Below are 45665 nucleotides of genomic sequence, written 5' to 3' on the forward strand. Positions count from 1 at the left end.
GACTTTCACGTCTTCGAAGATGATCTCGGTGGTCGTGGACGCGCGGATGCCGAGTTTCTTCTCATGCTTGCCGACGGAGAAGCCCGGGTAGGACGCTTCGACGATGAACGCGGTGATGCCGCCGCGGGTGCGTTTTTCCGCATCGGTGACGGCGAAGACCACGTAGATGTCCGCCACGCCGCCGTTGGTGATGAAGATCTTGGAGCCGTTGAGCAGCCAGTGGTCGTCTTTCTCCACCGCCGTGGTGCGCATCGCGCCCGCGTCGGTGCCGGAGCCCGGTTCGGTCAAGCCGTACGCGCCGATCGACGTGCCTTCCGCGAGACGGCGCAGGTATTTTTGCTTCTGCTCTTCGGTGCCGAACGCGTTGATCGGCCAGCCTGCCAGCGACGTTTGCACGGAGAGCGTAACGCCGGTCGATGCGCAGACGCGGGAGAGTTCTTCGACCGCGATCACGTACGACACGTAGTCCATGCCCGCACCGCCGTACTCTTCTCCCCACGGAATGCCCGTCAGGCCGATCTTCGCCATCTTATTGAAAATCTCGTGGGAGAATTCTTCTTTCTCATCGCGTTCTGCTGCGGTCGGCGCGACTTCGTTGAGCGCAAAGTCGCGGACCAGGTTGCGGATGTCCTGTTGGTCTTGGGTCAGTTGGAAATTCATCTGGTTGTCGCTTCCCTTCTGGTATCTTCTCGTGTCGTGTGTAAGCCGGGATCGTTGCGCTTACTTGAGGAGGTGCTTCGAGACGACGACGCGCTGGATTTGGTTCGTGCCTTCGTAAATCTGCGTGACTTTCGCGTCGCGCATCAGGCGCTCCACCGGAAACTCCTTGGAGTAGCCGTAGCCGCCGAAGATTTGCACCGCGTCGGTGGTGATGCTCATCGCCGCGTCGGACGCGTAGTACTTCGCCATCGAAGCCTGCTTGCCGCACGGCAATCCCTGCTGACGGAGAGTCGCCGCTTGGTAGGTCAAGAGGCGCGCCGCCTCGATCTTGGTCGCCATGTCGGCGATCATAAACTGAATCGCTTGGAAGTCGACGATCGACTTGTTGAACTGGCGGCGCTGTTTCGCGTATTCCACCGCGTAGTCAAAAGCGGCGCGGGCAATCCCCAGCGCTTGCGCCGCGATGCCGATGCGCCCGCCGTCGAGGTTGGACATGGCGATTGTAAAGCCTTCGCCCTCTTCGCCAAGTCGCTGCGACGCCGGCACGACCGCGTTGTCAAAAATCAACTCGACCGTACCCGAGCCGTTCATGCCCATTTTGTGTTCTTTTTTGCCAATTGTAAAGCCCGGGGTTCCGCGTTCGACGATGAACGCCGTGACGCCCTTGGCCCCTTTTTCCGGATCGGTGACGGCAAACACGTTGAAGATGTCCGCCACTTCGCCGTTGGTGATAAAAATCTTGGAGCCGTTGAGAATGTAGTTGTCACCGTCGCGAACCGCGCGCGTGCGCAGGCCCGACGCGTCGGAACCCGCTCCCGGTTCGGTCAAGCCGAACGCGCCGATCAGCTCGGCGGACGCGAGCTTCGGCACGTACTTCTGCTTCTGCTCCTCCGTGCCGAAATTCAAAATCGGGTAGGTGCCGACCGACGTGTGCACGGCGAGGATGACGCCGACAGACGCGCTGCCGTAGGAAATCTCTTCGATGGCGGAGATATAGGAGACGAAGTCGGCGCCGACCCCGTCGTACTCTTCGGGAACCGGGATGCCCATCAGGCCGAGTTCTCCCATTTTCGTGATCAGATCGCGCGGGAAGTTGTCGGTGGCGTCAATCTCTGCAGCGCGCGGGATGATTTCGTTTTGGACGAAATCGCGCACCATCTGTTGCATGTCGCGCTGGTCTTTGGTGAATTGAAAATCCATCATAGGACCTCCTTACTTGCCCTGGAAGTTCGCAGGGCGCTTTTCAAGGAACGCTTGCATGCCTTCTTTTTGATCTTCGGTGGAGAAGGAGAGAGCGAACAGTTCGGTCTCGTATTGCAGGCCGCGCTCCACGTCCATGTTCATCCCTTCGTTGACGCCTTGCTTCGTCATGCGGACGGAGAGTTGGCCTTTGCTTGCCATCTTGGCGGCGATCTCAATCGCTTTGTCCATCAGTTGCGCCGGTTCGACGACGTGGTTGACGAGGCCGATTTCGTACGCGCGGTCGGCGCCGATGGTGTCGCCGGTCAAGAGCAGTTCCTTGGCGATGCCCGCTCCGACGAGGCGCGGCAGGCGTTGGGTCGCCCCGAAGCCCGGCGTCACGCCGAGGTTGACTTCCGGCTGGCCGAATTTCGCGTTGGTCGACGCGATGCGCAGGTCGCACGCCAGCGCGACTTCACAGCCGCCGCCCAGCGCAAAGCCGTTCACAGCCGCGATCGTCGGCTGCGGCAGGGTTTCCAACTTCGTGATCGAGTCCATGCCGTCTGCTGAGAACTTGCGGCCTTGGATCGCGGTCATCGGTTGCATTTCGGAAATGTCCGCGCCGGCTGCGAACGCTTTTTCCCCGGAACCGGTCAAGATGACGGCACGGATGTCGTCGTTGGTTTTGATTTCGTCGAGCAGATGGCCCAGTTCGCGCAGAAGCGCGGAGTTCAGGGCGTTCAGCGATTTCGGACGGTTGAGGGTGATGAAGCCGATGTGGTCGCGGACTTCAAACAGCAGGTTTTCGTAGGTCATCTCGTTGCGCCTCCCTTAGTACTGGTAGAAACCGCGGCCGGTTTTCTTGCCGAGCCAGCCTGCTTTGACGTACTTGCGCAGCAGCGGGCACGGACGGTATTTGGAATCGCCGAAGCCTTCATGGAGCACTTCCATGATCGCGAGGCAGGTGTCGAGGCCGATGAAGTCTGCGAGGGTCAGCGGGCCCATCGGGTGGTTCATGCCGAGCTTCATGACTTGGTCGACGTCTTCAACCGACGCCACGCCTTCGTAGACGCAGTAGATCGCTTCGTTGATCATCGGCATCAGGACGCGGTTGGAAACGAAGCCCGGGAAGTCTTGGACTTCGACCGGCACTTTGTCCATCTTCTTGGTCAGGTCTTCAATCGCTTCGTAGACTTCGTTGGTGGTGGCGAGACCGCGGATGATCTCGACGAGCTTCATGACCGGAACCGGGTTCATAAAGTGCATGCCGATGACGAGTTCCGGGCGGGAGGTGACAGCCGCGATTTCCGTGATCGGCAGCGAAGAGGTGTTGGTCGCGAGAACCGCGCCGGTCGGGAGCACTTCATCCATTTGGCGGAAGATGTTTTTCTTGATTTCCATGTTCTCGGTTGCCGCTTCGACCGCCAGTTGCGCGTCGTGCGCGTCGCCCATGTTCGTGGTCGGGTGGATGCGGGCGAGGACCGCTGCTTTTTCCTCTTCGGTCTTGCGGCCTTTTTCCACGTCGCGGGAGAGGTTTTTGGTGATGACGGCGATGCCGCGTTCGAGGAATTCAGGCTTGATGTCGTTCAGGACGACTTCCAGACCTGCTTGTGCGAAAACTTGCGCGATGCCGGAGCCCATTTGGCCTGCGCCGACGACGAGTGCTTTGCGGATTTCCATGATTGTCTGCCTCCTATGTAGGAGGGGCGTTTGGCACGCCCCTTTAGTGGATGGGTGGTTTCGGAAAAAAATTACTCGGGATGCACTTGCAGCAGAATCGCGTCACCCTGCGCCGCGCCGGAGCAGATCGCCGCAATCCCGAGGCCGCCGCCGCGACGACGGAGTTCGTAGATCAGCGCGCCGATGATGCGCGCGCCCGATGCGCCGATCGGATGACCGAGCGCGACCGCGCCGCCGTTGACGTTGACTTTCTCCTCGTCCCAGCCGAGCAGTTTGCCGGAGGTGAGGGTGACCGCCGCAAACGCTTCGTTGACTTCAAACAAGTCGATGTCTTCCAAGGTATATCCTGTCTTTTTCAACAGTTTTTGAATCGCAAGGCCCGGCGTTGTCGCGATGTACGGCGCGTCTTGGCCGACTTGCGCGTGGCCGAGAATGGTTGCCAGCGGCTTCACGCCTTGCTCATTTGCTTTGTCCTCCGACATCAAGACCAGCGCGCCCGCGCCGTCGTTGACGCCCGGCGCGTTGCCTGCGGTGATCGAGCCGTCTTTTTTGAAGACCGGTTTGAGCGCCGCCAAGCCTTCGAGCGTGGATTCCGGGCGAATCGCTTCGTCGTGCTCGACGAGGGTGGTGCCTTTTTTGCCGGTGATTTCGACCGGGACGATCTCAGGTGCGAACCTGCCGGCTTCACGGGCTTGTGCGGCGCGCTGTTGCGAGCGCAACGCCCATTGGTCTTGCGCTTCACGGGAGATGTCGTATTCGTCGGCGACGACCGAGCCGTGCACCGCCATCGGCACGTCGTGGAACGCGCAGCGCAAGCCGTCGTACTGCATGAGGTCTACGAGTTGACCGTCGCCCATGCGCAAGCCAAACCGACCCTTCGGTAGGATGTACGGCGCGTTCGACATCGACTCCATGCCGCCCGCCACGATGACGTCCGCGTCGCCCGTGCGGATGATCTGATCCGCCAGCGTCACGGCGCGCATGCCGGATGCGCACACTTTGTTGATCGTCTGGGTCGGGACTTCCCAGGAGAGGCCCGCTTTGATCGCTGCTTGGCGGGACGGAATCTGACCGGCGCCGCCTTGGAGCACCATCCCCATGATCACTTCGTCGACGAGATCAGCCGATACGCCGGCGCGAGAAAGCGCTTCCTTGATAACGATGCCGCCGAGGTCGGTCGCGGTAAGCGAGGACAGGGAACCGCCGAACTTCCCAAACGGGGTGCGTGCGGAAGAAACAATGACCGTCTTGCGCATGTTGGACACTCCTTTTTATGGATGAATGAAGAATCATTCAGTTTCAAACAAACAGTCGGTTTCAGCTTGGTGCTTCTGCTTCTATTATACACGAAATTTGAAAGCGGGTGAGGAGAATGAAAAGTCAGATATTTTACATCTTCAAGCGTACAAGAAAAAAGACCGGGAGCTGCTCCCGATCTTTTTCGTCTCGTGCTTTCGTTCTATTTAATTCCCGAACACCGACATCGAAAGCAGTTCCACGACGTCGTACACCGGGAGATTCTCCTCGACGTTCTTCGCCTTGGTGCCGTCGGTGATCATGGTCATGCAGTACGGGCATGCGGTGCCGATCGCCGTCGCGCCGGTTTCGATCGCTTGCTCGGTGCGCATGACGTTGATGCGCTGTTCACCGGTGTCTTCCTTGAACAGACCGCCGCCGCCTGCGCCGCAGCACATCGACTTGGTGCGGTTGCGCTCCATCTCGACGAGCTTGACGCCCGGCAGTTTGGTGAGGATGTAGCGGGGTGCGGTGTAGATGTCGTTGTAACGGCCGAGGTAGCAGGAATCGTGGAAGGTCAGCAGGTGATCGACTTCGTGAGTCGGGTTCAGCTTGCCTTCGTCGATCAGTTGCGCCAACAGCTCGGTGTGGTGAAGCACCACTTCCAGTTCAAACCCGAAGTCCGGGTATTCGTTCTTGAAGGTGTTGTACGCGTGCGGGCAGGTCGTGACGATCTTCTTCACGCCGTACTCTTTGAAGATTTCGATGTTCGCTTCGACGAGCGATTGGTACAGCATCTCGTTGCCGAGGCGGCGCGCGGTGTCGCCGTCCGATTCTTCCTCAGCGCCGAGGATCGCGAAGTCAATGCCCGCTTCTTGGAGCAGCTTGGCAAAGGCTTGTGCAATTTTCTGGTTGCGTGCGTCAAACGAAGCGGAGGAACCGACGTAGTACAGCCATTCGACTTCGCCGTCGACTTCTGCCATCGTCTTCACGCCCATCTCTTTGGCCCAGTCGCCGCGGGTTTTGCGGTTTTGGCCCCATTCGTTGGATTGACGCTCAAGGTTTTGGAACGCGCGGTTGACTTCCGGCTCTGCTTTGCCTTCCGTCAGCACCAAGTAACGGCGCATGTCGATGATCTTGTCGACGTGTTCGTTGAAGACCGGGCACGCTTCTTCGCACGCACGGCAGGTGGTGCAAGCCCAGATTTCGTTTTCGGTGTAGACGTCGCCGATCAGCATCGGCAGTTCGGCGGTCGCCGCCACTTCCACGTTGGTGCCGTCTGCGCCGTGCACGCTGGAAGCTTTCTGCGCGACGAGAGAGTCGCCGACGGTGAGCAGGTGGTCTTTCATCTTGAGAATCAGGTATTTCGGAGACAGCTCCGTTCCGGACAGCGTTGCCGGGCAGTTGACGTGGCAACGGCCGCACTCGGTGCACGCATAGCCGTCGAGCAGTTGACGCCAAGAGAATTGATCGATGCGGCCGACGCCGAACTCTTCGATCGACTCGTCTTCGAGGTCGAGTTTCTTCAAACGACCTTTCGGGCGGGTGGAGTCGGTTTTGCGGAAGTAGGTGTTGAACATCGCGCCGACCATGTGCAAGTGCTTGGAGCGCGGGATGAACACCGCAAAGTAGAACAGGACGCCGGAGTGCAGCCAGAAGAAGATCTCCTTGACGACTTTCAGCGTGGTTTCCGACAGGCCGGCGTACACGGAGGTCGCGAGCCAGCCGACGACCGGAGCGACGAAGCCCGGTTGGCTGCCTTCCAGCGCGTCGTTTGCGCCCCAGAACGCGTAGTCGGTGAGGATCAAGAACGCGATCATGCCGACGATCAAGCCGGCTTCCATCGTCACATCCAAACGCATCGGTTTGAGGATGTAGCGGCGCAGCGCCGCGATGCCAAGCGAGATCAGCACGAGGATGTTCGCCATCTCATGCAAGAAGACAAATGCGTCCGAACCCAGACCCGGAATGTGATGCCCGCCGGTCAGATGGTAAACGAAGAAGTCCAACGCCCCGATCGAGATGATGATGAAGCCGTAGAAGATGACGGCGTGCGCGATGCCCGCCGGTTCCGCCAAGACTTTCCCTTGGCCGAGAACGTATTTGAAGAAGCCGCTGATGCGGGCGTCTCGATCGTTAAAACGATCCTCTTGGGCACCGAGCATCAAGTATTGATAGCGCTTGTAAAAAGCCGACAAGCTGTAGTACCCCGCTGCTCCGGCCAGCGCCAGGAACAGAAGAACGCGAATCCACTCCATGTAGTCTTCACTCCTTGTATGCCTAAAATATGAATGAATCATCATTCAAAACCGACCGATCGGTCGGTCCTTGCGGCGAGAAATGTCCTACCTATACTTATACACGATTTGCCCGAAAAATTCGAGAGTGAAATTTAGGTTGTGACGGCGGCTCTGGACAGTTTCGCGGGAATAGATGAAGATGGAGGAGGAAGAGACCGAATTGCTTGAATTTAGACGGATCGGTCAGTTTTGAGACCCGATTCCTTGGAGGTGCACGATGAAAATGATGTACGACATCACCATGTCCGTCTCTGCGCAAACCGCCCCGTTCCCCGGCGATACGCCGTTTTCGTTGGAATGGGTCTGGACGATGGAGATGGGCGGGAGTTGCAATGTGTCGCGGATCGTGATGAGCCCGCATGTGGGGACGCACGGCGATTCGCCGTATCATTATGGAAGCGAAGGCGGCAAGACGGAGGAAGTCCCCCTCGACGTCTATGTCGGCGAGGCGCTGGTCCTCGACGTGCCGCGTGACATCGGGCCGCTCATCACCCGGGAGTTTGTCGAAGCGCAGCTAAAAAACACCGCAGGCACACCCGCACGCGTCCTCTTCAAAACCGACTCCTACCCCGACCCTGCCGTCTTCAACACCGACTTCACCGCCATCGCACCCGAAGCGGTGCACTTCCTCGCCGGCCTCGGCGTCCGCTTGATCGGCATCGACACGCCGTCCGTCGACCCCGCCGACAGCAAGACTCTGGACGCACACGGTGTTTTCTTAACCCGCGGCGTGTACATCTTGGAGAACTTGCGCCTGCAAGACGTTCCCGCAGGCCGTTATGAACTGATCGCCCTGCCGATGAAAATCGAAGGCTCTTGCGCCGCTCCGGTGCGCGCCATCCTGCGCAGCCTCTAAATGGAACTCAAAAAACGCACTTGCGGTCACTGATACCGCAAGTGCGTTTTTCGTAAGAATTTATCGACATCATGCGAAAACTCAAACACCCGCGCTTGGTTGTCTTCCGAAAACAACAGCATCGCCGGCTTCTCTCCCGGACGCAGTATCAAATCAATCTCCGTGATCTCATCGTTCATCCACTGGTTTTCCACGCGGGTCGGCGGGTCCATCGGAATCTTCACGACCAGCCCTTTGTCCATGCCCAGATGTACGCGCGGCGAGAGTCCGGTGATCGTGCCGAGCCAGTTTTTGGCTTCGGCTTGCAGTGCGGGCGTGTTGTCGATTTTTTTGACGACTTCTTGTTTCTTGACGTCAAACACGAGAATCCGCTCCGGCTCCAAGGCGGCGTGCGCGCTCCCGCTCCCAAGCATCAGGGCACAAACCAAGCTCACAGCGGTCAGAAAAAATTTCCACATCCCCCTAACACCCCCGTTTGCCCATACGGTGCCCTTTCTCCTCCACAGTCATACGTCTTGACCTTCTCCCATACGTTGAATTTATGAATATCTTCAGGAAAGGGTGTCCCGCCATGTTTGTCTCTCGCACCGAACTGCTTCATCAATTCGAAACCCTGCGCCGTCAAGCGGCCGATCCCGATCTCTTCCTTGAAACCGAGACGGGAGGCGATCTGTGGGTGGACGGCCTCAACGTGCTGCTCTCGGTCGAGCCGGAAGATTTCAAGTCCGCGCTGGATACGTTTCACGCCTCCTACGACTATGAAGCCGCGTCCAAAGTCTCCTGCCTGCAAGCTCTCCATCGCTACACAGTCGACTCCGCCCGCATCGGAGAATTTGAGCTGTATCAAGCGCTGGCGCTCGGCATGACCTGGCTGTCGCTGCAAGAAGAGACGCAGGCGCAGTTTTTTAACATTCCCGTGCGCATTCTCAACCATTCGACCGCGCTCTTGCTCTCCCCCACTTATCAAGCGATCTGGGCGCACAGTTACAACGCCGGCATCACGCTGTTTCTCGATCTCGACACGCACCGCCTCAGCACGTTTCGCCCGGAACACGGACGCATCTATCAAAACGGCCATACGTATGTGCCGGGGCAGACGGTCAAATACCCGTTTCAGAGTTTCCACCACGAGATGGCGCACATCTTGCTGTTTCACGACCTCTATCCCCGCACGATGGGAGAGGGGGAGGCGGAAGACTCCACCGCGTTTGTGCACATGGAAACGTCGATCTCCTGCTTGGACGAACTGATCCTGTCCGAAATCATGGCGGTGCGCGACGACCTGAACTTGATCGACGACGGGTACATGGCGCATTCCACCTTCCCGGAGTACGGGCGGTTTCGCTATGAAGTGATGCAAGGACTGCACGCGCCTCTCACCCGGCGTTCGTTGGCGCTCTATCGCAAACGCTTTGTCTTGCTTGCCGAAGACGACGAGTGCCGCATCGCGGACAACCGCTTGAAACGCCATCTGCTCGCCTTGCATGAACTGCCCGACGAAGAGGTGCAACGCATCCGTGAGCCGTTTGCCCGCTACTTGCACGACCAAGAAATGCACGCGTCTTGGGCAAAGCAAGCTGCAAGCCGCAACCGGATTCCCTCCTACCGCGCCGTCATTGAACTGCTGCCGCCCGAGCCGTTTTGTCTGCAGAAATTTCAAGAGTGCCTTCACCCTGACGCTTGGACAGACCGTATCTCGCTGTTTTCCTCCGACTCGCTGCCGGAACTCGATTCCGAGTTGCGCCGCGTGAACCAACAACGGTGGAAATGGCGCGAATGGCTCAATCGCATCGCCGAACTGCGCGGATTCTTGGAAACGGAGCTGGACGACCTGAACTCGCTCGTGCAAAGCCGGCTGCTCGCGTTCGCCGACGACGCCGCCACCGTGCTCCGCAACGGCAACGACATTTCCCCGGCCTCCCACCAAGCGTTCACCCGCGACGTGGCGGACTGCCTCGCTGACATCGCGGTGCCGAAGGTTCGTGAGCGCGCCCTGCAGATGATCGAACATCCGTTTACGTACCTGTTGGAACCCCGATGATAAAAAAAGGATGCGGAAATGGTTAATAATGGTTCTGGAGTAAATAAAGGGTAATATCATAGTACAGAGGATATCCTTTACTCCTCAATCCCACTTGGAGGTGCTCCTTATGAAAAAAGTCGTGAAAGTCAATGTTTCGAAAAACGCTGTGGTCCAACAAGTCAAGGAAAAGTGTATCCCGGATATCTGCCGCGCTAGCTGCCTCTAATCCACCCAACACATAAGAAACACAGAAAAACCGCTCTCTTCAGCCTGTGCGCCGGAGAGCGGTTTTTTTATTCGCGACTCTGTTTGTTTCCGTCCCACCACGTCTCGGCGGCGACCGCTTTTTCAATCATGGCGAGGGTTTTGGCGCAGGCGGCGGTCAGGTTGAAGTTTTTCCCGGGGCGCGTCCCGTACAACTCCTTCGCCGCGTCGGCGCTCCGGCACCAGTCGTGCCCGCCCGGCGGCTCCGGGTTTTCGACGTCCGGCCAGGCGTCGCCAAGCGGGGGCGAGTGCAGAGGCAACGCCCCTTTTTTCAAAAAAAGCCCGTTCAAGCGCGGGCTGTACCGTTGCTCCGACTGCTCTTGCTCCTGCCGCTTGGGTGTGTACAGATGCGGCCAGTAGTCTGCCCGCGACGCGGTGTGCGGCGTGCGCTCCGCCCATTTCAGCACGCCGTCGTACACCTCCGGCTTCCCGAACAAGATCGCGTACAACCGCCGCCCCGTGTCGATACGCTCCGTCAGCGACAGAAACGTCGCCACCGTGACGCCCGCCAATTGCACCTTGGGCTTGTCGTAGGGGCTTTGATAAGGAAACACCACTTGCGTCAGATTGAGAATCGTCTGCGCCTTGAACTCAAACGAATTCATTACGGGGAGGTACTTCGGATTGCGGACGACGCGGTGCTCGATGTAGTTTTGCTCGTTGACGACGAGCGCCATCGTCAGCAACTCCGAGTCGTTCGTCTCCCAAAACCGCTCCCAGACGATGCTCATAAACTGCGACACGCCAAAGTACGGCAACAGATGAAACAGCGGCTTGCCCGCGTCCCGGCTGGCTTCGTACAGCAACAACTGCGGATAGGCATCGCCGAAGATCAAGAAATTCGCCCGCTCCAGAAACTGAAAAAACTGCTCCGCCTCCCTCCCCTCCATCATCCGCGGCAGCAAGTCGCCGCGCAGGTCGGTCATGTTGTACCCGCCGTTGCGCGAGACCATGTGGGCGAGCAACGCCCAATGCAGTTCCGGGGCGCGTTGGAAGATCTCCCAGTACGCGGTCGTGCGGGTGACGTTGTTGCGGTTTTGGCGACGCGTTTCAGAGAGGATGCGGTCGTAGAGGGCGCGGTCTGCTCCCTTCAGCAAGGACGGGTCGGCGGGAAGGGGGGTTTTTTTCAAACGCTCGTGCAGGCAGCGGGAAATCTCCCGAATTTCAGACGCATTCGAGAAGCCCGACACCCGCGCCCGCACTCGTTTGCAAAGCGCGAGCCAACCTTCGTACACGGAGTTCCACATGTTGACTTGCCCCCCATTCTTCTGCGGACGTTCCACATATCGTATGTTATGCCCCGCAAGAGGTGAAAAAAGGCATCTCCGTTGAAAGGAGCGCCTCTTGTCACGACCAAATTAAGGTAACCTACTTTAATCCCCGCTTCATCATCTCTTGCACCACATAGCTCGCCACATCCGGTGCCAGCGTCCCCGGCCCGAAACCTGCGTCATAGCCGAGCTCCAGCGCCAGTTCGTGCCCGATGCGCGGGCCGCCGCAGATGAGGATCAGCTTCTCGCGCAATCCTTCCGCCTCTAACAACTCGACGAGTTGCGCGAGGTTCGGAATGTGCACGTCCTTTTGCGTGACGACTTGCGAGACGAGGATCGCGTCGGCGTTCAGTTCGATCGCTTTGGCGACCATCTCTTCATTCTCTACTTGCGCCCCCAAGTTGTACGCGTCGATCATCGGGTAGCGCTCCAAGCCGTACTCGCCGTTGTAGCCCTTCATGTTCATGATCGCGTCGATCCCGACCGTGTGCGCGTCCGTGCCCGTGCACGCGCCGATGATCGTAATCTTGCGCCCGAAGTTCTCTTCGATAAACTCGTTGATCTCGTAAAACGACATGCGCGGCGAATCGACTTTCGCCACTTTGATCTTGGTGAAGTCCACCGCCGCTTTGGTCTTGGCGTACAACACCACAAACGTGAAGTCTTCTCCGAGGTCATGCTGGTGCGTCACCGACGGCTCCACGAAGCCCATCTGCGTCACCAACTGCCGCGCCGCTTCCGCCGCTTCCTCGCCGGGCGGGACGGGCAGCGAGAACGACAATTGCACCACGCCGTCGTCGAACGTGTCGCCGTAGGGGCGCACGTGCGTCATGTCGCGGTTTTTCCAAGGTTCGTAGCGTGCCGCTTCGCTCATCGTGCCATCGCCTCCAATCCCAACTCCGCCCGCAGCAACGTCTCAAACGGGTTCCAATAGTCCTCGGCGCGCATGAACACGCCGTGCAGACCCTTGCCGCCGGTCATCGTGCGCTTCACGTCGGCAAACATCCCGCGCGAAATCGCTTCGAGCATGCCGATGTCGCGGATCTCTTCAAGTTTCGCCGCCGCGTCGTTCAGCACTTCCTGCGCCCGCGCCACGATCTTGCCGTCGCGCTTGTATTCGATCTCTTCGCCGAAGTTGCGCATGTTTTTGAACACGTACTTCGCCGCTTCAATCGCGATGTGCCGATCGTGAATGAGCGGCGTGTGAATCGCTTCCGTCATCATGCCGAGCAATTGAATGCCTTGGTTGGTCATCACGCCGACCATGTTGAACAGCGTGTCTTGCACATGTCCTTTGAAAATGTTCCCGGTCATGTGCTTGGTCGGCGGCATGTACTTCAGCGGCGCGCGCGGGAAAATCTCGCGCGCCATCTGCGCCTGCGACAGCTCCAAGAGGAAGCCGTCTTCCAAGTCCGGGCTCATCTCAAACGCGTGCCCAAGCCCCATCTGCTCTTCCGGCAGGCCGGAGCGCAGCGCCAACTGCTCGTTGATAAACTGCGACGCCAGCACGGACGGCGCCTGCTCCACCGCGTCGGCGGTCGTCAGGTAGTTGTCTTCGCCGGTGTTGATGATGACGCCCGCAAACGAGTTGATCATCCGCGAGAAGTTCTGGTCGACGAGCGTGCGCTGCATGTTGATGTCGCGGAAGAGGATGCCGTAGAGCGCGTCGTTGAGCATCACGTCGAGGCGCTCAATCGCGCCCATCGCCGCGATTTCCGGCATGCAAAGCCCGGAACAGTAGTTGCACAGTCGGATGTAGCGCCCGATCTCTTCGCCTACTTCATCGAGCGCCGCCCGCATGATCTTGAAGTTCTCCTGCGTCGCATACGTTCCGCCGAAGCCCTCCGTGGTCGCTCCGTACGGCACATAGTCGATGAGGGATTGCCCCGTCGAACGGATGACGGCGATGATGTCCGCGCCTTGGCGGGCCGCCGCTTTCGCCTGCACGACGTCTTCGTAGATGTTGCCCGTCGCGACGATGACGTAGATGTACGGCTGCGGACCTTCGCCGAGGCGCGTGAGGTACTCGTCGCGCTTGGCGCGGTTGGCGCGGATGCGCTCCAAGCTGGCGGTTGCGAGCTCGATGCCCTTTTTCCGAATCTCGTCAAGGGACGCGAGCGGAAGTTCGCAGAGGTTCAGAGTGCCGTCCGCCACCGCTTCGCCGATCTCTTGGATCGTTCGGCCGGTTTGCAGGACGGCGTTCAAGACAAACGTCGCCGCGCCGCGCTCCAGCACGCCGCCTTCCTTCAAGTGGTCGACGACGACGTTCGGGAGCGGCACATAGTCCGCGTCCACGCCGTCCATGCCGTACAGTCGCAACACGGTGCGCTCCACCGCGACGGTGGTGCGCTCTAAGATAAAGGACTGCAACGAGTCGGCGATGTCGGACGCCGCCGTGCGGGCCCGGGCGATCAGGTTCGGGTCCAAGTACAGTTTGCTCATGGGCTCAGGGGCCCTCCTTTCGAATGATCTCCTCCGGCAAGCCGAACAGCCGCGCAATCCGCAACGCGTCCTGCGGCACGTCTTGGCTCTCAGCCGGGAGAAGCCGGTAATCCATCGCCTGTTGCAACTCCGCCAGCAGGCGTTCGGGGTCGGGCGTCGAGCTCTGCGACGACTCCCACTTCGCCCACACGTCGGGGCGCAGGCCCGCCACGCGGAATCCCTGCAAGCCGGGAACTCCCGTCACGCCGGGGAAGTGCGAGGCAAAAAGCGCACTGTGCGCGGTCGTCATCAGATACTGCGCGAGACCGACCGCCAACCGCTCGCCTTCTTGCGGGTTGGTGGTGCGCGCCACTTCGTCGAGCAAGAGCAGGGCGCGGGTCGGTTCGCGCAGCAGTGCGGCGAGGCGCTGCATCTCCGCGCCAAACGAACTCAAGCCGCTGACCAAGCTCTGTTCGTCGCCGCCCGACCAGCCGATGCGATCGACGGGCTCGAAGCGGAATTCGTCGGCGGGAACGGGCAGCGCGTGTTGCGCGAGGGCTTGGAGCAAGCCGAGCGTTTTCAGCGCGACGGTCTTGCCGCCCATGTTCGGGCCGGTGATCAGGCCCACGCCGGGCTGCAAGCGCATGTCCAGCGGCGTGTACACGCCCCCGCGGGATTCTACCCCCGTGCGGGCGGTCGGATGCCAGCCGGTGCGAAGGAGCCAGCCTGAGCGAAGGACGTCCGACGTGTCACGCGATTCATTGTGCTCGACGCGAGGTACGCCGCACTCGTTCCATTCAGCCGCACACGCGCCCCACTTCTGGGCAACCGCCGCTTTTGCCAGCGCCCAGTCGAGACGTCCGCAGGCGTCGTATGCATTTTCCAAGTCGTCGGCGTACGGTGTAAGGGAAGTGACGATGCTCTCCAGCACGAGGGCTTCGCGATCCTCGATCTCCACCAAGAGCCGCTCCCGCTCGGCCCGCATCTCCCGCACCGCTTCCGGTTCTATCACTTCAAATACGGCCTCAAACACATTCACACCTTGCAACCGCAAGTCTTCATGGGTGAGATCGGCATGTTTTTTTTCCAAGATCACCAGCCCGTCGCGGGTCGGCGCTTTGCCGAACGCGGCGCGCAGGCGGTCTGTCTGTTCCTTCTTCGCGGCAAAAATCGCGGCTTCAAGCCTCCGCGCTTCCTCTTGCAACGAATCCAACACCGCATCGCCGAGGTCTTGCAAGGAGAACGCGGGCACCAACTCCCCGCGCGGGTTGAGGAGGCGCAAGAGAGCATCCCAGTCGAGACGAGGCCACCAAGCAAAGCCGGGCTCCCGAACTCCCTCAAGCCGACTCTGCAAGTCACGGGCTTGCCAGAGGAACGTCTTGACGTCGAACAAGTCGACCACGCGCACACCCGCCCGCTGGCGGATCAAGTTCAGCACGGGCGCCAGGTCCGGCACGCGTACCAACGCGTCCCGGCAAGCTTTCGCGTCCTCGAACGCAAACGTTCGAGCGACCTGCCAGTCCTGCATGGACTCCTGCCACGCCGCCCGCTCGTCAGGCAAAAACGGCCGCACGCCGCGCCGCAGCCGCTGCCCCGGCTTGGAGACCGTCTGAAACTGCGCCCAGACGTCGCTCCAACCCAGCGCTTGCTTTGTCGTCTCGTCCCAGAACATGCTACGCCTCCTCTCCTTGCACATCCACGACGGTCAGTTCCCCGCCGACCGCTTCTTGCACCGCCGCCAGCAACTCCGCGCGCGGCAAGTCATATCCGGAAACGGAATGCGGGTTCACCGTCAGCCCCAGCACCTGCACCGCACGGCGCACCATCACCCGATGCCCTCGGCGCAGGAACTTCCTCCATGCCTGCGCCGATGCAAAAAAGTGCGTCGCGTCCGGCAGCACCACCGTAAATCCGCGGGGCAGCCCTTCCAGCATCCCAAGCAGCCGGTCGGTGACGGCGCCGGAAACAGCCAGCACACGGGCTTGCTCTGCCCCCGGCCACTTCGCGTCGGTCAGCGGGTTGGCGACGAAGCTTGAGACCTGCTCCAGCACAACCGGCTCCCATGCCTCGTCAGACCCTGCACCGGAACCTGCCGCTGACCCCGGATCGACATCTGCATCCAAAACTGAGCCTTCTCCTGCTCTTGTCCGTGGACACCCGACCACCAACCCGCCGTGCTCCACCGCAACGTCCAGCAGCCTGCCGATCGGCTCTTCCGCCACCGGCAAAGCAAACCGTTGAACAAAAAACGCACTCTTGCGCGCCGTCTCTTCCACCGTCGACGCCACCACAGCTCCCGTCGCGAGCACGACGCCCTCTGTCAATTCCGGCGACGCCGCCATCATCCGATCAAACGCGCCGTCCACAAAACACAAGTCCGCTCCGAGCTTCTCAAACTCCCCCAGCACCGCCTGCACTTGCGCGGCGTAGCGAATGCCCGCGAGCAACACCGTGCCCGGCCGTTCCACCCGCGCCAGATACACGTCTCCGAGAGTGGACGAGAATCCCGTCCGCCCCACGACGGACAGCACCGCGCTTCCGCCGTTCAACACATCCCCCGCAGACGCCACGAGGGCGCCGGCCGGGACGTACACGTCCGGCTTCGGCACCCCCATGATGGCATCGCGGCGCTCGCCGTCCACACCGATGGACACGACGCCCAAGCGTCGACCCGCTGCGGCGGCCTCTGTCAGCAAAGTGTTCATCGCCGTCGTCTTGCCGGCATGCTTGGCGATGCCGACGATGGCGACGCGACGGACACCCCGCTCTGCGATCGCCCGGTACAGCATCTTACTCCTCGTCGCTTTGTTCCAGCAGATGGTCGTTGATCGTCTCCAGCGCCGCTGCCGTCTCTTGCACCGCGGATTGCTCCTTCGGACGGCGGCGCTTCAAGCCCTTCGGCTCCAGCGACAGTTGCTTGTCGTTGAGCAGGCGCGCGATGCCGATTTCGTTGTCGGTGCTGTGATCGTGCGTGCAGGTCGGCGGGCACCCTTGGTCTTCGTAGGTCGGCTCATGATACACGGAGATGACGCCTTCGAAGTTGCGGAGCACCACTTTGCTGTGGCCTTGCGAAAGCACGTAATTCGGCATGACCGGGATCTTCCCGCCGCCGCCCGGCGCATCGACGACGAACGTCGGCACCGCATAGCCGGACGTGTGACCGCGCAGCTGCTCCATGATCTCCAGACCTTTCGACACCGTGGTGCGGAAGTGCTGGATGCCTTCGGAGAGGTCGCATTGGTAGATGTAGTACGGACGCACGCGGTTGAACACGAGGTCGTGCATCAGTTGTTTCATGATGTGCGCGCAGTCGTTGACGCCGCGCATGAGCACCGTTTGGTTGCCCAGCGGAATGCCCGCGTCGGCGATCTTGTGACACGCCGCTTTCGCTTCCGGAGTCAGCTCATCCGGGTGGTTGAAGTGCGTGTTGATCCAGACCGGGTGATACTTCTTGAGCATGTTGACCAAGTTGTCGGTGATGCGCTGCGGGAACACGACCGGCGCGCGGGTGCCGATGCGGATGATCTCCACATGCGGGATGGCACGCAGGTTCGAGATGATGTATTCCAACGTCTTGTCGTTGACAAGCAGACCGTCGCCGCCGGAGAGCAGAACGTCGCGGATCTGCGGCGTGCGGCGGATGTAGTCGATCGCCGCGTCGAGCTGCGGCTTCGGCACGGAGTGGCCGACTTGGCCGGAGAAGCGGCGGCGCGTGCAGTGACGGCAGTACATCGAACACTGGTTGGTGATCAAGAACAACACGCGGTCCGGATAGCGGTGCGTCAACCCCGGCGCCGGCGCGTCTTCGTCTTCGTGCAGCGGGTCTTCCATATCCCACGGCGCGCGGGTCATCTCGTCAGACTTCGGAGCCGCTTGCAAGCGAACCGGGCAGTTCGGGTCGTCCGGGTCCATCATCATCGCGTAGTACGGCGTGATGCGCAGCGGAATCGACATCTTGATGTTCTCGATGCCCACGCGCTCCGATTCGGTCAAGTTGATGACTTGCCCGAGCGCTTCCGCATCGTTGATCGTGTGCGTCAACTGCCACATCCAGTCGTTCCATTGGTCGTTGGTGACGTCCTTCCACAGCGAAATGTCGCGGAAGTGACGTTTTTGCTTCCCGTAAAAATGTTGCGGCAAACGCTCTTGGGTCGGTTCCAAAATGCTCATGGATAAGTCCCCCTTATTGGTATTTGGATTCAAACACTTCTCTCAGTTGCGCCGATTCGCGCAGCAAATTCAACGACATCTCGGCATGGCCTTTGGTATAGCCGTTGCCGATGATCATCTTCACGTCCTTGCCCACGCCTTCCGCTCCCAGGGCGGCCGCCGTAAACGACGTCGCCATCGAGAAGAAATACACCGTACCTTCGTCGCGCGTCGAGAGGATCGACGCCATTTCGGTGTTCGGGATGTTCACGCAGTTGATCGTGACATCCGCCATCCGGCCTCCGGTCGCTTGCTCCACCGCTTGGAGCACGTCGACCGGCTTCGTGCAATCGAGGTTCAGCACGACGTCCGCCCAGCCCAAGCCCCGCAGGCGGTCGCATCCGGCCTCGCCGTACTCGACGGCGATGATCGTGCCGTTCGGCCCTGCCGACTTGCGCGCTTGGCAGAGCACCATCGTGCCGCTCTTGCCGCCCGCTCCGAGCACGACGACCGTGTCGCCTTGCTGCACCAGTTTTTCCGTCTGCGCCGGTGCCCCGCAAACATCGAGCACCGCCAGCGCGACGCGGTCCGGAATCTCACCGGGCAGTTTCGCGTACAGCCCCGATTCAAAGAGAATCGCTTGCCCCTTGATGTCCACTTGGCCGGTCTTCACGTCCATGTGCGTAATCTCGTCGATTGTCAGCGGCGTGAGCGAGAGCGAAACCAGCGTGGCGATGCGGTCGCCCGGCTTCAAATCGATTCGCCCTGCGAGTTCTTCCCCAACAGCGCGGACGGTGCCGATCAACATCCCGCCCGATCCTGTTACCGGATTGTGATGTTTGCCGCGCTCGGCGACGATGCGCTTCATGTGCTCGCCGATGCGCTCGGGGTTTCCGCCCTCTGCTTCTTTGATTTGTACGAACGAGGCGGAGTCGATGTTCAACGTCTCCACGTCGAGCAGAATTTCATTGGAATAAATCTCCATCGTGTTGTCGATCCGCCAAGCCGGCTGCGGCATCGTGCCCACAGGCTCCAAGACGCGGTGCAAGCCGTAGCGATTCCCTTGCTTCATAACAGGCGATCCCCCTTGCGTCGTTTGTGTCTGCTCCCTAACCATTGCAAACTCCGTGCCAACTCTCTTCAATCTTCAGAAAAAAAGAAAAAAAGACCGCCCGGCAAAGGTTTTCCCTGCCAAACGGTCGTCTCTTCCTTTTTTCACTTCCCAAAGCCCTCTACACAAGCGCCGAAAATTCGGCACTTCTCACTCGTCTTGCTTCTGCTGACGGCTCAATCGGTACTGCAACGTCTGCCTCGGCACCTGCAACAGCTTTGACGCTTGCTGGATGTTGCCTCCGGTCTGCTCCAACGCCCGCCGGATCAACTCTTGTTCCAGCCGCTCCATCGACTCGCGCAACGGCCGCACCCCGTCAGCCAACCCGATTGCGGACATGACGTCTCCGCCCTCCGCCCGGTCGCCCCCTCGCGCAGACTTCGCGCTCGGCAACGTCGTCTCCCAGCCCAAAGCCGCCTGTTGGATCGCCGGCGGCAAGTGCTCCCGCTCAATGCGGTCGCCCGCCACCAAGTTCATCGCCCCTTCGACGGCGTGCTCCAGTTCGCGCACATTGCCCGGCCACTCATAAGCGAGGAAACGGTCTTGCACGTCCGGCGCCAACTCTGTCACCGCCTTGCCGAACGCCGCGTTGAACTTCGTCAGAAACGCCCTCGTCAGCAGCGGAATGTCTTCCCGCCGCTCCGCCAAGCGCGGCAGATGCAGCGACACGACGTTCAAGCGGTAATACAAGTCGGAGCGCAACAGCCCCGCTTCAATTGCCTGCAGGGGGTTTTGATTCGTGGCGGCGAGAATCCGCACATCCACTTCGATCACCTTCGTATCGCCCACCCGGCGCACGAGACCCTCTTGCAACACGCGCAGGAGCTTGGCTTGCAACTCCATCGGCATCGAGTTGATCTCGTCGAGAAACAGCGTCCCGCCGTCCGCCAACTCAAACAGCCCCGGCCGGGTCTCCGCCCCTGTGAACGACCCCTTGACCGTGCCGAACAGCAAGCCTTCCAGCAAGGGGGCCGGGAGCGCCGCACAGTTCTGCGCGATAAACGGCTTGTGGCGGCGCGGCGACGCGTTGTGAATCGACTGCACGAACAGCTCCTTGCCCGTCCCCGTCTCGCCGGAAAGCAAGACCGGCGACGACGTTCCCGCCGCCCGTGCCGCCAACTCCTTCAATAAAAGCATTTCGCGGCTCTGCGTCAGAATCTGATCGAACGTCCAACGCGCCTCCAGCGGACTTCGTTTTTTGGAAGAGGCTTTCGGAACGCCGACCACCTGCGCTTGCAGGTCGAGCAGTTTTTCGCTCAGTTCTTTGAGGCGGGTGAGGTCTTTGGCGACTTCCAGCGCTCCGATCAACTTGCCTCCGGAGAGGATCGGCAACGTGGTGTTGACCGTGTGCACTTTGGTTCCCCGCGACGTGGTGTACGTCTGCGGCGTGTCCGGGATGCTCCGCCCCGTCTCGATAACGGTCAAAAGCGTCGACGTGCCGTGCTCAAGCGACGGAAACACCTCCAATAAGTGCCGCCCGATCACCTCTTGCGGCTCCAAACCGTCCAGTCTCGCCGCCGCTTCGTTGTAATAGATGGTGATGCCCTTGCGATCCACCGCGTGAATGCCTTCGTCGATGGAGGCGAGGATTGCGTTGAGCATCTCCACCGTCTCGCGCGTTTCGCGCTTCTCTCGATCCATCCCGCATCCCCTCCTTGCTTCTGCCGAAATCCCGGCACTTATATCGCAGAAATTCCGGCACCTATTCCCGAAAAAAAGGACCCTTGCCCTAAAGGGTGCGGGCCAACATCAACCGATCCCGACAGCGGATGCCGTCTTCAACGATCGGATGCTCATATTCGCGGACGAAATAATCGTGTTCGATCTCCATGATCCGAAATCCGAGTTTCTGATAAAAAGCCAAATTTCCGATGCTGGAGTTGCCGGTGCGGACGATCACTTTCTCCACACTCTCCCGCTCCCGCAGCAATTTCAAAATCGATTCCAACAGCGAGCGGCCGTGACCTTGGCCTTGGTACTGCTCGCGGACGGCGATGTTTTTGATTTCCACCACACCGTCATCCGGCGCGGTCAGATGGAGCACGCCAACCGTCTCTCCCTCCGAGGTGAGCCAAGAATACAGCTCCCCTTCCGGCAAGTAGCGGCGAACCATCTCCTCCGACGGGTCGGCCAACAACAGCAGCGGCAGATAGGCCTCGCGGTTTTTTTGCACAGTGTGTAGCACGGCGCATTCCCTCCTGTCTTCTGGCACTCTTCTCTACTTACGAAACACAGATTGAAAACTCCTCTTTTTACCCCGTAAATTCCAGCAACGTTACCTGTTCTTACAAGATTCAACCGCGTTCACCAGACTGCTCACGACTTCCGCCGAACTCTCCGTTTCTCGCTCTGGCTCCGTTTTTGATGCTCAATCACCAGCGGGAGGCGTTTTTTCAGCTGGGATCCGATCGTGCCGAGATCCTTGGAAGGCACGCTTCCCCAATACCCGTCCGGCGGTAGCGTTATGCCGTACTCGACGGCGATTTCAGACTTTAACCGCTCAATCATATCCCGAATTTCAGGGTCTTCAAGATTCCATTTATCACTTCGACTCATACTCGACATATACACTCCTTACAATACGTGGTAATGAGATCAATCAGCCGGACGATACCTCCCTGTTTGACACGGCACAGATCAGTTCCAGTATCGCCCCTAAGGCCGCTCAATCAAACTTCAAGTCAAAAATCATTCCGTCCTGCAAAACATTCCGGTTTTTGTCGAGTCAAATGAGGAAGAAAGCTGTCTAATTTTCCCAATCCGTCACAAATTGTGGCGGATTTTATCTTTATTTTAGTTTTTTCGCATAACTCACTAGAAATGGTGTGCTGTATTTTTTCAAGAATTTTTTAATTTTCTGTTGACAGCGTACATTTACAGGGTGTACGATGATTTTGCAGACGACAGAATCGTCTGACAAAAACAGACTTATGGGAGGTTTTCTCGAATGAACAAGAAGCTCATCACGACTTTGGTTATGTCTTCCCTCGTCGCTTCCGCTTTCGCAGTTTCCGCAGGCGCTGCTCCGGCAGACAAAGCAACCCTGAAAGACGAAAACGGAAAAGTTCACAACGTTGTCGGCTCCCTCGGCAAAGTATCCGGCGCAACCGCTGAAGCGCGCGCAATGGCTGCTCTTGACCTGGTTGGCAAAGACTTCGGCTTTGCTAAAGCTCAAGGCAACTTCAAAGTTAAAGAATCCCACAATGACGAAAACGGTGTGGCTCACACCAAGATGAACCAAGTTATCAACGGGATCAACGTTCTCGACCATCAAATGATCGTTCACGAAGCGAACGGCGACGTGCAAGGCGTAACCGGCGACTTTGCAGCGCTCACCCCGAACGCTACGAAAGCTTCCATCACCAGCGTTCAAGCGTCTGACAAAGCAGTAGCTTCCACCGGTTTCACCGGCCAACTGTCCCGTCCGGCTGTCGCTGAACTGACCTACGTTGCTCAAGGCAACAAAGCGGTTCTCGCATACAAAGTCGAAGTTGCATTCCTCGATGCAGCTGAACCGGGCCGCTACCAAGTGCTCGTAAACGCAGTTGACGGCTCCATCATCTCCTCCGTCAACCTCATCGAAAACGCCAGCAACGCGGTTGGCTCCGGCACTGGCGTTCTGGGTGACACCAAAACCATCAACACCACGCTGAACGGTTCCACCTACTACCTGGAAGACCACACCAAAGCGATGACCGGCGACATCGAAACCTACGACATGAAAAACGGCACCTCCACCGGTTACTACTACACCAGCACCACCAACAAGTGGACCGCTACCAACCAACGCGCTGGCGTTGACGCTCACTACTACGCAGGTCAAGTGTACGACTACTACAAAGGTCTGGGCCGCAACTCCTACGACAACAATGGTTCCTCGATCTACTCCTACACCCACTACTCTTCCAAATACAACAACGCATTCTGGGACGGCGCTGAAATGGTCTACGGTGACGGCGACGGCGTAACCTTCATCGCTCTGTCCGGCGCGTTCGACGTCGTTGGTCACGAATTGACCCACGCTGTCACCGAGACCACCTGCAACCTGACCTACTCCGGTCAATCCGGCGCTCTCAACGAGTCCTGGTCCGATGCTCAAGCATCCGTCATGGATTCCGGCGACTGGATGATCGGTGAAGACGTCTACACCCCGGGTACCTCCGGCGACGCTCTGCGCTACATGGACAACCCGGCAAAAGGCGGCCAACCGGCTAACATGTCCGGCTACGTGAACACCACCTCCGACAACGGCGGCGTCCACACCAACTCCGGCATCCCGAACAAAGCGTTCTACAACTTCGCAACCGCGATCGGCTCCCGCACCATCGCTGGTAAGGTCTGGTACACCGCTTCCCGCGACTACATGACCTCTTCCACCAACTTCTCGGGCGCACGCGCTGCTACCCTGTCGGCTGTAGCTGCACTGTACGGCTCCACCTCTTCCTACTACACCGCGTTGAAAACCGCTTGGTCCAACGTCGGCGTCAACTAATTCGCAACTGCCCCAAACCCCGTGACTTCGGTCGCGGGGTTTTTTACCTTTCCTTTTAGGAAAACCAAAATTATTAATTAAATTCCATCCGATTGAAATTTTCTTGAAAAAACCGTTCCAAATGTATTGACGGACGATTCTGATATGTCGTAGTATTTAGCTCAAGGGCCGGACACTAAATCGGCTCAATATAAAATAAACGGAGGTCAATACAAGATGAACAAAAAGCTCGTTACCACTTTGGTCATGTCTTCCCTCGTCGCTTCTGCTTTCGCAATCAACGCTGGCGCAGCAGTAACCGACAAGTCCACCCTCAAGGACGAAAACGGCAAAGTCCACAACGTTATGGGCGCGCTGGGCAAAGTATCCGGCGCAACCGCTGAAGCGCGCGCAATGGCTGCTCTCGACCTGGTTGGCAAAGACTTCGGCTTTGCTAAAGCTCAAGGCAACTTCAAAGTGAAAGACTCCCACGCTGACGAAAACGGCGTTGCTCACACCAAGCTCGACCAAGTGATCAACGGCATTAAAGTATTCGATCATCAAATGATCGTTCACGAAGCAAACGGCGACGTTCAAGGCGTAACCGGCGACTTCGCAGCTCTGACCCCGAACGCTACCAAGGCTTCCCTGACCTCGGTTGCTGCAATCGACAAAGCGGTTGCGTCCACCGGCTTCAAAGGCCAACTGGACCGTCCGGCTACCGCTGAACTGACCTACGTTGCTCAAGGCAACAAAGCAGTTCTCGCGTACAACGTAAACGTTGCGTACAACGACACAGCTGAACCGGCAAACTGGTCGATCATGGTCAACGCGGTTGACGGCTCCATCATCTCTTCCCTCAACCAAATCGACTTCGACCAAGCGGGCACCGCTTCCGCGAAGGGCGTTCTCGGCGATACCAAAACCGTTAACACCTACTACTACACCTCCTATGGCAACTGGTACCTGGAAGACCACACCAAATCCGGTCTGACCAGCACTGGCCATGACATCGAAACCTACGACTGGAAGAACGGCACCTCCACTTACTACGACATCGCGTCGACTTCCAACACCTTCAGCAACCCGGCTGCAATCGACGCTCACTTCTACGCAGGCAAAGTATACGACTACTACAACAGCCTCGGCCGCAACTCCTGGGACGGCAAAGGCGCTTCCATCTACTCCACCGTCCACTACTCCAAAAACTACAACAACGCGTACTGGGACGGCTCCAAGATGGTATACGGCGACGGCGACGGCGTAACCTTCATTTCCCTGTCCGGCGGCTTCGACGTAGACGCTCACGAAATGACTCACGCTGTAACCCAAACCACGTCCAACCTGACCTACTCCAACCAATCCGGCGCTCTGAACGAGTCCTGGTCTGATGCTCAAGCATCCGTTATGGACTCCAAAGACTGGTCGATCGGTGAAGACGTCTACACCCCGGGCACCGCAGGCGACGCTCTGCGTTACATGGACAACCCGGCCAAAGGCGGCCAACCGGACAACATGTCCAAATACGTGAACACCTCTTCCGACAACGGCGGCGTTCACACCAACTCCGGCATCCCGAACTTCGCGTTCTACAAATTCGCAACCGCAATCGGCTCCCGCACCATCGCTGGTAAGGTTTGGTACGTTGCTTCCCGCGACTACATGACCTCTTCCACCAACTTCTCCGGCGCACGCGCTGCTACCCTGAACGCTGTTGCAGCTCTCTACGGTTCCTCCTCTTCCTACTACTCCGCTCTGCAATCCGCTTGGAGCGCAGTAGGCGTCAACTAATTCACAACTGTACAAAAACCGCGGCTTCGGTCGCGGTTTTTTGTCGTGCCATCATGTCCTGGATCGAGTTTCCGATCCCAACAAAAGCACTGTCGAAAGTGGTCTCAACCATCCGGTTCTGCGTACGTTTATGCAACTACCTTGCAAACAGCTTTGCCCCGGATCGGGGTACGCCCGTTCTAAATTCCTCCACAAACCACGCAGGTATTGGATTTTTTGTCGTTATTTAAAAAATTCCCTAAAAAATTATTGACAGATTATTCGTTCCACTCGTATAATCAAAACACGGACAGGTACCTTTAGAGAAAATAAAATTTCAGGGAGGTCATTTATGATGAATAAAAAGTTGGTCACCACGCTGGTCATGTCTTCGCTGGTCGCTTCCGCATTTGCAATCCATGCAGGTGCTGCTCCGGCAGACAAGCAAGTCTTGAAAAGCGAAAACGGCAAGGTTCACAACGTTGTCGGCAATCTCGGCAAAGTAAGCGGCTCCACCGCTGAGGAGCGCGCTCTGAACGCCCTGGACCGTGTAAAAGCTGACTTCGGTTTCGCAAAAGCTGCCGGCTCCTTCAAAGCGAAGGAAAGCCATGTAGACGAACTCGGAACCGCTCACACCAAACTGAACAACGTCATCAACGGCATCGACGTATTCGGCCAACAGATGATCGTTCATGAGAAGAACGGAGACGTTGCAGGTGTCACCGGCACCTACCAAGCACTCGTTCCGAACGCTGCCAAAGCATCCATCGAATCCATCGTCGCCATCGACAAAGCGCTGGCTGAAACCGGTGTTTCCGAAACTACCCATACGCTGACCGGCGCTCTCGACGCGCAACTGACCTATCTCCCGGTAGGCGACAAAGCGGTCCTCACCTATAAAGTTTCCGTCAACGCACTCGGCGACACCCCGGTTCGTTCCGACGTCTTCGTCAACGCTGTTGACGGCTCCATCGTGAAAACCATCGACAAAGTGGAACATGTCGTCGGTACCGGTATCGGTGTGAAGGGCGACATCAAGTCGATCAACACCACCCTCCGTTCCGGCGCGTACTACCTCGAAGACACCACCAAGCCGATGACCGGGATGATCCGTACCCGCGACATGAAAAACAAAACGATGCTCATCTACGCGATGACCGACGCGGACAACAAGTGGGACACCACCTACCAACGCGCTGCTGTTGACGCTCACTACTACGCTGGTCAAGTTTATGACTGGTACAAAAACAACGTAAACCGCAACTCCATCGACGACAAAGGCATGTCGATCGAATCGCTCGTTCACTACAGCAAAAACTACAACAACGCGTTCTGGGACGGCGCCGAAATGGTCTACGGCGACGGCGACCAAGTCAACTTCACCTACTTCTCCGGCGCAGTTGACGTTATCGGCCACGAGTTGACCCACGGCGTCACCGAAAAAACCTCCAATCTCGTCTACCAAGGCCAATCCGGCGCTTTGAACGAATCCTGGTCTGACGCAATGGGTGCCGTCATCGAAGGCAACAACTGGCTGATGGGCGAAGACATCGTCCTCCCGGCATACGGCTACTCCGCGTTCCGTTCGATGCAAGACCCGACGATCTTCGGCGACCCGGACCACATGAGCAAGTACGTGAACACCACCTCCGACAACGGCGGCGTGCACACCAACTCCGGCATCCCGAACAAAGCGTTCTACAACTTCGCAACCGCAATCGGTTCCCGCGCGATTGCAGGAAAAGTTTGGTACACGGCAGATCGTGACTACATGACCTCCACCACCAACTTCTCCGGCGCTCGCGCAGCGACCTTGCAAGCGGTCGCAGCTCTCTACGGCTCCACCTCTTCCTACTACTCCGCGTTGCAAACCGCTTGGTCCGACGTCGGCGTCAACTAATCCCTCGCACAGCAAAGCCCGTGACTTCGGTCGCGGGCTTTTTTATTGACGATTTAACAAATATGTCATACTATTTAGATAACATCTCACAATTCCCAAGGAGGGGCTGTTTCAATGAAAGCAAAACACTTGGCTCCACTCCTGTTCAGTACAGCCCTGCTGCTTCCGTCTACTGCTGCATGGAGTTCCCCTGAGGGGGAGGCGTTTCGGCAAATCGGCGAGACGTTGCACCTGCAGAACCCCGAGGAGTTTTTCTCCTATGAAAGCAGTCGGTTGGACGAATACGGAATTCAACATCTGCGTCTGCAACAGACGCTTCATCAGATCCCGGTGTATGGGCGCGTGCTGCTGCTCCATGAGAAAGCCGGCCACCTGCTCGGCACGAGCGGTTCCTTCCAAACGCTTACCCCCAACACCGACACCCCGGTCATCTCGTCCGCAGACGCGGTGACGAAGGCGGCCGAAGCGGTCAAGTTCGCCGGATCGACCGACGGCGTGTCAGTGGATCTCACGTACTACCCGACTTCGGACGGCAACGCGTACCTCGCGTATGCGGTGCAGTTGAATTGGATGGGAGACGATCCGGGACGCTGGACCGTGTTGATCGACGCGGTGGATGGATCTGTGATTTCTTCCATAAACAAAATCGAGCGCGTCGCTTCGAAGTTGCAAAACGGAGTGTATTACTTAATAGATGAAACGCGTCCGCTGTTTGAGCAATTCGGGTCGACGATCCGCACCTATACGTTTAACGGCGGCACGCAGGCGGAGTCGATGGTGACCGACCTCGACAACAGCTGGGACAGCGACGGGCAGCGCGCGGCGGTGGCGGCGCAAGAGAATGCCGGGATCGTCTATGACTACTTCCTCAAGCATTTTCACCGCAACTCCTACGACGGCAAAGGCAGTTCGATGATCAGCTCTGTGCTGTTTGGCGGCAAGGGCTCCGATGCGTTTTGGGACGGGACGCGCGTGGTGTACGGAAGTCAGGCTCCGCTCGACGTTTCAGCGCATGAATGGACACATGCCGTGATCGATTCCACGGCGGGTCTGCTGTACAGCGGACAATCGGGAGCGCTCAGCGAGTCGTGGGCCGACGCCCTGGCTTGCGCAATTGAGGGAAAAAACTGGACGATCGGCGAGGATTTGAAACCCGGCGGGCTGCGCACGCTCTCCGACGAGGCGGACCTGCACAAGCTCCAATCCGGAGAGGCGTCGTTGTCCGCGTCCCTCGATACCGCTCATGATTTCCAAGCGCACCAAGGTGTTCCCACCAGTCCCGGCGGCAACGTCCCCCTCACCCTGCACTCTCTCGCTCCAAGCCTCGTGCACCAAGACCCGACGCAACCGCCAGACCCTCCTCAGCAACCAGATCCGACTCAACAACCAGACCCTACTCAACCGCAAGACCCCACCGAACAGCCTGACCCGTCGGATTCCGGTGACACGCAGTCCAACCCGGTGCCGCTTCCGCATCCCCAACTCCACGAACCTGTGATCGACATCCATGCGTATGCCGCGGTACCCAACCGGGCGTTTTACAACTTTGCCACCGCCATCGGCGACCGCGAACGTGCGGGTCTCGTCTGGTACATCGCCCTGCGCGATTACATGACGCCGGACGCCGATTTCTCCGCCGCCCGCCTCGCTACCCTGCAAGCCTGTTCCGTCCTCTACGGAGCCGACTCGGACGCCGCCCGCGAACTGGCCAGCGCTTGGAGCGCAGTCGGTGTCGAATAGAAGCGGGCTCTGCGTTCACCGTGCCCGCAGGTACAGCCGCTCCTGACAAACAAGTCCTGAAGAGCGAAAAAGGTCCCGTGCACAACGTCATCGGCAAACTTGGCGAAGTTTCCGGCTTCACTCCGGAAGAACGCGCTCTGAACGAACTCGATAAAGTTACCCTAGACTTCGGTTTTGATACCGACACGGCAACTTCAAGTCGAAGCAAGTCGTTACCATCATAGACGAAAACCGGCTCGTCAGCGACGACATCTACACCCCGAACACCCCGGCGGCGGCCAGGACGAACGTAGGGCGTCAACTAAGACGAAGACCCCTGACACAGAAAAAGGCCCCTGTTAGGAGGCCTTTTTCTTATTCGCATAGAACCAAGCGCCGACGACGGCCAGATACCCGAGGTAGACCACCGCTTGTAAAATGGACGGCTCCGGCGTGTAGCCGACGAACGCATGCAGCAAATCGCCCGCGGCGTTCTCCACATCGAGGATGGACGAGGTATCCCACAGCACGTAGTTGCCAAATGCCAGGTACCCGAGTTCCTGCAGCGCGCCGATGCCGTCGGAGAGCAGGCCCGCCGCGAAGAACACCAGCACAACTTGCAGCACGCGGAACAGCTTGTCGACGCTCACCCGCTTGCCGAGCGCATAAATGCCGTACCCGGCATACCCGCCGACGAGGATGCCGATCAAACCGCCGATCAAGTTCGCCCACGGATTTTCCACCATCAGCATCGGAATCATGAACACCGTCGCTTCAAGCGCTTCCCGTGCAATCGTAACGAAGACGAACAGCCAGACGGCCCACATCGAGCGCGTTTCCAAGACTCCGGAAATCCGTGCTTCCAGTTCGGTCTTGGGTTTGTTGCCTTTCTTGCGCAACCAAAGCGTCATGTACGTCAGGACTGCGCAGGCGATGAAGTAGGTGATGCCTTCGATCAGCACCTGCAACGGCGTTTCCGCATACTCGCGCACGGTCAAGTACACCACGCCACCGCCGATCAGCGCCACCAGAATCCCCGCGATTACCCCGGCCCACATCGCTTTGATCCGATACTGCTCGTTGCGAGCGGTCAGAAAGGCGAAGAGAATCGAGCAAATCATCGACGCCTCCAACGACTCCCGCAAAAAAATCAAAAACGCCGCCATATTCCCTCACCTTTTTCCCAATGTACTTGTCTTAGGTTATGAAACAGGGAGAGAATTGGCGTTCCACGTTTGTCCTGATATTAGAACATCCCTTTGATCCACTCGACAACTTGCGCGCCGAGCCAGATGCCGACGATGCCGAGAATCCCGGAGAGGACGGGCGGTGCCGGGAGCGGCAAGCGCATCAGTTGAAACAGTGCGCCGACGATCGCGCCGGTCACCAGCGAGAGAAGCAAGATCTTCGTATCCATGTCGTTCCACCTCGTTTCGCCTTACAGCGGTTTGACTTCGACTTGTAACTCGATACGACTCTTATCCCCCGCCAGCCGGAGATTATACAACGCATCGAGCGTTCCGCCCTGCGCTCCCATGTTGACGACGAGGTGCGACGTGCGCGTGACCAATTCAAACGTCCCGTGCGGGGTTTTGTACGTGCCGGTCTGCTCCGCGCCTTTGACGAGCGACTGCTTCATCACTGTCTCGCCTTGGCGGATCAAGGTGACGCGGCGTCCTTCGATGCGCAGCGTCGTCAACGTTTGCCCCAACCCTTGCTCTTCTCCTTCGCGATAGGAGATGTAGAGCACATCGCCTTTTTGATACAGCATGCCTTCGGATTCGGTGCGAAACGTCATCCGCTCCCCGTTTTTGGCGCGTTGCTGCGACCGAACGCGGACTGCCACCTTCAATTTGCCTTCCATGTTCACCACTCCCGTTTTTCACAAATCCGATGTTTGAAAAAAGCAACCCCGGCATCCGGAGTTGCTTTTTTCTGCGAACTTATTTCTTCTGCGTTCTTATTTCTTCTGCGGGGCCAGACCGAGCAGCACTTCGCGCACGATCTTGGACGCCAGAATTTGCGTTTGTTCCGCCGGATCGTACACCGGTGCGACTTCGACGAGGTCGAAGCCGACGATGTTCAAGCCTGCGTCGCGCATCAAGTAGAGCGCTTTGAACAGTTCACGCGCGGTGATCCCGCCCGCATCGAGCGTGCCGGTGCCCGGCGCTTCCGCCGGATCGACGACGTCGATGTCGATGGTCAGGTAGATCGGACGGCCTTTGAGCTCGTCGATGCAACCCTTGAGCGGCTCCAACACATCGAACGGGTAGAAGTTCGTGTTCTCGCGCGCCCAGTGGAATTCTTCGCGGGTGCCGGAACGGATGCCGAACTGGTAGACGTTCTTCGGGCCGACGATGTCGCACGCTTTGCGCAGAACGGAAGCATGCGAGTACGGCTCGCCTTCGTAGTCTTCGCGCAGGTCGGCGTGCGCGTCGAATTGGATGACGACGAGGTCCGGATACTTCTCGTGGAAAGCGCGAACCGGACCCCAGGTGACGAGATGCTCGCCGCCCAGACCGATCGGGAACTTGCCGTCGTCAAGCAATCCTTTGACATAGTCGTAGATCTGATCGACCGACTTCGCCGGGTTGCCGAACGTCAGCGGAATGTCGCCCGCGTCGAAGTAGGAGACTTCTTCGAGGTGCTTGTCCAAGTACGGGGAGTACTCTTCCAAGAGGATCGAAACTTCACGGACGCGTTGCGGGCCGAGACGGGTGCCGGCACGGAACGAGACCGTCCAGTCCATCGGCATGCCGTAGATGACGACATCCGCTTCTTCGTAGTTCGAGGTAGCGCCGATGAATTCGCGTCCGCTGTAGGCCGGGTCGTGTTTCATGCGGTGGATGGTCATGTTATTTCAACAGCTCCCCTACGAATTTCGGCAGCGTGAAGACCGTTTTGTGCATGCCTTTGTGGTAGTACTTGGTGTTTTCCGGCTCGATCAGTTTCGCTTCGTCCACTTCAAGCGGATCGTACTTCTTGGAGCCCATCGTCCAAGACCAGAGGCCGGACGGGTAGGTCGGGATCGACGCGGTGTAGTAGCGGGTGACCGGGTAGATCGACGCGATGTCTTTGAACACGCGGGTGATCAGTTCGGAGTTGAACCACGGCGACTCGGATTGCGCGACCATGATGCCGTCTTCCTTGAGCGCTTCGTAGATGCCTTGGTAGAAGTCGCGCGCGAACAGACCGACAGCCGGGCCGACCGGTTCGGTGGAGTCGACGAGGATGACGTCGAACGAGTTTTTGTTGTCGTGGATATACTTGATGCCGTCCACGACTTGCACGTCGACGCGCGGATCTTCGAGCTTGCCCGCGATCTCCGGCAGGTATTCCTTGGAGACTTCGATGACGCGGCCGTCGATTTCCGCAAGAACTGCGGTTTCGATAGACGGGTATTTCAAGATCTCGCGGATCGCGCCGCCGTCGCCGCCGCCGACAACGAGGACGCGCTTCGGGTTCGGGTGGGTGTTCATCGCGAGGTGCGTGATCATCTCATGGTAGACGAATTCGTCCTTGTCGGTGGTCATGACCATGCCGTCGAGGACGAGCATCTTGCCCCATTGGTTGGTTTCGATCAGGTCGATGCGTTGGAATTCCGATTGCTCGGTGTGCAGGGTCTTTTCAATCTTCGCGGTGATGCCGTAGTTCTCAGTTTGTTTCTCGGTGTACCAAAGTTCCATCGGGTGAGAACCTCCTTGGGTGGGTATGTATGTGAACTTGCAGGTCGATGCTGACTTTTAAGGCAGACGGTAGGTATTATACCAAATCTAGTGAGAAAATAAACAGGTTTTCGCGACTTTTTGATAAGAAATCTCGTATGTTTCGACGATCGTTGGATCATACTGGGTGATTAGGAATCCAAACAGGGAGGAGCCGCTATGAAAACTCCTTACAACGAAGACTGGGAAGAGAACCTCGAAACCGACCTGCAACTGCATCCCAGACCGCGCAGACGGGGTCCGGCGATGTGGTTTTGGAAAGCGATGGTCATCTTCTTGATGTCCACACTGGCATTCGGGACTTTCTTCTACTTATATTTGCGCTATTCGGACCTGCCCCCCAACGAGATTGCCAACCCGTCCGCGCTCGTCGCCGGCGACGGCAGCACGCTGACCTCGCTCGTCCAAGGCTCAACCCAACACCGGATCAAGATCCCGCTTGCCGACATCCCGAAAAACTTGATCGACGGGACCCTTTCGGTGGAAGACCAGCAGTTCTACCACCACAGCGGCATCAACCCGTTCGGCATCGCCCGCGCGCTGTGGGTCGATCTCAAAAGCGGACACGTCGTCGAAGGCGGCTCCACGATCACGCAGCAACTCGCCAAGAACTTGTTTCTCACCCAAGACCAGACCGTCTCGCGCAAACTGCGGGAAGCGATGCTGACGATCCAGTTGGAGATGAACTACTCCAAGGACGAAATCTTGGAGCAATACCTGAACGTCATCTACTACGGCCACGGCGCATACGGCGTGGAAACCGCCGCCAAGACCTATTTTAACAAGGACGCCCAAGACCTCGACCTCGCCGAATGCGCGCTGCTCGCCGGCCTCCCCAAAGGCCCGAGCCTCTACGATCCGTTCCTCGACTTCGACCAAGCCAAGGACCGCCAGCGCACGGTGCTCGATCTGATGGCGGGCCAAGGCTACATCACGAAAGCGGAAGCCGACGCCGCCTATCAGGAAAAAATCGAACTGGCCCCCCAACAGACTCCGTCCGGCACGGCTCCGTACTTCACGGACTACGTGTCGTACCAATTGAAAAACAACTACGGCATCTCCGACGACGAACTCTATCGCGGGGGACTTCAAATTCAGACCACGCTCGACCCCAAGATGCAAGCCGCCGCCGAGCAAGCCGTGCAGGACCAGTTGAAAAAACTCCCCGCCTCCTCCCGCAACATGCAGGTTTCCCTGATTGCGATGGACCCGAAAACCGGCGAAATCAAAGCGATGGTCGGCGGCAAAGACTACAAGCAAAGCTCGTTCAACCGCGCCCTCGCCAAGCGCCAACCGGGCTCCGCGTTCAAGCCGGTCGTCTATCTGACAGCCTTGATGAACAACTTCACGCCCGCCACCCGCATCAAAAGCGAGCAGACGACGTTCAAATACCGCGACGACCAAGGCGAGGAAAAAACGTACGACGTGCACAACTACGGCGATTCCTATCTGCACGACTACATTTCGTTTCGCGATGCGATCGCCCGCTCCGACAATGTGTTTGCCGTGACGACCGTGATGGACATCGGGCCGCAAAAAGTGATCAACACCGCCAAAGCGCTGGGGCTGACCGGCGACATGAAGCCGTACCCGTCGCTTGCGCTCGGCGTGTTTCCGGAATCGCCGCTTGAGATGGTCAAAGCGTACGCGCCGCTCGCCAACGGAGGCTACAAAGTCGAGCCGCACGTCGTCGCGCAGATCGAAGACGCCGACAACCGCACGATCCGCGCCTTTCAAGAGCAGCGGGAAGCGATCCTCGACCCCGGCGTGACGTACATCCTCACCGACATGATGAAATCGGTGTACACCTCGCCAGCGGGCACCGGCTACCGCGTACACCAGATGTTCGACCGCCCGGCGGCGGGCAAGAGCGGCACGACCGACACCGACGCGTGGATGATCGGCTACACCCCCGACCTCGTGACGGCCGTTTGGGTCGGCTATGACAAAGACCAACTGCTATCGCCGACCGAGTCGTACGTCGCCGCGCCGATCTGGGCGCAGTTTATGAACGCGGCGCATGAAGGGATCGCGGTGCACGATTTCCCGAAGCCGGACAATGTCACCGAGTTGTACATCGACCCGCACACCGGCCAATTGGCGACGGAAAACTGCCCGGAGCGGCAACGCGAGTATTTCTTGGCAGGGTCGGAGCCGACCGAGTGGTGCGAAACGCATCCGTCTGTGACCGGCACGGCGAAGAACATCACGCAGAAGACGGAGAGCGGGTTCCGGTCCTTTTGGAACTGGGTCACCGGAAACTGAATACAGTAGGAAAAAACAGGCGGGTCGGGCACGAAAAACCGACCCGCCGTTTGCTTGACTGCCAAATAGTGCACGAGTATTGTAAGAAGTAGTAGAAATAGGATTACTGGAGGGAAACCGACATGGCATTTGGACTGTCCGACCGGGTGAAAAACATCGCCCCGTCCCCAACGCTTTCCATCGACACCAAGACGAAAGCGATGATCGCCGAGGGCATCGACGTCATCAACTTGAGCGTCGGCGAACCGGATTTCGGTACGCCGGAAGTCGCGTGCGCGGCGGGCAAAGCAGCGATTGACCAGCAATTCACCAAGTACACCGCCGTTCCGGGCATCGTGGAACTGCGCAAGAAGATCGCCGAACAGCTCGCAACCAAACGGTTGTCCTATACCGCTGACGACATCCTCGTCTCCTCTGGCGCGAAACACTCGCTGTACAACGCCTTCATGGCGCTTTGCAACCCGGGCGACGAAGTGATCTTGCCGGCTCCGTACTGGGTTTCCTATCCGGAGATGATCCGCCTCGCCGAAGGGGTTCCGGTCATCCTCCCGACCGACGAAAGCACCGGGTTTAAAATCACCCCGGCGCAATTGGAAGCGGCGGTCACCGCGAAGACCAAAGTCCTGCTCCTCAACTCGCCGAGCAACCCGACCGGCGCGGTCTACACGCCGGAGGAACTGCAAGCGCTGGCCGAAGTCGTTCGCAAGCATGACTTCTATGTGATTTCCGACGAAATCTACGACCAGCTCGTCTACGGCGTGGAGCAGATCTCCATCGCCTCGCTGGGCGAAGACATCCAAAAACGCACCATCGTCATCAACGGCTTCTCCAAATCCTATTCCATGACCGGCTGGCGCGTCGGCTATCTGGCGGCCGACCGCGCGATCGTCAAAGCGATGACGTCGTTCCAAAGCCACACCACAGCCAACCCGGCTTCGATTTCGCAAAAAGCGGCCGCAGCCGCGCTTGACCACAAAGACGATACGATGGTTCCGGAATTCCGCTGGCGCCGCGACTACGTGCTGGAACGCCTGCGCGCGATGCCGCACGTATCCTGTGAAACCCCGACGGGTGCTTTCTACGTGTTCCCGAACTGCTCCGGGACGTTCGGCAAATCGTACCAAGGGCATGCCATCAACAACTGCGACGACTTTGCGGCGCTGCTGTTGGAGAAAGCGAACATCTCGCTCGTGCCGGGCTCCGGCTTCGGCTCGCCGAACAACTTCCGCATCTCCTACGCCACCTCCCGCGAGAACCTCGCCAAAGCGATGGACCGCTTGGAAGCGTTCCTCCGAGAAGTCCAGTAAACCAAAAACCGCAAAGACCACCCCTCCTTGAGGAGAGGTGGTCTTTTTGTTTAACTCAACGACAAAAATCAAATTGATCAAGGAGAAAGAAAAACCGGAAACCTGGTATTGATCCCCAAATCCTACCATGTTATTATTCGAATTGTATATTATATCCAAGTTATACTCAATACAACTAAACTTCCTCATAAACAGATATTGCAGAGGGAGGGAAGGGAACATAAGTTTCCAGATTGTTTTCACAGACGGAAAATTCGTTTATTTCAGAAAACGAACTGGACTGTTCCTTCCATAGTTCTGGTTTTCCATTCGATAGGAGGATGTACATGAGCAATACAGACGCAGCAACTTCAAGCCCGCCAAAGGCTCCCGGTATGCGAGACTTGTTGGCGAATCGTAATTATTGTTATTTGGTTTTCGCACAGTTTGTATCCGACCTTGGAGATGGCGTATACGCATTGGCACTGCTTTGGGCGATGAAGATCTTGACCGGTTCCGGTGTGCAGATGTCGATGGTTCTGACAGCCGAATTGATTCCAACCATTTTGATCGGGATCTTCGCGGGTGTATTTGTGGACTTGGGCAAGAAAAAAGCCTTTCTCCTGACGGCAGACATTTGTCGAGGCGTCGTCGTCGCGGCGCTTGGCTTCCTGTGGTACACGAGTCAACTTCAACCTTGGATGCTTGTTGCCGCTGCCGTGCTCCTCTCTTCCTTCAGCGCCTTCTTCACTCCTGCACGAATGGTATCGCTCAGAACCTTGGTACCCGCTGAAAACATGATGAAAGCACAAAGTGTGTCGCAAACGATTCAAACCGTCGTCGGTCTGTGCGCACCTGCGCTGTCGGCCATTTTGCTTGCCTTTAATGTCTCGTTTTCCTTCTGGTTTAATGCTGCCTCCTTCCTGCTCTCCTTCCTCTTGATCCTGTTCATTCGACATGCAGACCTGAACAAGAAAAAGGAAGGCAAAGCGGATTTTACCGCCATCAAAGCTTCCCTGAAAGTTGGATTCAAAACGGTGTTTCAAACGGCGTTGTTACGGAACCTGATCTTATATGTTGTGCTTCTGAACTTCATGTTCGCCCCTGTAAGTGTTTTGTTCCCCCTCTACGCAGATACCGCAAATGCACTCGCTTCGTATGACATTGCGTTTTTTGTCGGGATCCTGCTTGGTTCGATTGCACTTGGATTCTTCTCCAAAGCACGCAAGATCGTCCCGATGACTGTCGGGCTGCTCCTGATCTTGGGCGGGTTCTTTGGTCTCGTGTATTGCAACGCTTTCGCTCTGGTGCTCGCCTGCATGGTTCTGATTGGCCTTGGGATGCCGATTACAAACGGCACCTTGATGACCGTCTTCATGACAGCCGTTCCACAAGAGGTTCTCGGTCGGGCGGGCAGTACCATGAATGTTCTCTCCCAATGCGCGAAGCCCATTTCGTTATCGATGATCGGCTCGCTGATCCTTTTGTTCAGCGTCCGCGATTTGTTCCTCTACATCTCCATCTTGGGACTTGCGGTGGTCGTGCTCATGGTGCTCAATCCGACCGTTCGAAAAGCCGAATAAACAAAAACCGCTTCAAGGCGCAGCGCCTGAAGCGGTTTTTTGTTAGTTCGGGTCGGTCATCTGGTCGATTTTCCAAGTGCCGTCTTTTTGCTTCACGACGTGGAACTGTTTCTTATAGGAAACGGTCATCTCGTGCACGTCGCCGTGGTCGCGAACACCGTCAACCGTCCAATCGGCGTAGACGGTGAACTCATCGCTTCCGTCCTTGACCATACTCAATTGATTAAAGGCAATCGACTTCACGATGTGCTTTTCGTTCAGCATCAACCGCTGCTGCATCACGGCGTTTTGCTGCGTCATCTGCTGCGACAACAGCGGGTCGACCAGCCCCTTGGCGAGCAAATCGTGCAACTGAGTAGTGGTCGTCGCTTGCCACGCGTCGTAAATCGCTTGATGCGCCTGCTTAAACGCCGTGAGTTTCTGCTCCTGCGTCTCTTTCGATCCCCCGCAGCCGACCAGCCCGAACAGCAAGACAACCACCAATACCAGCGCCCAACCTCCACGCATCACTTTCATCAGAACCGCCTCCTGTCCTCTCCAGTATAAACGAAATTTTCATACATCCACAGAGACTAAGCGATTCGGATTCATATTTTAATAAGGTTAAATTAAAATGACCCAATGTGTCAAACTTTTTGTTGACTTTCCGGTATTCGTGGATTATATTTTAGACACATTCGACAATTCTGTGATTGTCGAGCAGATAAGGGGGAGGTATTCAAATGAAACAAAAGCAAAAACTGGTTGCTTTTGCAGTGGTTTCGTCTCTCACCGCCGCTACGATGCTGGCGACTCCGGGCGTCTCTGCAAAACCGTTGGCTTCCACGACGGCGGCTCCGGCTGTAGCCGCGGACAACACTCTCGGTTCGGTGCAATTCTCTGCTGAAACGATGGCTCCGGAAGCTGCGAAAGTTCTGCAAGACAAAGGCATTCGACCGAAACAACCGAGCCCGAAACTCAACAAAAAGAAAAACCCGAACTCCCGTCCGGACCACAAAAGCCCGGAAGATCGTCTGACCCTCAGCCCGACGCAAAACAACCTGGCGATCCTCGTCAAATTCCCGGAAGAGAACGGCCATTCCGCTGTTCCGGGAGCACCGGATGAGCGCATCCCGGCTAAATACTTCAACGACCTGCTCTACGGCACTTCCTACAACCCGTACGAACTGCCGGAATTCTCGAAATACGCAACGGCTCCGGACGGCACCAAAGCTCCGACCGATCGCACCCTGCACAACTACTACAACCAAATTTCCTACGGCAAGTTGAACGTCACCACCCAAGACTCTCCGGAGAACGTGAACTGGGTCACCGCTCCGCATCCGTACTCCTACTACTTCGGCAACACCGGTTCGCTCCCGACGTCCCCGAACGATTACAACGCGAACGGTTTCGGCGACTACCCGCACAACGTGCAAGGTCTCGTCGAGGACGTGCTGAAAGCGGCCGACGCGCAAATCGACTTCTCCAAGTACGCTGTTAACGGTGAAGTTCCGGGCGTCTTCATCATCCACGAAGGCACCGGCGGCGAGTGGTCTGCAGACCCGCAACAATTCTGGTCTCACAAATGGGACCTCGACGAAGTCACCTCTGACGGCGGCCAAACTTACGTGCAAAAGAACGGCATCATCCTCGACGGCGTGAAAGTTTCCAAATACTCGATGGAACCGGAACTCGGCGGCAACTTGTCCGGCTTCGACGGCGAATCATCCTACGATCCTTCTCTCGTAAGCGGTCCGTTCGCTCCGGCTGTCGGCGTGTACGCGCATGAATTCGGTCACATCCTCGGCCTCCCGGACCTCTACGACTACGGCTACGACTCCGAAGGCGTCGGAGCATGGTCTGTCATGGCGGGCGGCTCCTGGGCACGCTACCCGAACTACCTGCAATACAACGGCAACACCCCGGTTCAACTCGACGCATGGAACCGCTACTTCGCGGGTCTGGCAGACGCGGTTGAAATCAACAACCAAAACAGCCTGACCATCCCGTCGGCTTCCAACACCAACAAAGTCTACAAGTACACCGTGAACGGCACCCACGGCACCGAGTACTTCCTGCTGGAAAACCGTCAGCTCCAAGGCTACGACCTCGGCCTGTCCCGTTACGGCGGCGTGAAAACCGGCCAACTCAACAAAAACATGCACGGTCTCGTCGTGTACCATGTCGACGACAACGTCCTGCAACGCAACTTCTGGCGTCCGGATGAAGGCCAAGACGCGAACCCGAACCGTATGGCGTACAACCCGGTTGACGCGTACACCGGCACCAACGAATGGCACTACGGCGTCGGCATCATCCAAGCGGACGGCAAGTTCGACCTCGAAAACAACGTGAACGCCGGCGACGCTGGCGACGTGTTCCCGGGCACTTCCGGCAACACCAGCCTCCAGTTCAACAAAAACTTCTACAGCGGTTCCTACTACATGCCGACTGCTTCCGTGAAGTTCGGTCTCTCGAACATCAAGGAAACCAACGGCGTGATCACCGCGAAAGTGACCAAGTAAGTCACCGAGTAAGCTCGCCTCACAAAAAGAGCCTCCGCACGCAACCCGCGCGCGGAGGCTTTTTTACTTGTTTCTTTGCTCTCTGGATTCTTCGTAGCAGCCTTCGGTCCCGCCGAGATGACCGGAGCCGTCGGTGAATTGACCGTCGTTTTTGATGGTGATCATCCCCGCCGATTCCAATTCGCCCAGCACTTCGAAGAGGCTGTCCCGCTGGTCGCCCGGCAGTTCGCGGACGAAGTTGTTCATCTGCTCAGCCGGAACGTTTTGCGTGAAGTGAACGCCTCCGTGGTTGGCATAAAAGTCCTGGTGCACGTCTTTTTTGCGCGACATGTGCGTCCCTCCCCTTGATTTTGTCTCAGGAAGTAGTGTATCCGCCCACACGCCCGTTCATGCTCTTCCATATCTTATAGGGAGATGACCCGAGCGGAGGTGCACCCGATGCCCGAGAGCAAGAAAAAGGGCCGCAAAAGTTTGGAAAAACGCGTCCGCACGCTCAAAGCGTGCCTCGCCACCCTCGAACCGTCGCAACCGACCTACGAGACCACCAAGCGCATTCTGGAGCAGGAAATTGAACTCGTCAAAGCCGAGCTGAAATCCCCGCCCAAGAACGCCAAGACGCAAACAAAATCGGCGAAACCCGCCAAGACGCGCAAGTCTGAAGCCGCCCTCAAGCCCAAGAGCAAACGCTCTCCGCTGCCCGGCGGCGCGTCGTTCCCCAGCTTCCAACTGCCCAGCCCCAAAAGCCCGACGTTTGTGGAAGACTCGATGAAACACCTCACCAACTTGCGCGACCAGATCAAAAAATACAGCGGCTACATGAGCCGCGCCGATCAGATGTTTGACGCTCTGCACGGCGTGGGCAGCCACTTGCACAAGGAAGGCGTGCTCCCGAAAGTGATCGGCGGCAAGTTCAAAGACATGACCGCCGGCGAATGGTCGACGCTGCTCATGGCGCTGATGAACTCGCCGCTCGCCGGATTTCTGCTCGGAGGCGGCGCGGGCGGCGGCGGCGCAGGAGGCGGCGGCGGCGCAGGAGGCGGCAGCAACGCGGAAGAAGCCCCGCAAGAGGTAAAAGCGGACGGTCAGTAGTTGGCCGTCTTTTTTCCTGCGGGCATGAAAAAACGACCCCGCGCCGAGGCCGTTTTTTCCGATCCTATTTCTTACTCTTTATCCGGAGCCAGCAACCACAACAGGACGAAGATGATCAGGAACGCCAGCGCAAACCGCCAAAAGCGGTCGTTTGCGGCCGGCGGCGCCGGGGCGAACGGCGACGGGACGGAAATTTCCACTCCGCTGAAGCCGATCTCGCCCTCTGCTCCGTGCTGCCGTCGTTCCCGCTCTTCCCGCTTGCGACGTTTCGAGCGCCCCATGAGGTGTGATCAGTCCTTCGGCTTGATGAATTTCTGCATCTCTTTGATCGTTTTGTCGTCGACTTGGCCGTTGCCGTACTTCTTGACCAAGTCTTCCACGTTGGCGTTCGGGTTGCCGCCCTTGGTGGCGTCTTTGTACGCTTTCATGAATTGGTCTAAGAGTCTATGATGTATACTTGTTTAATGCTCTGCGATGTGTGCATTTTTGAACCCTCAAATACATGAATAGACCACTCCGACGTAGGGAGTGGTCTATTCTTTAGTGGATCAGGTTGACGACAGGCGGCGCGAACTCATCCTTGTACGGAAGCGGCGGCAGGTCTTGGTGAGAGGTATTCACCTACTTGCAACGGTGTCGGAGGCAAGAAATCGCCGACGCGATAGGGGTTAATCGGCGCGTCAGAATCCGAATCGGGAGATGCTACGCTTTCAGAGTAAGGCTGCGGGCCGATCTCAGCGGCATAGAAGTTCGGCTTCGGTTTGTTGGGAGTCGGAGGCACATCATTGCCAAGCGACGGCGGCACATCGTAGCCCGGACCGGGAGGTAGCATTTCACCAGCTCGAAAGTCGGGAGCTGGCGGTATAATCGAATGGGCTTGAAACATAATCTCACCTCACATAAAATTTAGAATACTACTAAAAGAAAGTATAGCATTGACAGAGGTGAGATTTAAAGTGTGGACTTCAAGAAACGGAGTGTGGCGCGTCAACCAGAAGCGGTTCCTACGCTCCGGCAAACTCACGAATCTTACGCTCGACCAAACATACGGGTTTGTCGTGAACAAAGAGAACCAGGTCGAGTTGTACGGACATGGGAAACAACGAGTCAATCCGAAAGTGCCGGCCTACCTCAAAGCGCGGATCGTCGCCATCTCAAACGGAACTCTTCCCCTCCCCCGCGTGAGCCGGTGATGTTTAAAAGGTGACAACCCTCGGCGATCATGCGAATAGATACTTCTTCTCAAACCACAACTCCCAATACCTGACCATTCTCCTCAAACGCACCGCGTCGCACGGCGGGTGCGCCCGCAGGAACGCCGCCACGATGCGCGGTGTTTCTGTCCCCCACTCTACCACCCTCCCCACCGTCGCCGCCACAGACGCGCCGCCTAGGGCGTAAGCATAGGCCTCGATACGGTCGGCCAGCTCCTGCGGCACCCGCGTGTACAATCGCCGGTTCGCTTCCCTTGGTTTGCGGTACTTCGACTTCCCTGCGCTGCCGTACAATATGAACTCCGGATCGAACTCAAAGTCGAACCGCTGGTGATGGCGCTTCGAGTCGATCAGGTCGCGATCGTATAAAACCGCGCGCACGAAAAACTCCGCGATGTCTTTCCTCGGTACTCTACAGCAATATTCCAGCTCGGCAACGCGAGCGTCGTGTTTCGGAAGCAAGCGTGCGTCGATGCTCACCTTCTTGTCGCTCCGTTCGGCTCTCTCCTTGACTCCCTCTCTCTTCACCTTGACCGCCTCCATTTTGTTGGGTAGCTCTACGAAACCATGGTTTTATCGTAAGTATATTTCATCCTATGAGCAGGGCAGGGAGGACATGACGGCGCGCCCAAATTCCCAAGCGTTGCGAATTTGGGCGCTGACATAAATCGAGATGGTTCAAGGGCGCTTGGCCGCGAGGCCGGGCGTCTTTTTTGCTGTTTCGTGCGTTACGCCACGTTCCCGCGTGCAGATCGCGGGCGAATCCTTGCCGCTCGCAGGGGTTGGGGCGAAAAATCGCTCTGTTCGCCTAGTGTTCGCTTCTATAAATCCATAACATTAAGATAACAGTAAATATTTTGTCTCGTGTGAATTTTACATTACTATAATGCGTGAGTTACCACTAATTCAATACCTGTAATTATTTGTACATAAATTTCGTGGTGGTAATTCCGTTCTCAAATGGATTACTCTTCCCAACCTATTCAACATGAGATAATTTCAGTTTACAAATAATATCGCCTGAAAACTATTGATATAACTAGGTTTCCAAGCAAACTTGACAACATCACCGCTCTATGTATAGACTTCTCCATTCGTGTACACTTCAAGCATAAATTACTCTAGATTTTATTAAATCAGAAACAGTTTACTAAACATATATATATACATAAAACTCATTGGTTTTCATTTCATATACATGACAGTTACTGACTTGAAAGTTCTATAGAGTCATTGTGTGTATTGTACGTCACATAGAAAATACACGGCTGATAATTTCACTATCGAATTCCTCTCTCACCCCCTCCAATCAGCGCGAAATCGACTCGTAGGAAATAAAAAAAGCCCCCGGCCGCGAGGCCGAGGGCTTTCGTTCATGCTGCAAGTTGCTGTTGCGCGATCTGGAAGATTTCCTCCGACAGCTCGCATCCCACGAAGCTTCTGCCGGTGTTCCGCGCCGCCAACGCCGTACTCCCGGAGCCAAGGAACGGGTCGAGGACGAGATCGCCCGCGTTGCTCGACTTCTGGATCAAGAACTCCAACAGTGCGGTAGGCTTCTGGTGGGAGTGAACCAGCGAGCCCGGTGCGATCTTCGAGAAGCGGAGCACGTCCGTGTGCCTCTTCCTGCCGTCCACTTCGTTCAGCAGTCGCCGACCTTTATGACAGAACAGGACGACCTCATACTCCGGCGCATACGCGCCCAAAGTGTCACTCATTCCATGCCCGCCTTTGATCCATATCATGGCGTTTTTCGGGCGGAAGCCGCACCTGCGGAGCATCGGAAGTTGCTCCTCTACCTTGTCCCATCGCGTGAACCAGTACAGATGAGAGTTAGGCTTGAGGACGCGGTACAGCTCCACGGCCACGGATTCAAGGAAGCCGATGTTGTCTTTGTGGTCGTTTAGGATGCCTTTGGCTGTGGCCACCTTCGACCCGCGCGTCGCCCGGAACTCAATGCCGTACGGCGGGTCGGTCAGCACCAAGTCCACGGACTCCGATTCCGTCCGGCGGAGAAGGCACATGCAGTCTTCGTTGGTAATTGTGATGTTGGTCATGGTGTATCATCCCCTTCTCGATCTCCAACCAAAGGGGGCCTCGCTGTGTAGAGCGTCTGAGAGATTGCCCTTTCTTAAATTCGCAAGTGGTTGGGATTATTTCTGATCGGAGCGCATCTGCTCCGCGCCAGCGCTGTAGCACGCTTGGAGCTTGGTATTGTCCGTGAGCGGCCACATTGCTTGCAGCAGGACTTCGACCCGTCGAGCGGCTGTTGATGTCGGCTTGCCAAGGTCGGCGCTGATCTGGAGCCCAGCGCGGACGCGGATCGCGTTCGCCGCACGATTGAGTGCCACCTGATCAGGCGTGCGTGCCTCGGTGAAGAACGCGCCGATCTGATTCACCGCGTCGGCGGCAGCCTCTTTGTCGAGATCGACAGCGGTTTGTTTCGGTGCCGGAGCAGGTGCATCCGACGGGAACGGCACGCCGTAGAAGTCGCAGAACGCGCGCGTGATCAGCGGCGCGAATTCATCGAGGTTCGCTTGGATTTTCGGGAGGTCGTCGGAGTCGATGAACCCGATCTCGACGAGCATGGCATCCATGTCGGTGCCAACGATCACGCGCCAGCCGAAGCCGCCCCGGCCGCCGTCGCGCACAGCCTGCCCGTGCACGCCGCAGACGGTCGAGACGTTCTGAATGATCCCGCGTGCCAGCGGCGCGATGGGGCCGCCGTCGCCGTTCGCGTAGATTTCCGCGCCGTGGCCGCCGCCAGCGTTGACGTGGATGGAAAGGAACACATCGGCGCGCGCGGCGTTGGCGATCCGGCAGCGCTCGTTGAGGTCCGGATTGACCGATGTGGTGTTGCCCGGCGCTACATCCGTTTCCCGCGTCATGACGACGCTGAAGCCCGCGCGTCGGAGCAAGTCGCGGAGCTGGAGGCCGATGTGCAAGGTAATGTCTTTCTCGCGGGCACCGGACGCGCACGCGCCCGGAT

42 protein-coding genes (1 of these 42 cut by a window edge) are annotated in these 45665 nt (G+C 57.7%); 12 read left to right on the plus strand and 30 right to left on the minus strand.

Annotated elements, in window-relative coordinates:
• The 6 genes from EL26_RS10010 to EL26_RS10035 form a co-directional block, all read right to left on the minus strand.
• Positions 1–660, minus strand: the 5' portion of a protein-coding gene (locus EL26_RS10010) for an acyl-CoA dehydrogenase (RefSeq protein ID WP_038087638.1). 486 nt of this gene lie to the left of the window's left edge; 660 of the gene's 1146 nt are visible here — the first part of the coding sequence; it begins with the start codon at positions 658–660; its stop codon lies off the left edge, out of view.
• A gap of 60 nt (positions 661–720) precedes the next feature.
• Positions 721–1860, minus strand: a complete 1140-nt coding sequence (locus EL26_RS10015) for an acyl-CoA dehydrogenase (protein ID WP_038087642.1) — start codon at positions 1858–1860, stop codon at positions 721–723.
• 12 nt (positions 1861–1872) lie between these two features.
• Entirely contained in the window at positions 1873–2655 is a 783-nt protein-coding gene (locus EL26_RS10020; RefSeq protein WP_038087647.1) for an enoyl-CoA hydratase-related protein, read from the minus strand.
• A 15-nt stretch (positions 2656–2670) separates the two neighbouring features.
• Positions 2671–3519 (minus strand): 3-hydroxybutyryl-CoA dehydrogenase, encoded by an 849-nt coding sequence (locus EL26_RS10025; protein WP_038087650.1) that lies wholly within the window; start codon positions 3517–3519, stop codon positions 2671–2673.
• Between the two features lie 71 nt (positions 3520–3590).
• Positions 3591–4775: an acetyl-CoA C-acetyltransferase gene (locus tag EL26_RS10030; RefSeq protein ID WP_038087652.1), complete on the minus strand. Its 1185-nt coding sequence runs from the start codon at positions 4773–4775 to the stop codon at positions 3591–3593.
• Positions 4776–4982: 207 nt separating this feature from the next.
• Positions 4983–7013, minus strand: a complete 2031-nt coding sequence (locus tag EL26_RS10035) for a (Fe-S)-binding protein (RefSeq protein WP_038087654.1) — start codon at positions 7011–7013, stop codon at positions 4983–4985.
• Between the two features lie 259 nt (positions 7014–7272).
• Between EL26_RS10035 and kynB the strand changes: the two genes are divergently transcribed.
• Complete coding sequence (gene kynB / locus EL26_RS10040) at positions 7273–7911, plus strand: arylformamidase (protein ID WP_038087657.1); 639 nt, start codon at positions 7273–7275, stop codon at positions 7909–7911.
• A gap of 26 nt (positions 7912–7937) precedes the next feature.
• Here the strand turns inward: kynB and EL26_RS10045 are convergent, their stop codons facing one another.
• Complete coding sequence (locus EL26_RS10045) at positions 7938–8369, minus strand: hypothetical protein (RefSeq protein ID WP_038087660.1); 432 nt, start codon at positions 8367–8369, stop codon at positions 7938–7940.
• Positions 8370–8482: 113 nt separating this feature from the next.
• On the opposite strand from EL26_RS10045, the gene EL26_RS10050 reads away from it, so the two are divergent.
• Positions 8483–9952, plus strand: coding sequence for a hypothetical protein (locus EL26_RS10050; RefSeq protein ID WP_038087662.1), 1470 nt, complete (start codon positions 8483–8485; stop codon positions 9950–9952).
• 275 nt (positions 9953–10227) lie between these two features.
• On the opposite strand, the gene EL26_RS10055 is transcribed toward EL26_RS10050, so the two are convergent.
• From EL26_RS10055 to EL26_RS10100, 10 genes are all read right to left on the minus strand, one after another.
• On the minus strand, positions 10228–11445 hold the full coding sequence (locus tag EL26_RS10055; protein ID WP_052036213.1) for a DUF2515 family protein: 1218 nt from the start codon (positions 11443–11445) through the stop codon (positions 10228–10230).
• 121 nt (positions 11446–11566) lie between these two features.
• Positions 11567–12343: a lysine 5,6-aminomutase subunit beta gene (kamE, locus tag EL26_RS10060; RefSeq protein ID WP_052036214.1), complete on the minus strand. Its 777-nt coding sequence runs from the start codon at positions 12341–12343 to the stop codon at positions 11567–11569.
• A complete protein-coding gene (kamD, locus tag EL26_RS10065) occupies positions 12340–13911 on the minus strand; it encodes a lysine 5,6-aminomutase subunit alpha (protein ID WP_038087665.1) in 1572 nt (523 codons plus the stop codon). The genes kamE and kamD overlap by 4 nt, the downstream gene beginning before the upstream one ends.
• Before the next feature lie 4 nt (positions 13912–13915).
• Complete coding sequence (gene kamC / locus EL26_RS10070) at positions 13916–15562, minus strand: lysine 5,6-aminomutase reactivase ATPase KamC (protein ID WP_038087668.1); 1647 nt, start codon at positions 15560–15562, stop codon at positions 13916–13918.
• 1 nt (position 15563) lies between these two features.
• A complete protein-coding gene (kamB, locus tag EL26_RS10075; protein ID WP_038087671.1) occupies positions 15564–16679 on the minus strand; it encodes a lysine 5,6-aminomutase reactivase subunit KamB in 1116 nt (371 codons plus the stop codon).
• Position 16680: 1 nt separating this feature from the next.
• The gene (kamA, locus tag EL26_RS10080; RefSeq protein ID WP_052036215.1) at positions 16681–18060 is read right to left on the minus strand and encodes a lysine 2,3-aminomutase; all 1380 of its coding nucleotides are present in this window, start codon (positions 18058–18060) and stop codon (positions 16681–16683) included.
• A gap of 13 nt (positions 18061–18073) precedes the next feature.
• Positions 18074–19111: an L-erythro-3,5-diaminohexanoate dehydrogenase gene (gene kdd, locus EL26_RS10085; protein ID WP_038087674.1), complete on the minus strand. Its 1038-nt coding sequence runs from the start codon at positions 19109–19111 to the stop codon at positions 18074–18076.
• A gap of 189 nt (positions 19112–19300) precedes the next feature.
• Positions 19301–20791 carry a sigma-54 interaction domain-containing protein gene (locus EL26_RS10090; RefSeq protein ID WP_038087677.1) on the minus strand — a complete coding sequence of 497 codons (1491 nt, stop codon included), beginning with the start codon at positions 20789–20791 and terminating at the stop codon, positions 19301–19303.
• Between the two features lie 88 nt (positions 20792–20879).
• The gene (locus tag EL26_RS10095) at positions 20880–21335 is read right to left on the minus strand and encodes a GNAT family N-acetyltransferase (protein WP_052036216.1); all 456 of its coding nucleotides are present in this window, start codon (positions 21333–21335) and stop codon (positions 20880–20882) included.
• Between the two features lie 131 nt (positions 21336–21466).
• Positions 21467–21706 carry an alpha/beta-type small acid-soluble spore protein gene (locus EL26_RS10100; RefSeq protein ID WP_052036217.1) on the minus strand — a complete coding sequence of 80 codons (240 nt, stop codon included), beginning with the start codon at positions 21704–21706 and terminating at the stop codon, positions 21467–21469.
• Between the two features lie 391 nt (positions 21707–22097).
• Here EL26_RS10100 and EL26_RS10105 point away from each other — a divergent pair, with 391 nt between their 5' ends.
• The 4 genes from EL26_RS10105 (at position 22098) to EL26_RS23670 (ending at position 29031) form a co-directional block, all read left to right on the plus strand.
• Entirely contained in the window at positions 22098–23642 is a 1545-nt protein-coding gene (locus EL26_RS10105; RefSeq protein ID WP_038087683.1) for a M4 family metallopeptidase, read from the plus strand.
• 216 nt (positions 23643–23858) lie between these two features.
• Complete coding sequence (locus EL26_RS10110; protein WP_038087686.1) at positions 23859–25412, plus strand: M4 family metallopeptidase; 1554 nt, start codon at positions 23859–23861, stop codon at positions 25410–25412.
• Positions 25413–25746: 334 nt separating this feature from the next.
• Positions 25747–27291, plus strand: coding sequence for a M4 family metallopeptidase (locus EL26_RS10115; protein ID WP_038087689.1), 1545 nt, complete (start codon positions 25747–25749; stop codon positions 27289–27291).
• Between the two features lie 114 nt (positions 27292–27405).
• The gene (locus tag EL26_RS23670) at positions 27406–29031 is read left to right on the plus strand and encodes a M4 family metallopeptidase (protein WP_052036219.1); all 1626 of its coding nucleotides are present in this window, start codon (positions 27406–27408) and stop codon (positions 29029–29031) included.
• 338 nt (positions 29032–29369) lie between these two features.
• On the opposite strand, the gene EL26_RS10125 is transcribed toward EL26_RS23670, so the two are convergent.
• The 5 genes from EL26_RS10125 to speE all read right to left on the minus strand — a co-directional run bounded on the left by EL26_RS10125 (position 29370) and on the right by speE (position 32696).
• On the minus strand, positions 29370–30176 hold the full coding sequence (locus tag EL26_RS10125) for an FTR1 family iron permease (RefSeq protein ID WP_038087694.1): 807 nt from the start codon (positions 30174–30176) through the stop codon (positions 29370–29372).
• An 80-nt stretch (positions 30177–30256) separates the two neighbouring features.
• A complete protein-coding gene (locus EL26_RS24530) occupies positions 30257–30427 on the minus strand; it encodes a XapX domain-containing protein (protein WP_081857105.1) in 171 nt (56 codons plus the stop codon).
• A 21-nt stretch (positions 30428–30448) separates the two neighbouring features.
• Positions 30449–30874 (minus strand): YwiB family protein, encoded by a 426-nt coding sequence (locus EL26_RS23675; RefSeq protein ID WP_052036220.1) that lies wholly within the window; start codon positions 30872–30874, stop codon positions 30449–30451.
• Between the two features lie 96 nt (positions 30875–30970).
• Positions 30971–31849, minus strand: coding sequence for an agmatinase (speB, locus tag EL26_RS10135; RefSeq protein ID WP_038087793.1), 879 nt, complete (start codon positions 31847–31849; stop codon positions 30971–30973).
• A gap of 16 nt (positions 31850–31865) precedes the next feature.
• Positions 31866–32696: a polyamine aminopropyltransferase gene (speE, locus tag EL26_RS10140; RefSeq protein WP_038087697.1), complete on the minus strand. Its 831-nt coding sequence runs from the start codon at positions 32694–32696 to the stop codon at positions 31866–31868.
• Positions 32697–32894: 198 nt separating this feature from the next.
• On the opposite strand from speE, the gene EL26_RS10145 reads away from it, so the two are divergent.
• From EL26_RS10145 to EL26_RS10155, 3 genes are all read left to right on the plus strand, one after another.
• Positions 32895–35000, plus strand: a complete 2106-nt coding sequence (locus EL26_RS10145; protein ID WP_052036221.1) for a transglycosylase domain-containing protein — start codon at positions 32895–32897, stop codon at positions 34998–35000.
• 122 nt (positions 35001–35122) lie between these two features.
• Positions 35123–36307, plus strand: coding sequence for a pyridoxal phosphate-dependent aminotransferase (locus tag EL26_RS10150; RefSeq protein WP_038087700.1), 1185 nt, complete (start codon positions 35123–35125; stop codon positions 36305–36307).
• A 326-nt stretch (positions 36308–36633) separates the two neighbouring features.
• Positions 36634–37869, plus strand: a complete 1236-nt coding sequence (locus EL26_RS10155) for an MFS transporter (protein WP_052036222.1) — start codon at positions 36634–36636, stop codon at positions 37867–37869.
• Between the two features lie 42 nt (positions 37870–37911).
• Here EL26_RS10155 and EL26_RS10160 read toward each other — a convergent pair whose 3' ends face one another.
• Entirely contained in the window at positions 37912–38385 is a 474-nt protein-coding gene (locus EL26_RS10160; protein WP_038087703.1) for a hypothetical protein, read from the minus strand.
• A 206-nt stretch (positions 38386–38591) separates the two neighbouring features.
• Between EL26_RS10160 and EL26_RS10165 the strand changes: the two genes are divergently transcribed.
• The gene (locus EL26_RS10165; RefSeq protein ID WP_052036223.1) at positions 38592–40376 is read left to right on the plus strand and encodes a M6 family metalloprotease domain-containing protein; all 1785 of its coding nucleotides are present in this window, start codon (positions 38592–38594) and stop codon (positions 40374–40376) included.
• 63 nt (positions 40377–40439) lie between these two features.
• Here EL26_RS10165 and EL26_RS10170 read toward each other — a convergent pair whose 3' ends face one another.
• Positions 40440–40706 carry a hypothetical protein gene (locus EL26_RS10170; RefSeq protein WP_038087706.1) on the minus strand — a complete coding sequence of 89 codons (267 nt, stop codon included), beginning with the start codon at positions 40704–40706 and terminating at the stop codon, positions 40440–40442.
• Positions 40707–40814: 108 nt separating this feature from the next.
• Between EL26_RS10170 and EL26_RS24950 the strand changes: the two genes are divergently transcribed.
• Entirely contained in the window at positions 40815–41465 is a 651-nt protein-coding gene (locus EL26_RS24950) for a hypothetical protein (protein WP_038087708.1), read from the plus strand.
• A 71-nt stretch (positions 41466–41536) separates the two neighbouring features.
• On the opposite strand, the gene EL26_RS10180 is transcribed toward EL26_RS24950, so the two are convergent.
• The 3 genes from EL26_RS10180 to EL26_RS24955 form a co-directional block, all read right to left on the minus strand.
• Positions 41537–41746: a hypothetical protein gene (locus EL26_RS10180; protein WP_038087709.1), complete on the minus strand. Its 210-nt coding sequence runs from the start codon at positions 41744–41746 to the stop codon at positions 41537–41539.
• Positions 41747–41755: 9 nt separating this feature from the next.
• Positions 41756–41893, minus strand: a complete 138-nt coding sequence (locus EL26_RS25480) for a hypothetical protein (protein WP_161780705.1) — start codon at positions 41891–41893, stop codon at positions 41756–41758.
• 146 nt (positions 41894–42039) lie between these two features.
• A complete protein-coding gene (locus tag EL26_RS24955; RefSeq protein WP_152559229.1) occupies positions 42040–42297 on the minus strand; it encodes a hypothetical protein in 258 nt (85 codons plus the stop codon).
• A 124-nt stretch (positions 42298–42421) separates the two neighbouring features.
• Here EL26_RS24955 and EL26_RS10185 point away from each other — a divergent pair, with 124 nt between their 5' ends.
• Complete coding sequence (locus EL26_RS10185; RefSeq protein ID WP_152559230.1) at positions 42422–42658, plus strand: hypothetical protein; 237 nt, start codon at positions 42422–42424, stop codon at positions 42656–42658.
• Positions 42659–42685: 27 nt separating this feature from the next.
• Here the strand turns inward: EL26_RS10185 and EL26_RS10190 are convergent, their stop codons facing one another.
• The 3 genes from EL26_RS10190 to EL26_RS23680 all read right to left on the minus strand — a co-directional run.
• Entirely contained in the window at positions 42686–43207 is a 522-nt protein-coding gene (locus EL26_RS10190; RefSeq protein WP_038087713.1) for a hypothetical protein, read from the minus strand.
• Positions 43208–44052: 845 nt separating this feature from the next.
• Positions 44053–44700 (minus strand): DNA-methyltransferase, encoded by a 648-nt coding sequence (locus tag EL26_RS10195; protein ID WP_038087804.1) that lies wholly within the window; start codon positions 44698–44700, stop codon positions 44053–44055.
• Positions 44701–44829: 129 nt separating this feature from the next.
• Positions 44830–45665, minus strand: an 836-nt coding sequence (locus EL26_RS23680) for an N-acetylmuramoyl-L-alanine amidase family protein (RefSeq protein WP_161780706.1), incomplete at its 5' end; no start/stop codon positions are given.

Source organism: Tumebacillus flagellatus, from assembly GCF_000714935.1.
Lineage (GTDB): Bacteria > Bacillota > Bacilli > Tumebacillales > Tumebacillaceae > Tumebacillus > Tumebacillus flagellatus.

What these genes read in the sequence shown, in the direction of transcription:
- EL26_RS10015 (WP_038087642.1), bottom strand. Translation starts at nt 1,860, where the DNA reads ATGGATTTTCAATTCACCAAAGACCAGCGCGACATGCAACAGATGGTG.
- EL26_RS10020 (WP_038087647.1), bottom strand. Translation starts at nt 2,655, where the DNA reads ATGACCTACGAAAACCTGCTGTTTGAAGTCCGCGACCACATCGGCTTC.
- EL26_RS10025 (WP_038087650.1), bottom strand. Translation starts at nt 3,519, where the DNA reads ATGGAAATCCGCAAAGCACTCGTCGTCGGCGCAGGCCAAATGGGCTCC.
- EL26_RS10030 (WP_038087652.1), bottom strand. Translation starts at nt 4,775, where the DNA reads ATGCGCAAGACGGTCATTGTTTCTTCCGCACGCACCCCGTTTGGGAAG.
- EL26_RS10035 (WP_038087654.1), bottom strand. Translation starts at nt 7,013, where the DNA reads ATGGAGTGGATTCGCGTTCTTCTGTTCCTGGCGCTGGCCGGAGCAGCG.
- kynB (WP_038087657.1), top strand. Translation starts at nt 7,273, where the DNA reads ATGAAAATGATGTACGACATCACCATGTCCGTCTCTGCGCAAACCGCC.
- EL26_RS10045 (WP_038087660.1), bottom strand. Translation starts at nt 8,369, where the DNA reads ATGTGGAAATTTTTTCTGACCGCTGTGAGCTTGGTTTGTGCCCTGATG.
- EL26_RS10050 (WP_038087662.1), top strand. Translation starts at nt 8,483, where the DNA reads ATGTTTGTCTCTCGCACCGAACTGCTTCATCAATTCGAAACCCTGCGC.
- EL26_RS10055 (WP_052036213.1), bottom strand. Translation starts at nt 11,445, where the DNA reads ATGTGGAACTCCGTGTACGAAGGTTGGCTCGCGCTTTGCAAACGAGTG.
- kamE (WP_052036214.1), bottom strand. Translation starts at nt 12,343, where the DNA reads ATGAGCGAAGCGGCACGCTACGAACCTTGGAAAAACCGCGACATGACG.
- kamD (WP_038087665.1), bottom strand. Translation starts at nt 13,911, where the DNA reads ATGAGCAAACTGTACTTGGACCCGAACCTGATCGCCCGGGCCCGCACG.
- kamC (WP_038087668.1), bottom strand. Translation starts at nt 15,562, where the DNA reads ATGTTCTGGGACGAGACGACAAAGCAAGCGCTGGGTTGGAGCGACGTC.
- kamB (WP_038087671.1), bottom strand. Translation starts at nt 16,679, where the DNA reads ATGCTGTACCGGGCGATCGCAGAGCGGGGTGTCCGTCGCGTCGCCATC.
- kamA (WP_052036215.1), bottom strand. Translation starts at nt 18,060, where the DNA reads ATGAGCATTTTGGAACCGACCCAAGAGCGTTTGCCGCAACATTTTTAC.
- kdd (WP_038087674.1), bottom strand. Translation starts at nt 19,111, where the DNA reads ATGAAGCAAGGGAATCGCTACGGCTTGCACCGCGTCTTGGAGCCTGTG.
- EL26_RS10090 (WP_038087677.1), bottom strand. Translation starts at nt 20,791, where the DNA reads ATGGATCGAGAGAAGCGCGAAACGCGCGAGACGGTGGAGATGCTCAAC.
- EL26_RS10100 (WP_052036217.1), bottom strand. Translation starts at nt 21,706, where the DNA reads ATGAGTCGAAGTGATAAATGGAATCTTGAAGACCCTGAAATTCGGGAT.
- EL26_RS10105 (WP_038087683.1), top strand. Translation starts at nt 22,098, where the DNA reads ATGAACAAGAAGCTCATCACGACTTTGGTTATGTCTTCCCTCGTCGCT.
- EL26_RS10110 (WP_038087686.1), top strand. Translation starts at nt 23,859, where the DNA reads ATGAACAAAAAGCTCGTTACCACTTTGGTCATGTCTTCCCTCGTCGCT.
- EL26_RS10115 (WP_038087689.1), top strand. Translation starts at nt 25,747, where the DNA reads ATGAATAAAAAGTTGGTCACCACGCTGGTCATGTCTTCGCTGGTCGCT.
- EL26_RS23670 (WP_052036219.1), top strand. Translation starts at nt 27,406, where the DNA reads ATGAAAGCAAAACACTTGGCTCCACTCCTGTTCAGTACAGCCCTGCTG.
- EL26_RS10125 (WP_038087694.1), bottom strand. Translation starts at nt 30,176, where the DNA reads ATGGCGGCGTTTTTGATTTTTTTGCGGGAGTCGTTGGAGGCGTCGATG.
- EL26_RS24530 (WP_081857105.1), bottom strand. Translation starts at nt 30,427, where the DNA reads ATGGATACGAAGATCTTGCTTCTCTCGCTGGTGACCGGCGCGATCGTC.
- EL26_RS23675 (WP_052036220.1), bottom strand. Translation starts at nt 30,874, where the DNA reads ATGGAAGGCAAATTGAAGGTGGCAGTCCGCGTTCGGTCGCAGCAACGC.
- speB (WP_038087793.1), bottom strand. Translation starts at nt 31,849, where the DNA reads ATGAAACACGACCCGGCCTACAGCGGACGCGAATTCATCGGCGCTACC.
- speE (WP_038087697.1), bottom strand. Translation starts at nt 32,696, where the DNA reads ATGGAACTTTGGTACACCGAGAAACAAACTGAGAACTACGGCATCACC.
- EL26_RS10145 (WP_052036221.1), top strand. Translation starts at nt 32,895, where the DNA reads ATGAAAACTCCTTACAACGAAGACTGGGAAGAGAACCTCGAAACCGAC.
- EL26_RS10150 (WP_038087700.1), top strand. Translation starts at nt 35,123, where the DNA reads ATGGCATTTGGACTGTCCGACCGGGTGAAAAACATCGCCCCGTCCCCA.
- EL26_RS10155 (WP_052036222.1), top strand. Translation starts at nt 36,634, where the DNA reads ATGAGCAATACAGACGCAGCAACTTCAAGCCCGCCAAAGGCTCCCGGT.
- EL26_RS10160 (WP_038087703.1), bottom strand. Translation starts at nt 38,385, where the DNA reads ATGAAAGTGATGCGTGGAGGTTGGGCGCTGGTATTGGTGGTTGTCTTG.
- EL26_RS10165 (WP_052036223.1), top strand. Translation starts at nt 38,592, where the DNA reads ATGAAACAAAAGCAAAAACTGGTTGCTTTTGCAGTGGTTTCGTCTCTC.
- EL26_RS10170 (WP_038087706.1), bottom strand. Translation starts at nt 40,706, where the DNA reads ATGTCGCGCAAAAAAGACGTGCACCAGGACTTTTATGCCAACCACGGA.
- EL26_RS24950 (WP_038087708.1), top strand. Translation starts at nt 40,815, where the DNA reads ATGCCCGAGAGCAAGAAAAAGGGCCGCAAAAGTTTGGAAAAACGCGTC.
- EL26_RS10180 (WP_038087709.1), bottom strand. Translation starts at nt 41,746, where the DNA reads ATGGGGCGCTCGAAACGTCGCAAGCGGGAAGAGCGGGAACGACGGCAG.
- EL26_RS25480 (WP_161780705.1), bottom strand. Translation starts at nt 41,893, where the DNA reads ATGAAAGCGTACAAAGACGCCACCAAGGGCGGCAACCCGAACGCCAAC.
- EL26_RS24955 (WP_152559229.1), bottom strand. Translation starts at nt 42,297, where the DNA reads ATGCTACCTCCCGGTCCGGGCTACGATGTGCCGCCGTCGCTTGGCAAT.
- EL26_RS10195 (WP_038087804.1), bottom strand. Translation starts at nt 44,700, where the DNA reads ATGTGCCTTCTCCGCCGGACGGAATCGGAGTCCGTGGACTTGGTGCTG.